The following is a 51087-nucleotide window of genomic DNA, read 5'->3' on the forward strand; positions in this document are numbered from 1 at the left end:
CTCAGGCGTGACAGCATAGGATTGAAACTCCTCCTGTCCCTGGATAGATTCCGGGATCGGGCACCACCAGTCGCCGGCATAGCTCAGTTGGTAGATCAACTGACTTGTAATCAGTAGGTCCCTAGTTCGACTCTTGGTGTCGGCACCATAAACCGCAAAAAAGCCACTCATGGAGTGGCTTTTTTGTTTCTGGATTTTGTATCTGGAATTAGAGTAAAAGTCGCAGCATCAATAGCGAACAACAGGCTAATTCTCTATGAATGAGTTATTCCCTTGTCCGACTCTTAGTTAGTGATAAAGCCGGATAAATAAAATACTGATAAATGATTTCGCGCTAGGCTTTGTGATTTTTTATAATTCAACATTGATAGCAATCAACCACTGTTTATCCGATTTCCCCCTATTCAATCATATTAAGCCATTGATAGTTTGGCTAAGTGAATCAATTCCATTCAGATAAACTACTTATTAATGCCTTTTTGTTTAATACTTGGTCAGTCGAATTAAAAGGGCTTGCACCGCGAAAGCGAGCACTATATGATACGCGCACTTCGAACGAGTAGGGTGTTAAACACTCACTTTGAAGTAGTCAACTAACGCTTAGTTTAGTTGCCCGAATAGCTCAGTCGGTAGAGCAGAGGATTGAAAATCCTCGTGTCCCTGGTTCGATTCCGGGTTCGGGCACCACCATTCGCCGGCATAGCTCAGTTGGTAGAGCAACTGACTTGTAATCAGTAGGTCCCGAGTTCGACTCTTGGTGCCGGCACCATAAAAACAATGAAGCCACTCAATGAGTGGCTTCATTGTATCTGGAATTAGGGTGATTTACTTGGTCGGCTCATGCACTATTGGTCTATCCCCCGCCTGCACTTGATGTTGTAAGTGCCTCCATCCATGGGTTAATTCATTAAGCGGTACTTTTCGTTCTGGAAACTGTGCAGATAATTTATCGATCACATCAATTTGTTTTTTGCACAATAACGACCAGCGGTCTGCATTTGATAGGTACATGGCGTTTTCCTTAACTGAGGGAGTACATTTCCTGAGCAATTTAAGACTATGCCAAAATCATTCCTTTGCCAAATTAAAATTGCGTGTTAGCGCACTGTTAAAAGCCATGACTCCAGAGTATCTTTGTCCTATAAACATAAGAGAGGAGGCATTATGACAGCCACTATTTTAAAGCTTGTTTTTATCGCTATCGGTTTGTTTCTGGTTTATAAGCTGATCTTTGGTGGAAAGAAGGGACTGACTATTTTTGAAATGCATTTTAAAGATGGCCGCATGACACAGCATAAAGGCAAAATCCCCGAGCGCTTCGAGCGGGAATGCCGCCAAATGGCCAAAACCGAAAAGCTCACTTGTACTATCAGGGCAGAAAAAAATTCTGGCGTGCGTCTGCACATCTCTGCCAATGTGAATGATAATCTACAACAAAGGATCCGTAACCAATTCCCTTTTGAGTATTACGATAAAAAGACTGTAGATAATAGTCGCCAAGCGGGTTAAGCGTCTCTGACTCCCAGCCCTTACGACGAAGTAAGGGCTAAACACTTTGCCGTATTCAGCTTAGATTTCATCGCCCTTTAAAATTTAATCGGATCTTTTGGCTCTAGCTTACCATCTTCGCGCGCATCACGAACACGGCGCTCATTATCCAGCACCATAGGATCGCTTATCGGTTGATTGGGATCAGCCTGTTTTTCTGAAGTTTCTTCAAAACGGAAATCAATATTCGAACAGGCCGTTAAAAACAGATTCGCGAATACCAGCATTAGGAGCCAATAGTTTTTCATCGTCTTATCCATGCAGGATTAATGTGTTTTCAACAGCCTAATGTATTGGAGCAAAAATTATAAGCTAGGCTATACCGTTAAAGCTTTTGGATCACTAAGGTCACTTTAGCGACAGTCATGCCCCATTTAATAATATCGCTTCGATTAATGATGGTATTGTCATTGACCAAAAACATCCAATCATCGAAATGAACTTGGTATTCGTCTCCATCGACGGGCAATAACATATCGTAGCGCCAACGCAGCGCGCTCCCACTCGCCTCCCCTATCGCGGTACCGATAATATCGCCCGCTGTCCCTGTATAATGTCCTTCGCCTTGGGATGTAATCCGCCAAATCCGAGTTTGGGTTTCACCATCGTCATAGACAAACCATTCTTTTATTGTGCCTTCAGTCCCCTGCCAACTCGCCTCCATGGTCACATTAAATCGACGTATCACTTTGCCACTGAAATTCTGAACTATACCCGATGCCTTAAGCGGACCATTAAAGAAGTTTTCTAGCACTAAGGGAGGATTTGTCGCTCGATAGTCACTCACATCTACGCTGGAGCAGTTAGTCAAAAGACTGACCATCAATAATCCTAAGATAAACCGCCTACCCCAATTAGGTTTTAACAATCGCATGATTTTTCTCCTAATAATTGCGCCCGTAAGCTTGGACGACTGGTGTTAGTCGATAACCAAATCGCAAGAAATGCTTCAGCAAATTGGGGTTCTTGGATAACTTCTAGTGGCTGACCATTAAAAAAGAACTGGCTCCTTTGCGAGTCGATAATCTTGAAACTTAAATGGTCACCGGGCGCAACATTAGGCCAAATACCCTTGAGCAATTGCAGCCAATTGGCAATTTCCTGCTTGGCATAACCTAAATGTCGCCATTGCTCTGCAGTCGCCTCTAATAAGTCGCTAGACTCGATATCACGATAATATTCAATATCTAATAACTGCGGATAAACCCCACTCTGGTATTTACCTGTGGTTGTCATCAGTTTGGCCTTATAAACATTAAACCAGAGCCAATCCATCTCGCCTCGGCCAACCTCAACTAGCCCAGAGGTCATAGGATTTATCATTGCCGATGTCGTGGTGGCATATCCTGCCAATGGCATCAGCAATCCACACAGGGCACCGAGATACCGCTTTCTCGAAGTCACAGATGAGAACATTGACGAAATCTGAGGCATTATATTTCTCCAGCAATACTAGGATTAACGGCCATAAAGACGAGTCTCAGACGTTTGGCGCAACTGCCTACGACTGCGGGATAGATAGATGAAAATGGGCAATAACATCGCCCAAATAATCGTGAGAATAATTGCAGATATCCCCTCGCCAAAGGGAAGACTCACGGCATGAAGTCTTGCCCCCGCCAAGTAACTTAGGCTGCCAAAAACTCCGCCTAATATGGCTTGCAACACAATCGCAAAGGCGCGGATAAAACTAAGACTATGGTGCACACTCAAGGCAAAATGCAGCCAGAGGCAAACCAGCCAACTGGGGAAAACCTTAAACTCAAATACTCCAGTCAACGTCAGCAAGCTATCAATAACTATACCGAGTAGCCCTACCTTAAACATTGTGCTTAAATCCCGAGGGATTGCACCAGCGGTTTCCCCCCAAGGCAGTAATATAAAATGCAGCACTAACAGCGGAATACTTAGTAGCAGCGCGCTATTGCCAAATAACACGCCAGTCCACCAAACACACTGAAAACTCAAGGCGTTATAGAGTATAAAGCCCTGATACTTTGAGATATTGAGTGTGAATCTCGCCATAGCAGACATCTCTCCACAACCTTAGTCGCAGCTCACTGAATGCGGTAGACGGTAGTCTGGGCGCACTGCAACCAAATGCACTGTGCTGGTTGTGCGCTCTAAAAAGCCTCCTTCGCAATAGCTTAAGTAAAACTTCCACATGCGGATAAAGTCGTCGCCATAGCCAAGGGCTTGCACTTGATCAATGGCGCGGTCGAAGTTGTTATGCCAGTCCCTCAGCGTCTTGGCATAATCGAGGCCCATATCATAAATCGACCACACCTGCATATCGGTGCGCTTGGCCAAGTGTCCAACCATTTGGTGCACCGAAGGTAAGCAACCGCCAGGGAAAATATATCGCTGAATAAAATCAACGCCTTTGCGGTAACTGTCGTAACGTTGGTCGGCGATGGTGATAGCCTGCAACAACATTCGGCCATGGGGTTTGAGTAAAGATTCGAGCTTTTTAAAGAACCCGGGCAAGTACTCATGACCAACGGCTTCAATCATCTCGATAGACACCAGTCTGTCGTAGCTGCCACCCAAGTTGCGGTAATCCTCCATTAGTAGGGTGATGCTATCGCTTAAGCCTTCCCGTTCGACCCGCGCTTTTGCGTAGGCATATTGGGCATCCGAGATCGTTGTAGTCGTCACATGCACGCCATAATGCTTGGCGGCGTAAATGGCTAAGGCGCCCCAACCCGTGCCGATTTCAAGCAGTGTCTGTCCTGGCTGTAAGTCGAGCCGCTCGCATATGGTTTTCAGTTTATGGAGCTGCGCCAGTTCCAGACTCGCCTCGCTATGGGGATAAAGGGCGCTGGAGTACAACATTTCGCGATCTAAAAACTGCTCATATAAGGCATTACCTAGATCATAATGGGCCAAGATATTGCGCTTAGAGCCCTGCTGAGAGTTTCGATTCAGTAAATGTTTCATACGGTTAATCGAGCCAGTCAGCCAACCGAATTTAGCTTCAATCTTATCGAGCAAGGGCAGATTACGTGCAAAGAGCTGCACGACCTTAGTGAGATCTGGACTAGTCCAATGACCTTGGATATAGCTTTCACCAGCGCCAATGGAGCCCGAAAACATCGCTTGGCGATAAAAGCTGGGATGCTTGACCACCAGCGTGGCATGTAAATCACTGTGATGTTCACCGAAGCGATAGCTCTTGTCGCCCTCCACTAAGGTTAAACAGCCATGGGGGAGATTTTCTAATGCTTTGAGCAGCAGCTTACGGGCAAGGCTGTCTGGCAATTTAGCCGTAATAACAGAAGATTGCGATGCAGTGTTTTCCATCTTATTTCTCCACTTGGGCAGGATGTGGCACAAAAGGCACGCGCTTAAAAAACAGTTTTAACGCCTGCCAATAAATCCCACCGAAAATTTTCAACGTCATAAACGGAAAGCGAATTAACAAGCCGCGAAGGGATTGCGCAGTGATAGCTTGGCGAGTCATCGAAAGACTGGCATTGAACAAACGTTTCCCCGACTGATGCGGTAGATTCTCAATGCCGATGTTTAAGCGTTCAGCGGGCGGTTCAACATGCCACAGGTAGCGCATATCTAGGTTCATAAAAGGGGAAACATGGAACACTTTATCCGTCGCCTTGGGGGCGGATAAATCCACTAAATAACAGTGACGTTGGTCCCATGGGGTATTGCTCACTTCGGCGAGCATATATAAAGGCTGTTGATGTTGATAACAAAAATAAAAATTTACTGGACTAAAATACACGCCAAAGTGGCGAATTTGCCCAACAAATAACACTCGGTCGCAAGGCTGGTCACCGCCTAACTCCGCGACTTGCTCAAGCACTCGCAGCTTGAGGGCAAAGCTGCTTGGCTCGTTTATCTCAAGCTCACGGCTCTGGTTATCGCGAGATGTAAAAGTACGAAGATAATCCTTGGGATTAAATCTGAGCAGCGCGCGCTGCTGACTGGCAAAACACCGTCCCATGGCATTGATGCTATCGACCTCGTCTAAATCAATCGCCATGAGTGCCATTTGGTAACTAAAGTGATGTTTTACTGGCGTATAGCGACTATGGGTCACGCAGCCATAGTAGATACCGCTATTGAGTTCACTCATAGCGTAACCCCAAAGTGAGCACATACGTCTAAGGCGCTACGGACGCCGTCCTCATGGAAACCATTGTGCCAATAGGCGCCAGCAAAATGCGTATGGTTATGACCAGAGATCTCTTCCCGACGCGCCTGCGCCTGCAAACTCTGCTCATTAAACACAGGGTGGGCATAGTTAAAACGGCGCAGAATTTTGGCTTCATCAATCAGCTCAGTCTGATTGAGCGTTACGCAAAAGGTTGGTGCGTCGCTAGGTAAGCACTGCAGAATATTCATATTGTAAGTCACAGAGGCGGGGCGTTTTTGATTGCCATCCAAACGATAATTCCAGCTGGCCCACGCCGCCTTGCGCTTAGGTAAAAGGTTGGTATCTGTATGTAAAACCACCTCATTATTTTGATACTGCAAGTCACTCAGAATGGCTTTTTCTGCCGAGGAGGCATCGGTTAGCATCTTAAGCGCTTGGTCACTGTGACACGCAAGGATCACCTCATCGAATACCTGCCACTCACCATTCACATAGACCTTGACGCCATCAGCATGGCGTTCGATGGCACTTACTGGACTGTTTAAATGCAGATTGTCTTTAAAGGGGGCAATTAAATCCGGAATATAACTGCGTGAGCCCCCCTTAAGCACATACCATTGCGGTCTGTTACTGACGTTTAATAAGCCATGGTGCTCAAAGAAACGGATAAAGAAGCGCAGCGAAAAGGCGCGCATATCTTCAATGCTCGATGACCAAATTGCCGCGCCCATGGGCAAAATATAATGCTCGGCAAAAAAGCGAGAAAACTGCTCGCGGTCGAGAAAATCCCCTAAGTTGCCCGCTGGGTAATTATCCTGCTGGTAAATCGCCTTACAACTTTTATTAAAGCGCACAATTTCATTTAAAAAAGCCCAAAAGCGCGGATTCAGGAGGTTACGTTTTTGGGCAAACAAACTGGCAAGGTTATGGCCATTGTATTCGAGCCCCGTCAGGGCATTATGCACACTAAAACTCATTTCGGTCGGCAAAATACTGACATTTAAACGGGCTAACAAGCGCTCAAAACGGGGATAGGTTCGGTCGTTAAACACGATAAAACCAGTGTCTATCGCATAGTGCTTACCAAGGTGTTCCACATCTACGGTCGCGGTGTGACCACCTATATAGTCATTGGCCTCAAATACGGTAACCTTGTGGGATTGGCTGAGTAGATAGCCGCAGGTCAGCCCTGAAATCCCCGTCCCTACAATGGCAATATTTTTCATCGTCCTGCATCCTTAAGCGCCCTTGGCTGACTATCCTTTTGGATTATTTTTTGCCAAACCAAGGCTGGTAGAAATGACATTAACTTCAATAAGTAAGTAAATCGTTTGGGGAAATGAATTTCGGTTTCGCCTCGCGAAAGCCCGCGGCGAATTGCCGTTGACGCCGCCTTAACATCGACTTGCATCGGCATGGCAAAATCATTTTTGGCCGTTAGAGGCGTCGCCACAAATCCTGGACAAATCACACTCACAGCTATCCCGTGTTGAGCAAGGTCAAGCCTCAGGCTGGCGGCTAAGTACTGCACGCCCGCCTTAGAAGCGCCATAGGCCTCCGCACGGGGAAAGGCTAAATAAGTCGCGCTCGAACTCATCAGTGACAAGCGCGCGCCTCTTGGCATTAAGGGTAAAAACGCGCCGAGGCAATACCCCATGGCAATCAGATTAGTGTGGACCACGCGCTCAAAAAGGGCGTCGTCGAAGTGTTTAGCGTCATCGATATACTCGCAGCCACCGGCATTGAGGATCACCAAATCTAGCTGACATGCACATTGAGTCAGTAAATCTTTGATGCGGCGAGCATTCTTTTGTACTTGGCTGCGCTCACTAATATCAAAGCTGATGCAAGTCGCCCCTATCAGCACTGTTTCGGCAAGGGCATCGAGCTTAGCTTCGTCTCGCCCACAGGCAACCACATGCCAGCCAGCGGCGAGATAATCCTTGGCTAATTGCAGCCCAATCCCCGAGCTTGCACCAGTGATCAGCACAGTGTTGATTTTGTGGATCTGTACCGAGGTCATCACTTTGCCGCCCTGTCTTTGAACAGGCGAATAAGCCCGCCCATGCAAGGTAAATGCTCATACAGCATTTGCCCTAAGTCGAAATAATCCCGGTGAAAGTAAATCCGTTGATGAAACTTAAGCTGACTCATACCGTCGACCCGAATAAGCTCGCCCTTGTTTAGCTTAGGGTGGCGATACTGCATCTGCCAAAATAGCGAAGCCTGGGAGTCATCCTGCAATATTTCTTTGATTTCAAAGTGAATGTAGCCAACGTTTTTATAAAGCTTGGCAAAATACTCCGTCAGCGCATTTAAGCCATTCACTTGATGCATAGGATCGATAAAACAAATATTGTCATCGTAGACCTGAGCCAGCAGATGCAGGTTGTCCTTATTTAACGCTTGATAGAGCGCGATAAACTCATCGACCACACAGCTCTGTTCAATCTTCGCTTGGTTTATCATCCAGATAACTCCCTAAGGGATAAGTTGTAAGGTTGAGCCTATGACCTAGGCCTTTTTCAGCACCCCAAGTACCGCCAGCGCCCTCGCCCTTGCCGCATTGTGCTCCACAATCGCACAGGGATAAGCCGAGTCAGACTCCAGCGCTGGCGCCTCAAATAACGAAGGCGTTTTTTGCATATTGGGTTGGTGCAAACGCTTAACTCCCCAAGATGCCAGCTCTGGTAAGTACTTACGGATAAAGTTGCCATCTGGATCAAACTTTTCGCTCTGGCTCATTGGATTAAAAATGCGGAAATAGGGCTGGGCATCACAGCCGCATCCCGCAGACCATTGCCAGCCACCGTTATTGGCCGCCAGATCGCCGTCGATAAGATGCTGGCGAAAATACCGCTCGCCCCAGCGCCAATCGATAAGTAAGTGTTTAGTTAAAAAGCTCGCCACCACCATCCGCATTCGATTGTGCATCCAACCGGTTTGATTTAGCTGGCGCATCGCCGCATCCACAATCGGGTAGCCAGTTTTGCCCTCACACCATGCTAAAAACTCAGCTTGGTTGTTGCGCCACTGCACATGGTCGGCCTGACGATTAAAGTTGTGCCCCTTAGATAAATCCGGAAAGGCCACCAACAAATGGCGATAAAACTCCCGCCAAATCAACTCATTCAACCAAGTTCGCCCAGGGCTAGTATCATCGACAATCACTTCGGGAAAACGTCCTAGTAGCGCTGCGATACATTGCCTTGGGCTGAGCACGCCCAGCGCCAAATAAGGGGAGATAACACTGGTGCCATCGATAGCGGGAAAGTCCCTGTCCTGCTTATAGTCTTGGGCCTTTTGCTGAATAAATGCGGTGAGGATGCGCTTTGCCTGCCCCTCTCCCGCCCCCCATTGCTCGCTCGAGGTCAGCTTGCCTGTTGATGGAAAATGCTCTTTAAAACTGATCGGCTTAGGTTCAGGTAAGATGGGGCCAAGCGGTGCTGGCACGCCAAGCGGCAAAATGGCGCGCTTGATTGCAACTTCTCGCCACTTACGGCTAAAGGGCGTAAACACCTTATACATATCACCGCTTAGGTTAAGCACTGTGCCCGGCGGCAATAGACAATGCTCGTCGCTGAGCGTTAAGGGGATACCCGCATCGAGACAGGCTTGATCGCGCTTTTGCTCGTTGATTTCGGGTTCTCGCCCCGCAAATACCCGCTCAACCCCAAGCTTTTCACAGTAACTCACTAAAAAAGCGGACACCTCTTTAAAGCTATCGAGTTGAATAAGCTCAAATTCAATTCCTAGGCTTGCAAGTCCTTGGGCGAGTAGATTCACATGCCGCTGGATAAAATCAATCTGGATCGGCGCCATATCGTGGCTACGCCATTGACTCGGAGTGGCAATATAAATCGCCTTAAGCTTAGCGCCTGGCACTTGTCTCGCCCAATCACAGGCGGCCGTTAGCGCTTGATTATCACTAAGGCGCAAATCCTGGCGAAACCACATTAACGCGTGCTTTGCCGCAGGGTTTTGATTAACGCTCATAGACTTGCTCTCCTTGCACCAGTTCGGCCGTGCTGTTTTTCTGGTTGCGTTGCCGCTTCTTTTGCTGTTCCTTAGCTGCCGTGAGTTGACCAATAAGCTCACTCAGCTCTGGCGCCATAAACCCCGATAAGGCGGTTAAAGTAGGAGCAAAGGGGCCGATGAGGTAACAGGCCTGAGCCATTTGCTCGAGCACGCTTTGCAACTCAGTTTGTTTAGAGGCAGGGTGATTCGCCTCGGGTAGCAGTAAAAGCGCATCAACCTTGAGTCGATTATTGATAAGCCCAAGGCTATCGGTATCTAGTACCCCAAGGTTAACGACTGAAACTCTTAACTCGGCAAGCTCTAAGCGTAAAACGAGGCTATACAAACGGTTAGTCATACTCGAATTAAACATGCTCGAATGACCGCTAAACTGCTCGGCAGTTTTTTGCCCTAAAGTAGATGGCAATTGGACTAAACCGATTTGCGCCAAACTGGCCTGCCCAGCAAAACTTGCACGTCCTCCCGTGCGGCTGGCCAACTCACTCTCTAACCATGCAAGCAACAGCTCTGCATCTAAACGAGGCTCAAGCAAAGGGGTTAACTGCGTAATCCAAGCAAGCAGCAATTGTTGCTTCACCAATTGAAACGGATATAAACCTAAGGCTTCATCGAGAATTTGGTGCAGCTTGTGTTGATCCAACTCAAACAGCGCACTATTTAAAGCGGTGATCTGCTCTAGCCACAAATCACTCTCTTGCAATGGGGTGCAGTCAACCTCGGTCACAAGCGCTGAACTCATCAGTAACGGCTTGACCTTACTGATAGCGACGCCCTTGGCTAACCATGCATTAATCTCATGGATTTGTTGAATATTCTCAGGCGTGTATAACCTATGGCCCTTGGGCGTGCGCGCAGGGATAACCAGCCCAAAGCGGCGCTGCCACGCTCTTAGCGTTACCGCGTTAACCCCGGTCAGTAGCGACACTTCCCCTATGGGAAGTAACTCGCGACTCTCGAGATTGTCAGGCTCAGGCTTGGAATGATTCTGTTTCATTTTTATCTCTTAACTTTTAACTCTTCGTTCTTACTCTTATTGGCTTTCTCTAGCCTATCGAGCTCGGTTCTTCGGCCATTGCAGCGCAACAGGCGCCCAAACTTCCCATTGATTAATAGGCATAGCGCAGCTTTAATTCCTCTGGATGAGGATTTAAGTACACTTGGTCCTCAATATAAGGGGTAGGAAATTGGCGTAAATAGTGGTTAATCAGAGTGATAGGCACCAGCAAAGGGAGAAGCCCTTGACGATATTTCATAATCATCTCAGACAGTTCTAACTTCTGTTCCTTATTTAAATGCTTTTTAAAATAGCCCTGAATATGCTGTAAGGTACTGGTATGGTTTCGACGGGTCGCATTGATTTTTAAGGCGGTCATAAAGCCCGTAAAGTAGCACTCTGCGGTTTGCTCCAGATCTTCAATATTGGCCACAATCGGCCCAAGTTCGCGGTACCATTTGGGGCTATGGGCCATCAATAAGTACTTATAACGGGAGTGAAACTTCACTAACTTATGCTTGGTTAGGCCTTCATGACACATCTTGTGCCAGTCGTGATAGGCATAGATTCGGGTAAAAAAGTTTTCCCGCAGCACCATATCGTGCAGGCGGCCTTCTTCCTCAACCGGTAAATGGGGGTAGCGCTCCATCAACTTACGGGCAAACACCCCAATGCCTGATTTAGTGCCATTATTGGTGCCAATTTTGTACTCGGTCACACGCTCCATACCGCAGGTCGGCGATTTGGCGCAGAGCAAGTAACCGCCTAAAAAGCCTAACTCCTCAACCTTTTGCTCGCTAAAGCTATTGAGCTTTTCGGTAACATCTAAGCTGCCATCACCACTCTGCACTCGGATTATTTCACCATCGCGTACTAATCGAATACTTTTTCGCGGTGCACCTAGACCAATCGCCATTTCTGGGCACAAGGGAACATAATCAAAAAATGGCGCAATCTCTTGATTACAGTAGGAAGAGTTTTTATGTCCACCGTCAAAGCGCACCTTTTCACCTAACAGGCAGGCACTGATCCCGATTTGAATTCGCTGCGGATTAAACTTGTACATAATGAGATTCCTTGTATCAATTTAAATACCATTACGGCTAATTATTGTACAAGGATCAAGTTTTTGTACAAATTTTTATAAAAATTTTCTGACGCTAAAAATCCAACGAATGGTGCAAGAGTTTGGCCTTGATATTGCTTAGTTTATTCGCCCGATTGGCGTGGCAACAGAAAGTGAACATCTACGAGGGAGAATAAGGAAATGACGCTCATCAATCCCAATAGTTATGCAGCCATTGTAGTTAGCCAGTTAACATCGGCACAAACCCAGAAAAAGCCAGGTGTATCAAGCACTTCAGCGATCTCGATCGCTCAGGATACAGTGACACTATCTGACGGCGTGGCTCAAAGCACAAAGAATCGCGATACCTATAGCCAGCTCGCGCCCAATGCCAAACAGAATTACACCACCAATGTGCAAAATATTGCCGGTACCCAAGAGAGTGCCAAATCCGCTGACAGATTAGAGGAAGCGATGCAGGCGATCCTCGATAAACGCACTGGGGTGGACAGGGAAAAACTGAAGCAACTAGATGAAGAAATGGCAAAAATTGCCGCTAATGACAACTTGTCCGAGGAAGAAAAGGCCAAACAAATAGCGTTACTCCAAACCCAAAAAGCCGAGCTAATTAAAGAAGCTACGGAAAAAAATGAAGAGCGACAACGCAATAACCAAACTGAAGTCTATTTTAGCTAATGCTTAAGGCTCAGAGCCAAGAAGTTGCAAAGGTCAGCGACCTTGTTGAGCAAGCGATTAGACAAAACGATTAGTCAGATGCGAATCAAAGAGCATTGAAAAGTAGAATGAAATGAATAGTGAGCAGAAATCCGCCCCCCTTATCTGGGGGGCGGAAAAGTATTCAAAGCAGGACTTTTTGACTTTTAAATCTTCGAGCCAGGCCATAGCCGATAAGCAGACTATCTTTACCGCTTTTTTCCACCTAGGGCGCGTTTTTTAGCCCGCTGCTTTTGAGCGGCTTTACTGTTGCGTCTTGGTTCGGGCGCCATTTTGTTAAAATCAGGCTCAAAGCCGGGATACCATTGCTGCGGCAGACGTTTATCGAGCAGTGCCTCGACCTCCTCGAGTAGCAGCGCATCCACTTGGCTAAAGAGCGTAATCGCCAAACCAGCAGTGCCCGCCCGCCCTGTACGGCCGATCCGGTGGATATAATCTTCAGCAATAAATGGCAGCTCAAAGTTAATCACATACTGTAAGTCGGCAATATCGAGGCCACGAGCGGCAACATCGGTCGCCACTAAAACCTGTACAAGCCCTTGTTTAAAATCCTTTAATACCTTCTCCCTTGCGCCTTGGGATAAATCTCCGTGAAATGCCTGCGTCGCCACCCCAAGCTGATTAAGCTGAGTGGTGAGCTTATCGACACCCTGTTTAGTGCGGCTAAATATCAGCACTTGCTGCCAATTTTTACTGCGTACTAGATGGCTGACAAATTCGGTTTTGCGGTCACTGTCGATGGCATAAATCCGCTGTTCTACCTGTGCGGCCGTGGTATTGCGTTTCGCCACTTCGATAAGCTTGGGTTCACGCAAAAGGTTTTTACTGAAACCGAAAATCGAATCATCTATGGTGGCCGAGAACAACAGAGTCTGCCTCTGCGCCGGTACTTGCTTGAGCACGGCTTTGATTTCATCCATAAATCCCATGTCGAGCATACGATCAGCTTCGTCAAATACCAGCACACTCAATCGTTTAAGATTGAGCGCACCTTGACGCAGATGATCCAGCAAGCGGCCAGGTGTGGCGATAAGCACATCGATGCCCGCTTTAAATTCTGTTTGCTGCGCCTCGATACTCACGCCGCCGTAGGCAATCCCGACACGAATATCCAAGCCTTTGGCATATTTCACAAAACTCTGCTGCACTTGCACCGCTAACTCACGGGTAGGCACAAGCACTAAGGCACGAATGTCTTTGGGTGCATCGAGTCTTTCAGAATCAAGTAGTAACTGCTGCAAAATGGGTAAAGCAAAGGCTGCGGTCTTTCCCGTTCCCGTTTGTGCCCCCGCCATCACGTCTTGTTTTGCCAAAATGGCCGGAATGGCTTCGACTTGGATGGGTGTAGGCTGCTGATAGCCAAGTTCTGCTAAGGTATTCACCAATTGGGTATGTAAGGAAAGCGCACTAAAAGACATGAAATATCACCAAAAACAATAATGGCGCCATGTTATCAGACCGCAACTATAGCGACCAGTTGCATCGCGGCTGTCTGCCTATGACGCCTTTACTTGTACTTAGTCGCGTTTAAGTTTTAGCTAAAAACACTTCAACATCCGCAGGCAATAGTGGACGGCTAAAGAGATACCCCTGCGCCTGATCGCACAGGTTTTGGGTTAAAAACTCGGCCTGCTCTACCGTTTCGACCCCCTCTGCCACTATCTCTAACTTGAGCGCGTGCCCTAGGGCAATCACAGCTTTAGCGATAGCGGTATTGTTGGTGTCGAAGGGAATATCCCGCACAAAGGATTGGTCAATTTTAAGCTTATGAATCGGCAGTTTTTTAAGGTAGTTAAGGGATGAATAGCCAGTACCAAAATCATCCACCGAAAGTTCAATCCCCAGATCGCCTAACAATTTTAAATCGCGGATCGCAACATCGGGATTGTTCATCATCACGCTTTCGGTCACTTCAAGCTCTAGGCAAGTGGCGGGCATACCGGTTTGCGTCAGGATCCGTTTCACATCTTCCACAAAGGAGCTACGTTGTAACTGTTGCCCCGCAACGTTAACCGCGATCCGGCCAAAAGCTTTACCCTCGGCGAGCCAACGCACACCTTGAAGACAGGCGCTTTCGAGCACCCACAGGCCGATATCGTAAATCAGCCCGATTTTCTCGGCGACGGGAATAAAAACCCCAGGAGGAATTTGCCCAAGTATGGGGTCATTCCAACGCAGTAGCGCCTCAACGCCAATGGTCTTACGAGAGGATAAATCCAATTTAGGCTGATACATCAAATACAAAGCTTTCTGCTCTCGCGCGCCATAGAGTGCACTCTGCAGCTTTAAATGCTCAATCGATTGCTTGGTGAGCGACTCAGTGTAAAAGGCGAAGTTATTGCGGCCCTCACTCTTAGCGCGATACATGGCGGCATCGGCATTACGCAGTAAGGTATCGGCGTTACTGCCATCATTGGGATAGATTGAAACTCCCATACTGGCGGTCAGGCGAAGATGATCCCCTGTACTCACCACAAAAGGCTGCTCAAACACTTGACGTAACTGATTAACTACCGCCGCCGCATCCTCATGGTTTTGAATACCAGCAATCAACGCCACAAACTCATCACCGCCAATCCGCGAGAGCACATCTTGCTCCTGCAGCTGGCCGCGTAACCGTTTGGCCAGTTCCACCAGCATTTCGTCACCTATGCTGTGGCCGAAACTGTCGTTAATGTGTTTAAACAAATCCACATCAATAAACACTGTGGCTAACTGAGCATTAAGCCTTTTGGCATGCCTTAGCTCTTGCTTAAGCTGCATCATCAGCTTCATGCGGTTCGGCAAATGGGTCAGCGGGTCGAAATAAACTAAGTGGGCAAGCTGGGCTTCACTCTGTTTTTGAGCGGAAATATCGGAAAAAACCGCTACATAGTAGCGTACATCACCCAACTCATCATAAATGGTGCTGATGGTGATATTTTGCGGGAAGATGGTGCCATCCTTGCGGCGATTCCAAATTTCGCCATTCCACTTACCCGTTTCGAGTAAGTTGTGCCACATAGTGTCGAAAAAGGTTTTATCGTGACGACCCGAGTTAAATAATCGTGGATTTTGACCGAGTAATTCTTCCCGAGAATAACCCGTGATCTCATAGAAGGCACCATTCACATCTGTGATATTACCGTGCCTATCGGTCACCACCACACCTTCGAGGGTATGTTTAAACACATTGGTGGCGAGCGTCAGCTGTTCTTCAACTTCTTTATGCTTGGAGATATTACGGGTCATACCAATCACACCGGCAAGCGCCCCGTCGGCCGTCGTAGCCGGAATTTTAAGGGTTTCTAACCATAAGTGTTTATTTTGTTTTTCACCGTCCAAACACTCGGCGACGATAATCGGCGTGCCCGCTTCAATGGCGAGCCTATCACCATTGAGAAAAATATCGGCAATCTCCTTACCGAAAAGATCTTCGTCCGTTTTACCGACGATTTCACTGCGGGGCAACTCCCAGGCTTTCTCAACACTATGGTTGCAGATGGTGTAAACACCTTCGGTATTTTTAACCCAAATATGTTCTTCAAAACTATCGATAAAGGTTTGTAGGTCAATCACATCGGACGCATGAATTTGCCCGCGCTGCGCCTCCAAAGCGTGTTTTTGCTGCTTTAGTAATTCGCTCAAATTAAGCTGCAGGCTATTGACCGTCAGCGAAGCCAGTTGCAGCGCCCTATCCCCTAAATGCAAAGGATTACTGTGATATATGCAAAACACACCAAAATGTGCCCCCGAAGTCCAGAGGATGGGCAGGTATATCAAACTGCCTAGCCCAGTATCACACCATTGAAGATTGCTGCTGATATCTTGGATCAAGGCACGCTTATAGGCTCTCGCGTGGCGAATATCCTCGGGAAGATTCACCTGATAGTGGCTAAAGGTTCGAGATTCATTGAAGGGGTTATAGGCGGTGTCAGCGGAAGAGGCGTCTTTGACTTTAGGGGTGGCATTTTGATGTAGGTTTAAATGCGCTTTAAGATTAAAATGCCGAATAAGGGTTTCAATATCAGATGATTGGCATTGTGCAGACTGAACTAATAGGCGATAGTCCCCCGCTGCATTGGCCTGTAGGACCACAGCATGCGACTCAGTCATATCGGCAACCAACTGTAAATCGTTTGCCCAATCCGACAACTGTTTTTGTGAAATTGTAATATCAATCATAAGCTTGCTAACTATAGCCTCTACAATTCCATTTTGATTGAGGGCCTACTGCCCCTCGCCTTAACACACCGCAATCTAGCCTTGAAGTCGCCTGCTTAGATTAGTCGCCTCAAGCGTCTTAACGCTCAGGCAAACTCAGCTAGCTTGATAGATATTACCGCAGACACTCAATCATCGTCATTCACTAATACATAAATATTTGGCTCAATCGCCGATTACTTTGTTTCAGATAACACAATTTAGAAACTGGCAAATCTAACTCAATGAAAATAATATGTTTTTAGAGTCATCTCGTGACAAAAAACCATTCATAAATCCCAACACTGATTTAAATACAATTTAGCGCCTTTTAATTGACAACAACATTATCCTATTGTCTACAATGGAAATATTCAGGATGAAAAACAAGGATCTTTATGCCTAACGTGCCCATAGCAACACCCGCCATCCCGTTAACGAGTCAGCAGCTTTATCGGAAATCCGAACTTAAACAGCTTAACCCTGAGTGTCAGTCTACCGCCCAGCTAACGCCACTCGATGATATTGTCGGTCAAGAACGGGCCCAACAGGCCGTTGAATTCGCCATGGGGATCAAGGAAAAGGGCTATAACATTTACGCTATCGGCCAAAATGGTTTAGGTAAACGCACTATGATGCTGCGTTATCTTAATCGCCATGAACCCATAGAGCCTTCACTGTTTGACTGGTGCTACGTGGTGAATTTTGACGATACCCGCAGTCCCAAAGTGCTCAAACTCACCGCGGGAACGGGGCAAGAGTTTAAAAAGTCCATTGAAAAACTCATGCTAAAACTGGTCAAAGCGCTGCCCTTAGCCTTTGATAACGAAATGTATTATGCCCGTGCAGAAAAACTCAAAAGCCAGCTGGCACAAAAACAAGAAGCGGCGCTAACCGAGCTGAGCGAAGAAGCAAAACAAAAAAACATTAGTCTCAGTTTAACCTTACAGGGCGATTATCAAATGGTTGCCCTCAACGGCGAAGAGCCCCATGACGAAGTCTCCTTTGGCGCCTTGACCGAGGCAGAACGAGCTCAGTTTGAAAGCAATATCAATGGACTCGAAGTAAAACTACGCGGGATCATTCGCCAAAATACCGAATGGGAAGAAGAGTTTAGCGATACCCAGCAGGAACACGACGAGCAAGTCGCTAAAGATGTGCTAGTGCATTTTTTCAAACCCTTGAAGGACAAATACAAACAACAGCCCGAAGTCAGAGCCTTTTTGACGGGCATGCAGGCCGATATCTTAAGTAATTTAGATATTTTCCTTGAGGAGAGTGAGGAGCAACTCGCCCTCGCCTATGCCTCCCTCGAGAAGAAAATGCCGCGACGCTATCAAGTCAACGTCATAGTTTGCCAAGGGGAGCAAAAATTCCCAATCGTGGTGGAAGAAAGCCCGAGCTACCACAGCCTATTTGGCTATGTTGAGAATGCTACCTTTAGGGGCACTGTGTTTACCGACTTCTCACTCATCCGTCCGGGAAGCTTACACAAGGCGAATGGTGGCGTGCTGTTGATGGATGCCATCAAAGTGCTCGAACGCCCTTATGTGTGGGATGGCTTAAAACGCGCACTTCGATCTCGCAAGTTAGATTTAAGTTCCTTAGAGCGAGAAGTCTCACTCTCTGGCACTATCTCACTGGCGCCGGAACCGATTCCCTTAGACGTTAAGATAATTCTGTTTGGAGATCACGAAACCTACCAGCTTTTACAGCATTATGATCCTGATTTCAGTGAGTTATTTAGAGTCACGGCCGATTTTGAAGATGTAATGGACAGAACCGATGTCTCTGAGGCGCAATATGCGCGATTTATTTCCAGCATAGTCCACGATAACAATATGTTGCACTGTGATCGCAGCGCCATCTCACGGATTATCGAGTACAGTTCCCGTGAGGCGCAGGACCAACAAAAACTCTCGCTTCACTCAGCTAATATTGCCAACCTGCTGCGGGAATCTAACTTCTGCGCCAAAGCTACTGCGAGTCGAAGTATTGAAAAGCAACATGTTGAGCAGGCGCTGAAAAACCAAGAGCAGCGTGTCTCTCGCCTGCATGACAATATTATGGAAAGCTTTATCAATGGCACCACATTAATCAATACCCACGATAAAGTTGTAGGTCAAATCAATGCGTTATCTGTAATATCGACCTCAGATCACCAATTTGGTCTCCCGAATCGCATTACTGCCACAACCGCCTTTGGTAAGGGCGAAGTGCTGGATATTGAGCATAGGGTCAAACTGGGTGGTCGCATCCACTCCAAAGGGGTATTAATCCTCACCGCCTATTTGGCTTCGGTATTAGGAAAAACAGCACAAATCCCCCTCACCACTTACCTCACCTTCGAGCAATCCTACAGCGGGGTCGATGGTGATAGCGCCTCGATGGCCGAATGCTGCGCCATTATCTCCGCCATCAGTGAATTGCCCTTAAGGCAAGATATTGCCATCACGGGGTCGATGAATCAGTTTGGCGAGGCGCAGCCCATCGGCGGCGTGAATGAGAAAATTGAAGGCTTCTTCGATGTGTGTAAGATTAAAGGCCGCTCGTCGAGTCAAGGGGTGATCATTCCCGAATCCAATATCGCTAACCTAATGTTACGCCAAGATATTGTTGAAGCGGTTGAGCGTGGAGAGTTCCATATTTGGGCGATTAGCCATGTCACCCAAGCGATGGCCTTACTTCTAGGAAAAACGGCTGCAAGCTTACAAGCAGATGATGCAAAATACGCGGATCACTATAGTCCTGAGTGCGTATTTGGTATTGCCCAGCAAAAACTCAATGCCTTGAGGGCACTCACTAAAGCCAATTGATTGTTGAGCACAGCACAAAAAGCAAAAAGGGTTAGCTTTGCTAACCCTTTTTTATTGGCAATTACAGTGCTTAGTTATACTAGGCTTGCAAGCATCTCATCGCTATAGGTCAACAATTCGTGGCCTTGGCGCACTCTTGCCACATAATCTGGGTTGGCAATAAAGGGGCGACCAATCGCAATTAAATCAAACTTATTGGCGGCAATCGCTTCACTGGCCGATTGCGCACTATAGCCACCGACACCAACTAATGTCTTACCATAGTTAGCACGGACATAGCTGGAAACGCGGCCACCTAAGTAATCAAACTCCATGCTGTCGTCGAAAATACCGATATGCACAAAGGCTAAATCACGCTTTTCAAGCTCGGGTAACAGATAGTCAAACACGGCGCAGTCACGGTTATCAACTGCCATATTGAAATAAGCGCCGGGAGAAATACGAAGACCTGTTCTGTCTTTACCAATACGCGCCGCAATAGCATCGACCACTTCTAAGGCAAAGCGTGACATATTGGCAGGCGTGCCACCATATTCATCGGTACGACGGTTGCTATCATGGTGTAAGAAGGCGTCAATCAAATAGCCATTCGCACCGTGGATTTCCACTCCATCGAATCCAGCTTCAATCGCATTTTCAGCCGCTTTGGCATAATCACGCACTAGCCCCTGAATATCCTCAATGGTTGCCGCCTTCGGAGTGACATAGATCAGCTCACGCATTCTGGGCACGCTGCCCTCAATTTTCTGAGCAGAAGGAGCTAAAACATCACCGCCGCCGAAGAAATGTGGGTGCGCCACGCGGCCCGTATGCCATAGCTGCATAAAAATTTTGCCGCCATTAGCATGAACTGCATCAGTCACTTTACGCCAACCGGCGATCTGCGCTTGATTAAAGATACCAGGGGTATTTGGATAACCTTGACCATCGGGACGGATGATAGTCGCTTCGGAAATAATCAATCCCGCCTCTGCGCGGCGAGCGTAGTAAGCCACCATATCATCGGTTGGTACTAAATCCGCATCGGCCATACAACGCGTTAATGGAGCCATTAAAATACGGTTTTTTAAAGTAATAGTGTCATTAAGCTTGTAGGTATCAAACAGATTCGATACTGAGTTTACGGTGTTTTCAATCGCCATTGATGTTGCCCCATTCTTGAATATGCATTCAAGATATTATTATTTGAACGAACATTCAAGAACATTTTTGAATGTTTGTTCAAAATTAGTTAGAATCACTCGCAAGTATCGGAGAGAGGTTAGATTGCAATGCGAAACGCAGAGTTTGATAGGGCGCAGGTGCTCAGGGGCGCGATGGAGGCCTTTATGCACAAGGGATATACCAAAACCAGCATGCAGGATCTGACCCAAGCGACGGGATTACATCCAGGTTCCATTTATTGCGCCTTTAGCAATAAGCGTGGATTGCTCATCGCAGCCATCGAGCAATATCAACAAGATAGAAACGAGCAATTTAAACTTATCTTCTCCGAAAGCCGGCCCGTACTGAGTAATTTAAAGACCTACTTAGATAATATCGTGGTCGAATGTTTAAGCTGTGAAAGCCAGCAAGCCTGTTTGCTCATCAAGGCATTAAATGAAATTGCAGAGCAAGATGATGAAATTCAAAATATTATCAGCCAGAACCTCAGACTTTGGCAGAATGCATTGACAGCGCAACTTGAGTTAGCGGCGTCCCAAGGCTTTTTACAAGGCGAGCTCAATAGCGAGCAGCGGGCACAATACTTGATGATGGGCATTTATGGCTTAAGAACCTTTGCTCATACCCATCCACAGGCGGAAATCCTGCAGCAATTGGCCAACAAATTGTTTGAGGATGTTTGCAGATAACAGCCAAGCATGAAGCTCATTCTTATAGTCAGCCCCATAAAGCAAAAGGACGATAAATCAACTTATCGTCCTTTAAGTTTCAAGTGTTGCAAGTGCTATTTTTTTGTTTTTATTAACCTATATTAGCCTGCGCAAAAACCCGCTCACCCAGTGAGTTCAATATCTTACACTCACCTTCTAGCACGGCGATGATGGATTTCCCCTTGCGAAAACTCGCAGGGATCATCACACGACCTGAATCACTCACTGGTAACCCTTCTAACACAGCGTTATGCATAATTAACCCAACTGGGGCGTCATAATACAAAACGGTAACTGTCGCTTGTGTTGCTTGCATAACTTTCAACTCACATTAAGCAGAATCTACTGCTATCGATCAAAGTGGCAAGAGTCTCCCTTCATCTCTTATAACAACAAAACTCCAAGATGTATTTTACCTTTTAAAAATCAAAAAATTACAAAACATCAAGCGACAAACCGAAAGACAGCCATTAAGAAAGTCTTCGCGCATGAATATCCAGTTATTTAAGCACTTCGGCAAATAGATGCCAATCTATTTCTAGTCTGTTAATCAAATACGCGCCAAAGATCACAAGTTGTCAACATTTTATTCTGCGTCGATATGCAGCAAACCTAGGATAAATAAACTAATTAGGATTTCGCCTTAAAACCTACCCTAAAGCCACCCCAATGTTTGCCATTCACATAAATGGGAACGGACAAATCATGCATCACTTCCCCGGTATCTCGCTTATAGGTTTGCAGTAGTACCGGCTCTGTGTGGGCGCCACAGCGTATTCCGGTAGGATCGTTAAACAAACGCTTAGTGCGGTTATGCACCATATCGATATCCACTTTACCGGTTAAGGCTTGGCTAAAGCGTTTGTTGTGAGTAGGGAAATAGCCTTTTCGATCCACGGCGCCGGCATAAACTATTTCATTGTGCTTGGCGAGAATGGGCTCTTGAATGGCGGGAAAATGTTGGTCGGTATAGCGGTCAAACGCCGTGCTGTACTTTTGTGGCTCCGTATTAGCGATAGGCTGATATTTCGGGTTAAACAGTTCAGTTTCAGTAAAGCTCCCATTGGCTAATCCCTGCGAGAGTTTCTCACCGCAGGCTTTAGCCGCTTCATTGGCGAGTAATAACACTTGCTGGTCAAAGGTGTGGGTATCCCAATTCGCTAGTGCTCTGAAGATACCTTCGGTGGTTAACGACAGGGTAAACGCCTGCTCCGATACCTTGTGGCTTTGCTTGCCAGTGACGTTAAGAGAGTCGCGGATCTGGTTCACTGAGCTGCTTATCTCATTGGTGGTATGGTTATATTGCTTGAGGGAGCCTTCCATATCGCCAAGGGCCTGCGCCGAGTGGGTCACTGAAGTCGAAATATCAGTAAAGTGGCCATCGAGCGTCCCCATTGCAGTAACCACATCGACGGTTTGCGAGACAACCCGTTCCATCAGCCCCGAGGTTTTATCGGTTTCGGCGCGGATTTCAAGCAGCATTTTACCAATATCTTTGGTTGCGCCTGCTGTTTTGCCCGCAAGGCTGCGGACCTCATCGGCGACCACGGCAAAGCCACGCCCCTGCTCACCCGCCCGCGCCGCCTCAATAGCTGCATTGAGCGCCAGTAAGTTCGTTTGCTCAGCAACCGAGTTAATCACCTCGGTAATTTTTTGAATTTGCTCAGCTTTAGACTTTAATGCTTGCACCTGCTGTGCGGCGGTATTGATATCGCCACTTAAGGATTCAATTGCCGATACGCCCTTTTTCGCTTGGGTTCGCCCCTGCACACTTAACCGCTCCGCCTCTTGAGTTTGACCTAAAATATGGGTGGCATTGTCGCCTAACAGCGCCGTGGTATGGGTTAACTGAGATGCCGCGACCGCAATAGCACTGGCATGTTCGCCATTGGACTCGATGGATTTATTCAATAAATCAATAAAATGCGACACCTCGGCCGAGCCAATTGCTATCTTACTGGTTTGCACGCTGATCTCATGCTCTGGCGAGTTCACAGATTTAAATGATTTCGCCGCTTGTTCGGGCTTTTGCGAGTGATGGCTCAACAAGCGCTGCACAATCCACAATACCCAACCACAGACAACTCCCCCCAACACCAATGCCTGTGTTAAACCGGACAATGCTATTGCGTTGAGTAACAGGCTACTGAGTACGACTAAAACAAAGCTGAGCACAATTGCGACTTTATGTTGTAATTCCATAATGTTTCTCACTGAATACACACAAGGGGAGTGAGAGAAGCGGAGATTCACTGGCCTGGCCTATTCTTAACCATTCGACTAGCAAAAGCTTAGCAAATTAGGCAAGATTAAGAACGGTATAGTGAGTCTATCCCTCTGACTAAATTGAACTATTCGCCCTTAGGAAATATAAACTATATGGCTATCATCAGCACTCTATCGTGCTTATGGCATTAGACCTTAGTATAGATATTGCAGAATTATCCAATCCTTCAAGTCAAAACTGCCAACTATTAATGCCATCATAAAATGTGGTATCCATCGCTTTATCCGCAATAATTCCCGCGAGAGTGGCTGCACAACAAGGCTGAAAACTGCTAATATCGGCGCAATTTTTTTGAGCTAACGAGATCAAGATGGGCAGAGCATATCAAAACCGTAAAGAATCCATGGCGAAAACAGCTGGCCAGAAAACCCGCCTTTACTCGCGCTACGGTAAAGAAATTTACGTAGTTGCAAAACAAGGTGGTGTTGAGCCAGACGGCAACTTATCACTTCGCCGTTTAATCGAACGCGCGAAAAAAGACCAAGTGCCTGCACACGTTATCGAACGTGCAATCGATAAAGCCAAAGGTGGCGGCGGTGAAGATTATGATACTGCCCGTTATGAAGGTTTCGGTCCAGGTAACTGCATGGTTATCGTTGACTGCTTAACCGACAACGTAAAACGTACCTTCACCGAAGTACGTCAAGCCTTTGTGAAGAACGATGCCAAACTCGGCACCCCAGGCACTGTAGGTCACATGTTTGACCAATCTGCCGTGTTCGTATTCCCAGGTGAAGACGAAGACGCCATCCTCGAAATTCTGATGATGGCCGATGTCGATGTGAATGAAGTAGAAGTAGAAGACGGTATGATCAGTGTTATCGCGCCGCATACCGAATTCTTCAAGGTCAAAACCGCGCTGACCGATGCCATGCCTGACATCAACTTTGAAGTTGAAAACATCACCTTCGTGCCACAGAACATGACTCCAGTGTCTGGCGAAGATGTAGCGACATTCGATAAATTTATTGCCGCATTAGAAGACTGTGACGACGTGCAAAACGTGTATCACAACGCAGACATTCAAGAATAATCCCATTCTGATATCAAAAAACGCAGCCTATGGGCTGCGTTTTTGTTTGTGAGCATTAACGAAACGCAATATCCACACACTTGGCGAAACACACAAATGCGCTTTGGAGCGTGGCATTGTGGTGGGCAATAATCGCCTCTGCAGAGAGCTTCGCCGCCTCCATACAAGTGTGCGCATCAGCTGCATATTGAAGTGTTCGGGCAGGCCGAGAATGGTCATGAGACACTAAAACGGCTGCAAACTGACGCAGTGAATGTGTTGTTAAGCGATATTCGCATGCCAATACTGGATGGTATCAGTCTACTAAAACAGCTTCGCGCTGCACAAAATCCCTCACCTTTAATTATGTTAACGACCTTTGATGACAGCGAATTGTTTTTAAATAGCTTGCAGGCAGGTGCAAATGGCTTCTTATTGAAGGATGTGTCTCTGGATAAGTTGCTAGAGGCCATCGAAACAGTCGCTCAGGGCGGACACCTGATTGAACCTTCAGTGCTAGAGCAAATGCAGCAATCCTATCCAACAGCTCAAAGCGTACCGACTCACGCCTTATTATCCGATCGCGAGCGAGAGATCTTAGGTTTTATGGCGGAGTATTTTCCAATAAAGAAATCGCCAATGCGGTATTTCTGGCTGAAGGAACCGTCAAAAACCATGTTTCCGCCATACTGGCTAAACTCAATTGCCGTGACCGCACCCAAGCCGTGCTTAAGGGATTACAACTTTCCTTGATTTGATGTTATTTAGGACAGGTCAGTAAAATAAAAAAGGGCCAAATGGCCCTTTTTTATTCCATCGTAAAGGTTAATCCTAGCGCAAATCCATCTCTTGGATAATTTCATGGGCGATAGGTGGCGTAGTGCAGGTCGGCTTTTCATGTAGGTCCGCCTTTAACTGTCCTTTGCGATGTTTAAGTGCTGCATCAAGTTTTTTAGCTGCAGCGGCAATCGCGGGATACATGACTTCATCCGTACCCGAAGCTGAGATGCGACTACCTTCGTAATTTGTTCGAATTTCAACCTGAAACTCGCCATGCTCCTTAGCAATAATGATATCGAGGCCGATCAGAGTGGGGAAATGAGTGGCGATTTTTGAAAACTTTTCGTTAACGTGTTCTTTTACAGAATCAGTAACATCGACATGGTGACCAGAAAGATTAATTTTCATAGGTTGTCCCTTTTAGTGTCTTTACTTTTTTCGCTTCACTATTAGAGCTTGGGGCATGGCAAATAAAACACAAGCCCCCTAGGCAAATATTTCGAGCCAAATGGGTATTAGCAGCGGCTAAATGTGAGACTTATCAAAGAAATGACACAGCAAGGGAACTAAAAAAACGAGTAAGTGGTTGATTTATAATCGGCAAAAAATATAAATCAACCACTTGAATACCAAGGATTAATACTTACGTTGTACGCTCTGCTGCCAAAATTGCTGCGATAAGTGGTGGGTTTTAGTCGATAAGCGTGAAACCTGCTCGCCCCTCGCCGCCGCATCCTGTGTTTGCTGTAAACTCTGCTGAGCCAAATCACTGATCACATGGATAGCACGGCTGATTTCCGCCGCAACCGACGTCTGCTGTGTCATCGCCGCGGCATTGTCATCGCTTAAAGAATTGATCCGTGCGATAGAAGATAACAGCTCGCCAAAGGCAACACTGGCATCCTGTGCCAAGGAGACTGAGCGTTTAACCTGTTCCTGCCCTGCCGTCATAGTCGATGTGGCCCTTTGGGTACTGTCTCTAAAACGACTTACAATCTGCTCAATTTGCGAGGTCGACTGGCTGGTTCGGCTAGATAACTGCCGCACCTCGTCTGCAACAACGGCAAATCCCCGGCCACTTTCCCCTGCCCGCGCAGCTTCAATCGCGGCATTGAGCGCAAGCAAATTAGTTTGATCGGCGATGGAGCGAATCACTTCTAACACTTGATGAATCGCTTGGCTATCCTGCTCTATGGTTTGGACGACATCGGAAAAATGACTCACCTGCACACTCAGTTGATGTATCGCTTCGATAACGGTTTCAAGCCGAGAATGGCCGCGCTGCGCCGCCTCATGACTGGAGACCATCTCGGATGCAGTGCGATGGATATTGTCCGTCACCTCGGCAAAACTGGCGCTCATTTGCTCCATAGCAGTGGCCGCCTGCGTGGTTTGCGCGCTCTGGCTATCGGCATGCTCCCAGGTGTTGGTGATGGTTTGTTTGAGATTCACGCTCTGCTCTTGGATTTCACTGGCAGAATCCGCCATTCGTCCCACCACGCCGCCGATTTCTGTAATTAAAAATCGCAGGGCAAGATCAATTTTACCGATTTCATCCTGCCTGCCAGTGTAAACGCCCATAGCGACAGGGTCATCGATAATATTGCTGGCCACCCGCACTAACTCCTGAAAAGGCCGCATAAGCATGTACCACATCCCCCAAGCAATCAGCCCACCGGCAAAGGCGGCTAACATGGGCGAGTAAGCTGCCAAGGATGCCGTTGCCGCGATAACAAACAACATCGCAGTGAGGACTTTCCCGCTAAATCCTAAGCGGTCCTTTTTTAATGCTTTAGGCTGTTTACCTTGATTTATCCCTTGATAAATCTCTTCGGCCGCCTTGATTTGCTCAGGAGTTGCTTGGCGACGAACCGATTGATACTCATGGATTTTGCCATTCTCATACACAGGGGCGACATAGGCATTAACCCAATAATAGCCACCTGTTTTGGTTCTATTTTTGACTATACCCATCCAAGGTTTACCGCTTCTTATCCGTTCCCAAAGCATTTTAAATGCAGCGGCAGGCATATCGGCATGGCGCACTATGTTATGTGGGCTCCCCTGCAACTCGGCAACGCTATATTCACTTATCTGCGAAAAGGTCTGGTTAACATACTTAATGTTACCTTTCAGATCGGTCGTCGAGAGGAGAATAGCGTTTTCGGAGAGGTGTTTTTCACCATTTTTTGAATGTGTTTGCATAGGGCGCACTAACGGATTCCATGTGAAAGTTGCGCTGCATTTTGCCAAAAGGTCAGTATGCCTGCTTTGATTAACCTCACAATGACAGCATAAAAATTAACCAAATACTAAACAAGTAAGATCAATCACATCAACAAAACCAAACATTTGTGACAGATTGCACATTGCTGAATTATTCCAACGCAAACGAGCCTGGCGTTATTTCTAACCAGTCACAAATACGTTAAGGATCTCACAGATGAACGCAAATGATATTGTTTATCATTTAAATAAACTGAGTTATACTCCAAGCCGAGTAGCAACTCTCCTTTGCTCATGCACCCAAATGGACTGGGTTAGGCATAAGAATAATCAATGGAGTGGTATGCGTGAGATGGCACGTCGCCATTACGGTTTTAATATTGACTGAAATAAGCAGCACTTATGTCTCATATCCCAGTATCAAATACACCTACGCCAACATCTGGAGCTTTGGCTTCCGCTGTTACGGGGTATTTTCAAGCCACCATTCGCCGGTTTAAACAAGAGCAGACCCAATTTGGTTTACAAGTGTTTGTGCGTGCAAGCGCAGCCTTACTAGCGGGTTATATTGCTGCGGCGACACTGGCCTGTGTGCTAACTCAAGTACTGCCAATGTCTCGATTTGAAAGCACATTAACGGCCAATATGTTGGCATTCTTGTTTTATGCCATCGCGATAATTTATGCCTTCTGCGTGCGTAAAACTTGGCATGCATGGCGGGATCTGAGCCTATTTAGTCTCCTGTGTTTTGCTCTGCTTAAGGTGTGTGGACAGTAAGATGAAAGAAACCTTTTTTAGAACCCTATCCTGGCTGCACACTTGGGCAGGTTTACTCGTATGCTGGGTATTACTGCTGATCTTTTTTGCCGGCAGCCTGAGTTATTTCCGCCATGAAATCAGCCTATGGGCTGAGCCAGAACTCCACCGCGGTGCTTTTCAAGACTATCAAGTTGACCAAGTCGCCAGCCAGCTAGATAAGGGACAAAGCTATATTGAAGCAAATTCGGCCCCTACAACACAGCGCTGGTTAATCAATTTCCCGACAGAACGTAGCCCAATGCTTAGCTTTGCTTGGCAACTGCTTCCCGAAAAAGGCCAACACCGTGGCAAAATCGAGCAGCATGTCACCAAGGCCGATGGCAGCGGCATGATCACCAATGTCCGTGATAGCCGCGGCGGTGACTTCTTCTATCGTTTGCATTTCGACCTGCACTATATGCCCGCGATAACGGCGCGTTACATTGTGGGTGTCTGTACCATGTTTATGTTGATAGCCCTTATCAGCGGTATCGTTATCCATAAGCGTATCTTTAAGGACTTGTTTAGTTTTCGCCAAAACAAGGGCGCACGCTCTTGGTTAGATGCCCATAATGTCAGCTCTGTGATTGCCCTACCCTATCATTTAATGATCACCTATACAGGCCTGATCACCTTGATGCTGATCTATATCCCATGGACGGTCAGTACGGCCTATCCGGAGGATAATCAAGCCTTTTTAAAAGAGCTCAATCCGGCGAGACAAACGGAAAAAGCCTCGGGCGTTTATGCAGAGCAAGTGCGCTTAAGCCAACTTCTGCCTCAGGTTAAGGCTGAATGGGGCGATGCACCTATCAAGCAAGTGATCGTTTCCTATCCTAAAGATCAAAATAGCCAAGTGACCTTCTATCAAAATACTGGCAAAGAAGTCACCGATGAATCGACACTGCTAGTGTTCAACGGTGTCACGGGTGAACTCAAATACGCCAGTCCCCATGAAGTGTCGGGAACTGTGGCTACCTACGACACTATGATGTCGCTGCACACCGCGCGTTTTGCCGCGCCGCTGCTGCGCATTTTATTCTTCTTCTGCGGCTTACTCGGCTGCGCCATGGTGGCAACTGGCACCTTAATGTGGGCGATTCGTCAGCGCCAGAAACAGCAAAAGGCAATAGATAAAGGTGAGAAAGCGAGCCGTGGTTTGCGCTTAGTCGAAGGCTTAAACTTCATGTTTATCTTAGGCTTACCCTTGGGCGCGGCAGCGTTCTTCTATGCTAACCGCCTATTGCCCGCCGATTTTGCGACTCGCTCTGCTTGGGAGGTTCACTGTTTCTTTATCGCCCTAGTGGCAATGGGCGTTTGGGCATTTTTCAGTAGAAGCAGACGCCATTGGCAATTGGCCTTAATGATAATCGGAGTACTTTATTGTGCGCTGCCGGTACTGAACGCATTTACCTCGCCAAGCCACTTTATTGATAATATCCGTGCTCAACAATGGGCACTGGTGGGTTTCGATATAGTCACCTTGCTATTGGGCTGTACAATACTATTTGCCAGTACTCGACTCTCAGTCGTAGTGAAAACACTACAAAAAACGAGTCGAAAAAATGCTACACCTGTTGAAAAAATCAACAGAAAGCAGCCTGAACCGAGTTATGCTAACGAACTTGCCTCGTCGTCTCCCTTGGAGGAAGCAAAATCATGATGCCAGAATTTATCCCTATGCTCGGCATTCTCGGGCTTAGTTATCTCTCCCTTGCGCTGTTTGCCTTAGCCAAGTTTGGCCATTTTAAGGATGTGTTTAAACGCCCCCCCTCTCAGTGGCAGAGCCGTCTGTTAACCCTGTTTGCTTGGCTTTTATTAATCATCAGCTTAAGCACCTGTGCCCACGGGCAAGGCTGGGCCTATGGCAGTATTCTGTTTATGGGGATCATCTCGCTGGCGGCCATGTTAGTGATTCTGACCCTAAGCTACAGCCCGCGCCATCTCCCCATTGGCATAGTCACCGGTAGCGTATTGACTGGCACCTTACTGTTAAGTGGTGGGATCTAGCACGTTTCATAGACGGTGCACTAAACTGTGCGCCCCATGCTGGAGAAGTCTTTTTAGCTAAGCTATAGTGCCCTGATGTCCTGCTATAAGGAGAAAAACATGGGCTTTAACTTAACGGTGAATTGGCAAACCTCCCCTGCCGAAGAAGGCGAATTTTGCCGCGACCACAGCATCACGTTTGGCAGTGGCCAGACGATTCAGGCTTCTTCAGCCCCCGAATACAAGGGCAATGAACATTTTGTCAATCCAGAGGAAAGCCTACTCGCAGCGCTGTCTTCATGCCATATGCTGACCTTCCTCGCCATTGCGCATCTTAAACGCCTCCCTGTATTATCCTATGTTGACGAGGCATCGGCAGAATTGGGTAAAAACGATGCAGGCAAGCTTGCGGTCACAAAAATAATCTTAAATCCTAAGGTTGTATTTGCCGAAGGTATCGACGTTTCAGCTGAAACCCTTGAGAAAATTCACGAGAAAGCGCACGCTAACTGCTTTATTGCCAATACCTTAGCAACAGATATTCAAATTAAGTTTTAACGATTTAGGGCAAGTTTATCGCGATGAACTTGCCCTATCCAATACGCCATTAGGTTCCTCCTGTTCAGCTTAGCTCAAGCTCGATTACCGTATGATAGCGTCATATAGCACGCTCACACTTGAGGTTAGCCATGCAGATCCAAGCCTATCGCAGTACCACAATGCCCTATCAGCAACCGGCAGCAACATCAGCGACTCGCACTTCGCCTTCCACACCCGCCAGCGCGAGTACGGTAACCCTCTCTAATGAGGCCAAACAACTACCGCAAGTGGACCCAATCCCACAACCCAATGTGCCGGATTTAAGCAAAGTGAAAGCGGGTGTTGAACAATATGCCCACATTCAGGCGACAAAAATGAAGTATCAGGTTGCATCGGATATGGTCAATATCGCGACGGGAAGCAATGAGGGAATTTCGGCGCCCACCGCTTACTATTTGAGTCACAACGACTCTGCACGGGCGGCAACTGTGGGGAAACTCGCCAATCAACAACATGTTAATACAATGCAAACCTATGTTAATGCCAGCGAAAGCATCAATGAATGGGCATAAAAAAGGGTGTTATCTCGGGAACCACAAGACAACACCCTAACATTGAACCAAACCAGCTTAACGTGGCTAGCTTAAATCTTGGTTAAATTTTCATTTTTAAGCCAATTACTTAGCCTTAATGTCCTCCGCCATTCCCTTCTCAGGCATAGGCTGCGCCTTCAAAGCAGGAATTGGTTGCTTTATCAGTTCATCCTTAAGATAGCTAATGGCGGTTTCGAGCTGCGCATCATGGCCGTTGAAGGTCGCAAAGGGTAAGTTATCCACCTCGATATCCGGTGTCACCCCATGTCCTTCGAGTACCCAGCGACCATCCATCGCATATTGGGGATACTCGGCGACCCGCGCCATGCCTTTATCGGTTAATGCGTTACGACCCGATAACCATACACCGGCGCCCGCGGTTTGTTTACCAATAAGCGGCGCAATGCCCAGCGCTTTAATGCCCGCCGAGAAGGTTTCACCATCTGAGTACGTCAGCTCGTCCGTTAATACCACTAAATGTCCACGGAAGGTTTGTTGCATGTTGGTATTAGGTGTGCCATGGGTTGGCTGCCAGAAGGCCCAAGCGCGGCGTAACAGTTTTTCGATAATCCAACTATCAATATTGCCGCCGCGGTTACGGCGCACGTCGATAATCAAACCGTCCTTATCATAGTTGGTGTAAAACTCACGGGCAAAACTCTCAATATCGCCGCCGCCCATTGCATATAAGTGCAGATAACCAATCTTGCCCTTACTCGCCTCGGTCACGACGCCCGCGTTATGGTTGACCCAATCTAAATAACGTAATTGGCTATCGACCTGAGTGCTAACAGGCATCACCACGGTTTTATGGCTTTGGCTACCGCGTTTAAGCTCCAGCAACACCTGCTTGTCCTGTTGATTTCGCAGTAAACGGGTCACGTCGGCCACATTGGCCACTGGCGTGCTATTGATGGCGAGTAACATATCGCCTTCTTTCGCATCCACTTCGATACGGCTTAAGGGCGATGCCTGGCTTGGCAACTCGGGATCATTACGATAGATATGGGCAATTTTTACCCCGTCGTTAGTTTGTTGTAACCGCGCGCCTAAACTCGCGCCTTTTGCCGCGTCAGGATCTTTTGGCAAATCACCACCCCGCACTTGCGAGTGCAACGAGTCTAGCTCGCCCATCATCTGCATGAAGATATCGTTTAGCTCGTTACGGTCGGTCAAACGGTCAAGTAGCGGTTGGTACTTGGCCTTGGTCGCCTGCCAATCGAGGCCGCGCATCTTCTTATCGAAAAAGGAGTCCCTATGCATTAACCACGCATCTTCAAAAATTTGTTGCCATTCAAGGGGCGGTGAAATGGCCAATTGCCACTGATCAGTTTGCACCTTAGCATTTTCGGTATCGCCCAACTTGTCGCCAGCATCGACGATCAGCAGCGACTTTTCATTGCTTTTTTTGCGCAACAACAACTTGCTACCATCAGCGGACACACTGTAGTTAGCCACATCTTCGGCAAATACCTCTGCTTTAAGGCGCTGCTCGCTAAACTTAATCGTCATTAAGTTAGGCTCGCTGTCATCACCAATGGCTTGGTCGAGCACGTAGAGGCGACCATCAATGGCGTTTAGCTGGCTGTAATTACCTGAGTCAACAGGTACTTGCCATAAACGTTCGCCTATGCCCGCCCAATCGATTTTTACGGGCATAGGCTTTTCTTTGGATTCTGCTTTTTCAGCCGTTTTAGCAGTTTTAGCCGTCAGCTCGGTTGGTTTACTGAAGGGGAATTTGGCATTCTTCACTAAGGCAATCGCAAAAATCTGGCTGCGTTTATCAAACACAGGCCCCATATTGCGGTCGCCCCAAGGTGAGCTTGGTGTCGCAGTAAACTGGCGATTGGAGAGGAAATATAACCACTGGCCATCGCTGCTAAAGGTCGGCGAATAGGACTCATACTTGTCGCTAGTGAGCACTTGGGCCTTATTTTCGTCCACAGAATACAGCACGATTTGTGGCCTTTGCTTGCCGATTTCGGATTTAGTTAATGCGATAAAACGGCTGTCAGCCGACCAGCGAATATCGGCATAGGGGCCAAGACCCTCACCGTTGCTGATGATTTTTTGATTAGTATTTTTCTTTAAGTCCAGCAACCACACATTGCCATCGTTATCGTCGTGGGCAAGGTAGCGGCCATCGTTTGACAAACTCAGCGTCATTCTTAAGGTATTGCCATCTTTGGTCAGTTGCTTCGCGCCGCTGCTACCATCGGCTGGGAATTGCCAAATTTCCTGTTGGCCACTCATGTCGCTGATGGCATAAACCGACTTACCATCCTGGCTCATAATGGCATTGCGCACGCGATAGGTGCCTGGCAACGCTACTTGCACTAAGCGTGAGCCGTCAATTCCCGCAATCGCCACATGGCTGCGGGCAGTGATCACCACTTTATCCCCCGCTAGGGCAAGGTTCGCAGAGGTCGCATAATCCATAGGATCTTTTACCCAGTGCTCACGGCGCTGGGCAAAATCCGACGTTAATTCAATATCTAATAATGAGTCCTTGCCGGAGGCGATATCAAAAACATGGATGTCAGCCCCTTGCTGGAACACCACTTTGCCTTGGTCCATACGGGCGCCGCGTACCTGCCAATCTTTATACTGGGTTAATTGTTTAGCATCACTGCCATCGAGGGCCATGGACCAGAGGTTATCGTTACCATCGCTGTCGCTGATAAAGTAGAGTTTGTCTTGCCATAGCATGGGCTGACGAACCGAACCTTGATGTTGACCACTGAGTAACTGCGCCTCATCTTTACCACCGAGTTTAAAGCGCCATAACTCGCCCTTAGCGCCACCGCGATACACCTTAGCGTTATCGCCAGTTACCTGCAGGCCAAAACGGGTAAAGTACACATATTGATTATTGGCATCGACCACCCCTTCCACCGCATCGGCGAGTGGTAAGTCGGTCGTCGCCAAGGTCTCAGGGTTTACCAGTCGCAGCATCCAATTATTCGCAGGGCCAAAGCCACTGTCGGTGGAATAAAGCACTTCGCCCTTTGCGGTCCAGCCTTGCACGCGTACTCGACTGTTTTCGAAACTCACTCGTTTGGCCACACCACCCGCCACGGGGATCACATAGACCTCACTCGCACCTTCATAATTGGCCACATAGGCCACCCATTTACCATCGGCAGAGATGGCAGCACCGAGTTCTTCGGCAGGCAAAGTGGTCAAGCGCGTCGCCGCCTTTTGCCCTAGGGTTTGAGTCCAAAGATCCCCTTCGGCCGTAAAGACTAAGGTCTGGTCATGCAATGCTGGCGCACGGTAATAGCCTTGATTACTGGCAGGTTGAGCGATAGCGTGGGCTGCGGACAAAGTGCCAAGGGCGAGCATGCAGCTGGCAACAGAATGACGAAGTTTCATGTGTAGTCTCTATCCTATTGTTATTGTTAGCAATGGACTTTCTAGTGGGCGCAATAGACGAATAATGACCCAAAGTCAGGCAACGTAATCCCACAAGCTAGCAGAAATTGATAGAGAGAGCAGTAACTTAAACCAACAGAAGTTTTAGCAAATGTGTCATAGGCTTACCATTTGCTGTACCAATAATTTTGATAAATTTAGCTGGGTCATTCGATGGTGAGTAAGTCGGCATATTGCGCGGAGAGCGAATTAAACTGATGGCTGGTTTTCGTTTGTTGCGCCAACGAAATTTGCTGCCATTTATACACAATTCGAGCAATTTCACCGTTGGCACGTAACGCTTTGATAGCAGCATTAAATTGCTGCAACTGCGATGACGAGGATGTTTGCTTGCTAAACATTAAGTGGATTTGATTGCGATCCAACACGAGTTTCAGTGGCGATAACCTCACCCCTTGATGCTGACTGGCGATATAAGGCATGGCGATGGCATCACCGACAATAAGATCCGCTCGGCCATAGGTGAGCATTTGCACCGATTTATCGGGATCGGGACTCAGTATCAACAGATGCTCTTGCTCCAAGCGCTGCCGCGTCTGTTCATAATCCACGCCATACCAACCACTGATAGGCACTAATAAGCGCAGTTTTTGGCTAAAAATATCCTGCCATTGGGTTAGCTGGATCTTGTCTTTGTTCTCATCCAATACAAATAGGCGCACTTCTTCATCACGATAAAATGTTGAAAAAAAGGCATATTCTTCACGCTCGGCGGTTTTGGTAGCGCCCATCATTATATCTAAAGAGCCACTTTTTAGCATTTGGTGTGAACGCTTGGCCGGCACATTGATAAAACTCACCTCACATCCTAAGTGTTTGGCAAAGGCGCGAAGCAGCTCCACATCAAGCCCCAGCGCCTCACCTTGCGGGTCTTGCCAAGCATAGGGTGGCCAATCGTTATAACCGACTCTCAAAGGATTTAAACAAACGGAAACTGCGGCCTCTGATGGTGCACCAAAAGCGGGGAAAATAAAAATACAAAGCAGCAGGATTTGGCTAAATTGAAAAACGAACCTAGGCACCATAGTCGCCCCATTATTGGTTGTTCTCGTCCCTATCTAGGATAGCTAACGCATTGAACCTACCGCTAGAACCCGCGGCGTTCCCATCGCCTTTCTAAGCTTAGTCCGCATCAAGTGAGGATGCCATCGGCATAAATTAACCGAAGCAGCGCTAAAATATAGCCTCTTAGACTTACAACAAGCATTTGTACAGTATCGCAACCACTTTGGCTGAATTGCCCATATCCGTTTGCAACTACTGTATATGGGCCCCCTAACTCCTCGCCTTGCATAGCGGCGGATTGCTTTGCCCCGACAAAGTTATTGGCATGGCGACTCAAGCCTGTCACTAAAGCAAAACTATCACAGTGGGTCACTTCAAAATCCTAAGCTTAGTTAATGCGCAGTGGCAGTTGCAAAGGCTCGACTGCGCAGCCAGAAAGAAAAAATATAAGGCAACATTCTGATAAGTCGCATTTAAACAAAACAGTTTATCCAATTGTAAAAACCTAAATAGGCAGGCGAACTTACCGAATTCAATTCAACTTAATTATCAAGCTACTCACGTCACTTTAACGACAACCAATACACTAAGTTAAAAATATTAATTTTATTTCATATGGTTATGAAAAAAGTTGATAATCACTGCGGATGCTAAGCTTTGATTAATTATCTTAAACCTCATTTACAGATGTAAAAAAGGGAGTCAATCGACTCCCTTGATATTTTGCTTTGCTGCAATTTTAAAGCTCAGCTTAACACCGCAAATAAATGTGACTTTAACTGAACAAAATCGGCGGCTAATTCAGCAGATAAGATTGGTTTGTGCTCCACCGCCTTAAGTTCGGCAGGCAGAGGCAAATTAAGTCCAAGCTCCCTGTCGACCACATCCTTAAACTTAGCGGGATGGGCCGTACCTAAAAATATCCCCACTTCATCAGGCACTAAGTTAAGCGCTAACGCTTTAGCCGCAATCGCCGCATGGGGCTCAGACACATAGCCCTTAGTATGTAATTCCGCTAAGGCCTCCGAGGTTTGTGTCTCTGATAAACGAATCCCCACTAGGTCCGCCAATGGCCAACCGAGTTTCTCGTAAATGGCCTCGACGCGCGGCCAGTTACTTGGCTCGCTCACATCCATCGCATTAGACATAGTCGCTTGAGTGGGATTGGGTTGCCAATCACCACTCTCTAAATAACGTGGGACAGTGTCATTGGCGTTGGTGGCGGCAATAAAACGTTTAACAGGTAAGCCCATGGCTTTGGCAAACAAGCCCGCGGTGAGATTACCAAAATTACCACTGGGCACGGCAATCACAGGATCGGCCTCATGGCGCTGTTTCGACTGTGCGACCGCTTCGAAGTAATAACAAATCTGTGCCAGCAAACGGCTGATATTGATTGAGTTGGCCGAGTTTAAATGCAAGCCATCACGCACATCGCTATCTTCAAAAGCCTGTTTGACTAAGTGCTGGCAAGCATCGAAATCGGACGCTACTGCCACAGTGTGAATGTTCTTACCTAAGGTGGTGAACATCTTTTCCTGTAGTTCACTGATTTTGCCCTTGGGATATAGCACCACCACATTGACCTTTTCTAGGCCGTAAAAGGCATCGGCCACCGCAGCGCCAGTATCACCCGAGGTCGCGGTTAAAATGGTTAAACGCGAGTCTTGGGCAAATGCATTGATGCATTGCGCCATAAAGCGCGCACCAAAATCCTTGAACGCTAAGGTTGGCCCGTGGAAGAGTTCGAGGCACGAGCGCTGCTCATCGACCGCCACTAAGGGCAAATCGAAATTAAAGGCGCGCTCGACCAGTTTATCTACCGCGTCTTGCCCAAGCTCTGAGGCGAGCCAAGCGCCGAGCACTTTTTTACTGCGCTCGACAAAAGGCATCGCCAGCAGCGCCTCAATATCGTGCAACACGGGGATTTGAGTAGGAAAAAACAGCCCTCTGTCTTTACCGAGTCCTAATTGCACCGCTTCCTTAAAGCTCACTTTCTGCGAAGGGTGTTTTAAATTATATAGTTCCATGCTCACTCGACCTTATCAGTGCTAAGCCTTTAGACTTGGCTTAATGCTTTTAAAAGTAAGAAAAATTAATCGACTCGGCGCGTACCTTGCTCATCGAGGCGGCACACATGGGCAAAGCCCCCCGCTTCGGTCAGATAATGAGCCTCTAACCACGCCTTGGCGGCGTTAGCGGTCGCGAGATCGTCTGTCACCGAAAACAGCGTTGGCCCACTGCCCGAAATGCCAGTGGTTAACATGCCTAATTCGGCGAGCGCTGCTCTAGCGTTGTCATAACCCGGTATCGCCGCCGCGCGGTAAGGTTCAGCCAACACATCCTTCAATACTTGAATCGCAAGCTTGGCGTTTTGCTGATAAGAGGCGTGTACAAAGGCACTCAAATAACGCCCAAAATCGATGACCACGGACTTATCGTATTGTTCTGGCATGATTTTACGCATCATGGCCGTTGAAAGTGAAATCCCAGGATACGCCACCACCCAATACCATTCTTTAAAACTAGGAATCGCCTCACAGATTGCGCCGGGCACATTGAGCATTAGCTGCATGCCGCCCAAATAACAAGGCGCGACGTTGTCGTAATGTACGCTTCCGCTGATCTTGCCCTCAAACTCGCCCATGAGTTCGAGTAGCGCTTGCTTATCGTATGGCCGCTCAAAATGCTCATTCAGTGCATACAGGGCTGCAACCACAGAACTGGCACTCGAGCCTAAGCCACTGCCAACGGGCAAGTTTTTCTCTAGGGTTAATGCCACGCCTTGGTTTTCTTTTCCAAGGGCTTTTAAGAAAAACACCGCACATTGATGGACGATATTCTCCTCGGGATTGCTGGGTAACTTATGCGCCCAAGCTCCCACTTGAGTGAGGCTCACCCCCGCATCCGCCGCCGTAATAGTGACTCTATCGCCCAGTAAACAGCCATCGATGGGCGCCAATGCTGCGCCCAATAAATCAAAGCCCACACCCACATTACCCATAGAGGCGGGAGCGTAAACGGTCAAACTCATACACTCACCTCACGAGTCCAATTTAAGGTTCTTAATACATCGGCAAAGGCGCCGGCCGCTGTCACTTCTGTACCCGCACCATAACCACGTAGCACAAAAGGAATCGGCTGATAATAACGGCTGTAGAATGCCAGGGCATTTTCACCGCCTTTTACGCTGTAGAGCGGATCGGTGACATCGACTTCGGTGATACGCACATAGCACGCGCCTTCTTCAATCTGCCCCACGTAGCGCAGCACTTTACCCTGCGCTTTCGCCTGCGCCACTCGCGCCGCAATCGCGGCATCAGCCTCGGGCAAACGCGCCATAAAACTCTCTACATCGCCAGAATCATCAAAACCATCTGGCAATACTGAGTCGACAACAATATCGCTTAGCTCAAGTTTTAAACCCACTTCACGAGCCAAAATCAGTACCTTACGCGCCACATCCATGCCACTTAAATCATCGCGAGGGTCGGGCTCGGTAAAACATTTTTCCCGCGCCAGTTTAGTCGCTTCTGACAGCGTCATGCCTTCATCGAGTTTACCGAAGATAAAGGATAAGGAACCAGACAAAATACCGTTAAATTTGTGCAACTTATCGCCAGCAAATAACAGTTTTTTCAAGTTATCGATAACGGGTAATCCTGCGCCAACGTTGGTCTCATACAGGAACTGACGACGTTGTTTCAATGCTGTTTGACGCAGTGCTTGGTAGTAAGCGTAGTCACGAGTGTTGGCCTTTTTATTCGGCGTCACCACATGGATGCCCGCGTTCATCACCTCTAAATACTGGTTTGACACTTGATCGCTTGAAGTACAATCCACCAGCACAGGGTTTAATAACTGTTGCTCTTTCACCCAAGCCAATAGCGCAGGAAGATCGCTTGACTGCTGACTGTCGGCAAGCAGGTTTTGCCAATTGTTTAAATCGATACCCGCACTATCGAGTAACATCTTGCTTGAATTCACGATGCCGCAGACACGAATGCTAATGTGCTGCTCTTTTAACACGCTAGCCTGATGTTTGATTTGCTCCAATAAGCCTGCGCCAACATTGCCGCAACCCACTAAAAACACATCTAAGTACTGCTGCACATCGAAAAAGCCCTGATGACAGGCGGCGACCGCATGTTTGGTCTTACGTTGTTCGATCACCGTTGAAATAGATCGCTCGGAGGAGCCTTGTGCAATCGCGATGATATTCACACTCGCCTGCGCTAACGCTTGGAAGAAGCGCGCCGCCACACCTTTATGGGTGCGCATTCCATCACCGATCAAGGAGACAATTGCCAAGTCATGGCGCATTTCAATCGGCTCGAGCAGATCACTTTTGATTTCTAACTCAAATTCTTGCTCTAGCGCCGATTTCACCTTGGCCGCATCGCTGGTCGCCACACAAAAGCTGATGCTGTATTCGCAAGAGCTCTGAGTGATGAGCGACACTGAAACGCCACTACGGGAAATCGCCGCCAGTGTGCGGCTCGCCATGCCGACCATGCCCTTCATGCCAGGGCCTGAAACATCAAACATGGTTTGATTATCCAGATTAGAAATGGCCTTCACCTGCAGACCGCTTTCATCGGCCTGATTCGATACCAGAGTGCCGGGCGCATCTGGGTTAAAACTGTTTTTGATATAACAGGGAATATGAAACTGAGCGATGGGCGCAATGGTTTTAGGATGCAGCACTTTAGCCCCAAAGTAAGACAGCTCCATCGCCTCTTGATAACTGAGCTGTGACAACAACTTAGCATCAGTTACCACCCGAGGGTCGGTGTTGTATACGCCGTCAACGTCGGTCCAGATCTCACAGCTTGAAGCATCTAAACAAGCGGCCAGCACGGCAGCAGAATAGTCAGAGCCATTACGGCCTAAGGTCACAACCTTGCCGTCTTTATCGGCGGCAGTAAAGCCGGGCATAACCCAAACCCGCTTCTCATCGAGGGCAAGATTTTTGAATCGCGGTTTACTGACGGCAATATCCACCCCGGATTCGAGCGGACGACCACGGCCTAAAAACAGCTCACGTGGATCCAGCTGCGCCGAAGTGATGCCTTTTGCCAGCATAACTTGCTCCATCAACGCAGCAGACAAACGCTCGCCAGCAACAACGATCTCGGCACGCACCCCATCAGGGCATTCCTGCAGCAGCGTAATACCGCGTAATCTGTCCTGCCAACGCGCAAGCTGCGCACTCAGTCCGGCGAAAAGCACTTCGCTTTGACTGCTCGAGAGTCCAGAACTGACCGCATCTTGATAGAGCGAGGTAAACACCCGTTCAACGTGTTGAATGACTGGCGAATAATCTTCCCCTTTCACCGCCACATCGACCATTTCTAGCAAGGCGTTTGTCACTGTCGCGGGCGCAGAGAGCACTGTTGCCACCGGCTCAGCTTTTGCCGCCTTGGCTACGATATCCGCCGCCATTGAAAATCGCTGCCAATTTGCAAGCGAGGTACCACCAAATTTCATAACTTTCATCTTGATCTCCTGTACCGCGCCCGACTAAGAAACATAAGCTAGAAACAAAAAAGCCCGCTTCTTTGTGGGAAGCGGGCTCGTCGTTAAAATTCTTTAGGGTGTATCAGCCCGCCCCCACTCTGGTTGTAGTGGTGGTTGTAATAATGGTAATTACTACAAAACCTAGGCTATGCATACGTTTGGGCTAATCCATGTCAATGTGATGTAAAACAGAATTGCCTTTTTCACCTAGCCTTGTCAACCCCCTAACTGGATTATTTATAAACAAATCTTTCACAGCCTCAAATTCGCCTCTTAACATTCATTATTATCAAGTTTTCCTAGGGTAAAAATGCGATTTCATCAATAGAAAACTGTTAACGTAAACGTAATGCTGCACAAATACATCTGTTTTTAAACATTTAAATTCAATCAATTATATCAAGCATGTCGTAATACCTTTAGATTAAGCTATGTAAACCCACTTTCGAGGCCAACAAACCGCAAGCGATAACCATCAACAATTTTGTGTTAATTCCTCTCCAAATGGCCGTTCATCACGCCAACAAAAAGCTGTGCGATATCTAACATAAGCCACTTCAAATTATCGCCAGCGCCCAAAAAGCACGTTATTATGCGCGCACATTCCGAACCGGAGGCGATATGAAGATCACCCAACACAGCGCGGTAACCATTCATTACCGTTTATCAGATCAAGACGGCAGACTTTTAGAAGACTCTTTTGATGCCGAACCTATGCTCTATCTGCACGGTGCAGAAAACCTGATCCCAGGATTAGAAGCTGCATTAGAAGGTAAAACCAAGGGCGAAACACTGGATGTGACTATTAGTGCCGAAGAAGCCTACGGTCCTTACCACGATGGTCTGCGTCAAGCTGTGCCATTAGAAGCATTCGGTGATATCGAAGATATCGTTCCTGGCATGCGCTTTATTGCCGAGACAGAAATGGGTCAACGCCCAGTGCAAGTTGTCGAAGTAAAAGATGATGTGGTCATTGTTGATGGCAACCATCCTTTAGCGGGCCAAGCACTGAGCTTCAACATTGAAATTATCGATGTTCGCGCAGCGACGGCTGAAGAAGTTGCCCATGGTCATATTCATGCCCACGGCGGATGTGGCAGCCATGGACACAGCCATGATCATGACCACGACGGCGGATGCTGTGGAGGTTCAGGCCACGATGCCGGAGGCTGTTGTGGCGGTTCTGATGACCATGGTCATCACTACCATGATCACGACCATGAAGCGTGTGACACGCCCAAAACAGGTTGTGATGGCAATGGCGGTTGCGGCTGCCGCGGCTAACTAGGTAATAGCGCCTAAAAGCTTGCTAACCTAGCGAGCAACAGAATGAAGCACTTCCTTACAAAGGAGGTGCTTTTTTTATCGATAAATGTTTATAATCTGAACGTAAACACGGAAGTTTTAGATAAAATTAGCATTTTTAACTGGAATATTAGGGTTTTAAACCTATATCGATATCACGCGAAGGAGTGCATATGTTAACAAGACCTGTATATGAAGCTTTACCCTATGGTTATATGGCGTTAGGCATCGCAAGCTTTATGCTGCTCGAGCCCAATTACGCCTTGACTGCCGCGGCAGTCGTATTTGTTCTTGGTGCAAGAATTTACAATATGCGCTCGCAAAACCGTCGTACAGACCCAGTAAAACGCCGGAAGTCAAGGGGGGTACCTAAGATGATTTACGATCTATTGCCCTTCATCTACCTGCTCAGTGCATTGGCTATCTTTAAATTTTTACCCGAAAAGTTTTACCCGCTATTAGCCATATTACTCTTGAGCTATAGCTTCTACATTCTGGTAAAACGCACGCTTTACCGCCGCCATAAACTGCCTGTTAGTCCTATGTTTTAGGCCATTAAGGAAAGGCACCACAGCAATATTATTTGATTAGTTGTTGAATTTTTTCTCTATGGCTTGGTGCCATATTCTTTAAATAATTTGAACAGCGAGTAATAGTGGCGATACTGACTTCGTATTCTGCCGCGATCTGTCGCTGGCTCATTTCACCATCGAGTAATAATTGGAATACCTTTAATCGTCCCGCGATGGCACTGCGCTCTTCTTCAGTAAGCAATAAATGGAACAACATTGAGAGTTCTTCATAATTTCCATGGCTCAAAATTTTCTCTAAAACTAAGTCCCAATTGGCTCGCATAATCGCCCCATAAGTATTGTTTAAGCATTACAACGGCAGTTTAGCAGATTTACTCTACCAACAAATAACTTGTTACGTTTATCCCTCCTGCCTAGACAAAAACTGACAAAAATGCTTCTAGTACATTGAGTTAATTTGTGTACAATAGGAGCGCAATGTCACACTTCGACGCTAATTTGTGAGAATACGATGAAAAAATTACTCCTGACTCTCGTTGCCGGTACCTTATTGGCTTCAACTGCACAAGCACACAATTTTGAAGATGCAAAGGACGCGATTGAATATCGCCAATCTGCATTTGGCCTTATTGCTTATAACTTTGGCGATATGGGCGCAATGATGAAAGGTAAGAAACCTTTCGAAGCTGAAACCTTCGCGATGCGCGCCAACAATGTCGCTGCACTTTCGCACATTCCTTTCGAAGGCTTTATTGAAGGTTCAGATAAAGGTGATACCGAAGCGCTAGCCAAAGTATGGCAAGACAAGGCTGACTTCGACGCTAAGATGAAAACCTTCCAAGAAAATGCCGCTATTTTAGCGACTGTAGCTCAAAAAGGTGACCAAGCTGAAATCAAGCAAGCCTTTATGAATACAGGAAAGAGCTGCAAAGGTTGTCACGACGTTTACAAAAAAGACTAATAAACTATTCGTGATATCTAATTAAAAAAGCCTGCAATATGCAGGCTTTTTTAATGTTTAGCGTTCGCTAGAGCACTTGAACTATGGGCCACATCAAATAGGTAAACACCACCCCTGCGATGATTAACAGCACGATTAAGGCCAGCCAATGCGATCTAAAGACCAACTCAGATTCTGACTCGGCGTGCTCAAGCTTAGGCACACGCTTATAACCACTGAGCATGGCACCGACTAATCTGTCTCCTTTAAGGGCATGTACTATGACGGCCAGCACATGCATCGCACTTAGCGCTAAGATCAAGTTGAAATTCATCTTATGCAACCAGGTGAGGAACGAACCCGTTTCAGAACTCACATAACTGTACAGTGGCCCTTCGGTAAACACATCATCGGTTGCAAATAGTCCAGTGACTAGCTGCAAACTAATAATGGCAATCAATACAATCACCATATAACCACCCATCGGATTATGCCCTAGAACTGTTGATACACCCTCTGCTCGTACCTCTTTCAAATAGTCTATTACAACCTTTGGGTGATGCACGAAATGACTAAATCTCGCAGTATCACTGCCAATCAGGCCCCATAAAAGCCGAAAGCCTATCAAGATCAACAAACTATAGGCAAAGATCTGGTGCCATTGCATTTCGCCCACTTCGGCGCTCCACCAGAGTAAGGCCATGAGGGCCACCATGCCCCAATGAAAAAAGCGTGTGGGTAAATCCCAGACTTTAACTTTGATATGTTCGGTTTCCATAATACCTGCCACTCGACTGAGCAATGAAATAAGTGAAGGTATTTTATCGGGATCTAATGAAAAACTTAAAGTAAAGATAGGTAAATGATGGGAAGGACTGCGTAGTTATCCCATCAAATATGGCCTGTTCCGATAGCCAATTCAAGCCTTTTCGACCAAGAATCCGCGAGATTTGTCTAAGCGATCAAATAACCAACGAACAGAACTAAACAGGGTTAAAAATGTGATTTAGATCTCGTTTTTAAGGGTGTAGATTGGTAATCTGAAATCGAAGGAAACAAATAGAAGGTGCAACATATGCTAAAGATTACGAGCAAACAACTAGAAGTCACTGCCCCAATCCGTGAACGCATTGAAAGCCGTTTTGACAAACTTTCTAGGCACGATGTGCAGTTGATTAATCCCCATGTCATCATCACAGAGGAGAAACCTGGTTTCAAAATTGAAGCATCGGTTGGCATCCCAAATGGAGAACTTTTTGCTCAAGCAAAACACGACAATCTTTATGCAGCCATTACGGCCATGGGTCAAAAATTAGAGAAACAACTCAATCGATTAACCCATAAACCTGAAGCACAACGTTTCGCATCCATTGCTCATCCCGAAGACGCTGTTAATGTCGAGGATGATTACGAGGAGGAAGATGCAGCTTAAGTTACTCGATGTTAGTGCGAGACCACATCACTTCGAGAGCATAAAGTAGATAAGGTTTAATAGGTCACATTTTTTAGCAAAAGTTTGATAGACCATCCTAATGGTCAGTAAAAAGAGTGTGAACCTTTAAATAACTACTACACTTTACTAAGTGACAGCAGAATCGAAGTGATGTGAATTTCAACTTAAAACCGTTAAATACCACCACAAGAAGGAGTACGCCACCACACTAAACTCTCAATCAAAAAAGTGACACAAGCAGTTACATTAAGACTGTCACATTAGGGCAGTCATATTAAGACGGCCACATAAATTCGGTAACACCAAGCTGTAATATTTATGCGTTTTCTCTCTGATTATCAAATGAGATGCGAGGTTACTAAAAAGTAGAGACCGATAACCAACAACTAACGATAAACACACTAATGGGTGTTAACATACGAGTCGATCATTAAGGAGTAACCTACTACATCGTATTGCCAGTTTTAGTCTTACACACTCTTCAAGCCCGAATGTAACAATCAAGAGGAGGACGTTAGCAATAGAACCACATAGGTACCATGAAAGACCACTTTAGATGAATTAGCTTCTTAACAGTCAAACAATATGAGGAGGTTAATAGCGTTATCGGTAATATGAGCAAGTGGGCATATTACAAACAGTGAGTAAAAAAGAATTTAGATAACACGGAACAAGGCGAGCTGCTTAACAGCAAAATACCCAGTACCTTTTTGAGTACTAATATCGGCCAGATCCCTTTATTTATATTCTAAAGTGTAATCGTAAGTGAGAATGTAAGTTGAAATAGTGAGTTAACCTGCTGAATAAACAAAAGCTACTGCGATATCAGTTTGTTTATTCGCAAAGCGTCAATAAATCCTTTAATAACAACGCTCAATAACCTAGGAGGAATAGTTTGTTTGACCAGTCTTTCAACCAGCGCACCTTCGGGTGCGCTTTGCTTTTATATACCCAGCTCCCATGGTCGTTTAACCATTCACATGCAAGCTCTAAGCCTTAAGCTTGTACTTAAACTTGTACTTAAGCTTGTACTTAAGCTGTGCGCAGTTGCCACAGTAAAGGTTTAAGCCAACTCCCCCTCCCGGTTCCTCAATCTCCCGCGAAAAACCCCAGAGCTAAACGTTAACCCTGCACGAGTTTTAGTGTAGACTAACCCGTTCGTCTATAACCTAAAGCAAGGCATTGAAATCATGACTCAAGCGCTGTTTTATTTACTACCGCCGATGGGCGAGAACACGGCCCTTAGTGACATGTATCAGTTGGCTTGCCGCCTAGCCCAACAGGGATTTATAAGCCAGCAGCAGGTCTATATTCACTGTCAGGACAAGAACATCGCCTTCGAAATCGACGAGTTACTATGGCAGTTTGAACCCAGTGCATTTGTCCCCCATAACCTTAAAGGTGAAGGCCCCACCACAGGCTCACCCGTTGAAATCGGTTTTGACAGACTCGGGCCAAACAAAAGTCGCCAACTTCTGATTAATCTTGCAGACCAAGTACCTCCGTTTGCGGTAAACTTTGGTCAAATCTTCGATTTTGTGGCTAATGACGACCAACATAAAGCGATAGCACGTGAACGCTACCGCCAATATCGTGGCTTAGGGATTGAATTAACAACCCAAAATTTAGCAACACATCCACTTAATTTAGCTTGAGACAGATACGTTCCCATGGAAAAAACATACGATCCTCAGTCCATTGAGCAGACTCTTTACCAAAACTGGGAAGAGCAAAGTTACTTTAAGCCCCACGGCGATGCCTCACAGGGCAACTATTGCATCATGATCCCGCCACCCAACGTGACGGGCAGCCTGCACATGGGTCACGCTTTCCAAGATACCATCATGGATACTCTGATCCGCTACCAACGTATGAAGGGTAAAAACACCCTGTGGCAAGTCGGTACTGACCATGCGGGTATTGCGACTCAAATGCTGGTTGAGCGTAAACTTGAAGCCGAAGAAGGCAAGAGCCGCCATGACCTTGGCCGCGATGCCTTTATGGAAAAAGTATGGGAATGGAAAGCGCAATCTGGTGGCACCATCACTAAGCAGCTACGTCGTATGGGCGCCTCTGTGGATTGGGACCGTGAGCGCTTCACTATGGACGAAGGCTTGTCTAAAGCCGTTCAAGAAGTGTTTGTCCGTCTCTATGAAGATGATTTGATTTACCGTGGTAAACGCTTAGTGAACTGGGATCCTAAGCTACACACCGCGATTTCTGATCTCGAAGTGGAAAATAAAGAAAAGCAAGGCCACATGTGGCACCTGCGTTATCCATTAGCCGATGGCGAACTGACTGCAGACGGTAAAGATTATTTAGAAGTCGCCACTACGCGCCCTGAAACTATGCTGGGCGATAGCGCAGTTGCGGTTCACCCAGACGATGAACGTTACCAGGAGCTTATCGGCAAATTCATTCTGCTACCGATTGTCAATCGTCGCATTCCTATCGTTGCCGATGACTATGTAGACATGGAGTTTGGCACAGGCTGTGTGAAGATCACCCCAGCCCACGACTTTAACGACTATGAAGTCGGTAAACGTCACAAGCTTCCTATGTTCAACGTGTTGACCTTAGATGCGGCCATTCGCGCATCTGCCGAAGTGGTTAACACCGATGGCACAATCAACAACAGCTTAGATGGCAGCTTACCAGAGCGTTTCGCAGGTCTTGATCGTTTCAAAGCCCGTGACGCAATCGTGGCCGAGTTTGAAACCTTAGGCCTGCTCGAGAAAATCGCTCCGCATGGCTTAAAAGTGCCTTACGGTGACCGTTCAGGCGTAGTTATCGAGCCAATGCTGACCGACCAATGGTATGTTGCCGTTGCACCAATGGCGAAAACCGCCATCGAAGCCGTTGAAAATGGTGACATCAAGTTTGTGCCACAGCAGTATGAGAACATGTACTTCTCTTGGATGCGCGACATTCAAGACTGGTGTATCTCCCGTCAATTATGGTGGGGTCACCGCATCCCAGCTTGGTACGATGCCAACGGTAAGGTCTATGTCGGCCGCACCGAAGCTGAAGTGCGTGCTAAGCACAATATCGATGATGCAATCGCCCTTCGCCAAGATGAAGACGTACTGGATACTTGGTTCAGCTCTGCCCTGTGGACATTCTCGACCTTAGGCTGGCCTGACAATGTTGAAGATTTAAAAACCTTCCACCCAACTGATGTGTTGGTAACAGGTTTTGACATCATCTTCTTCTGGGTTGCCCGTATGATCATGATGACCATGCACTTCATCAAAGATGAAGACGGCAAGCCACAGGTACCCTTTAAAACCGTTTATGTGACTGGCCTAATCCGCGATGAAGCGGGTAACAAGATGTCAAAATCTAAGGGCAACGTACTTGACCCATTAGATATGATTGACGGTATCGATCTAGAAGCCCTCGTTGAAAAACGCACCGGCAACATGATGCAGCCACAACTGGCCGCCAAGATCGAAAAGAGCACCCGTAAAGAATTTGAAAATGGCATCGAAGCCCACGGTACCGATGCACTGCGCTTTACCCTAGCGGCAATGGCCTCAACGGGCCGTGATATCAACTGGGACATGAAGCGTTTAGATGGTTACCGCAGCTTCTGTAACAAGCTATGGAACGCATCACGTTACGTGCTGATGAATACCGAAGGCCAAGATTGCGGCCCGAACTCACCTGATTACCAAGGCGGTGAGATGGAACTGTCATTGGCGGATCGCTGGATCATCGGTTTATTCAACCAAACGGTGAAAACCTTTGATGACCACATGGCAAGTTACCGCTTCGACCTTGCGGCTAACACGCTGTACGAGTTCACTTGGAACCAGTTCTGCGATTGGTACTTAGAGTTAACTAAGCCAGTACTGCAAAACGGCAATGAAGCGCAAATGCGTGGCACTCGTCATACGTTGGTCAATGTGTTAGAAGCGATGCAACGTCTGATGCACCCAATGATGCCATACATCACTGAAACCATCTGGCAACGCGTTAAACCACTGACTGGCGCCCAAGGCGACACCATAATGCTGGCACCATTCCCAAGCTATGATGCAGCCAAAGTAGACGCGACCGCGATGGCCGATCTTGAGTGGGTTAAGCAAGTGATTGTTGCGGTACGTAATATCCGTGCAGAGCTCAATATCGCGCCTTCTAAGCCATTAAACGCCCTACTGCGTGGTGTGAGCGCCCAAGATCAAGCCCGTGTTGAAGCGAACCAAGCCTTCTTCACAACGCTTGCGCGCTTAGAAAGCATGACGATTCTTGGCGAAGGTGAAACGGCGCCTATGTCGACCACAGGTCTGATTGGCGAAATGGAATTATTAATTCCGATGGCAGGTCTGGTGGATGTCGCGGCCGAAATGGCTCGCATCGACAAGCAGCTTGAAAAGCTGACTCAAGAGATTGGCCGTATCGAAGGTAAATTATCGAATGAAGGCTTCGTTGCGAAAGCACCGCCAGCAGTTATCGATAAAGAGCGCGCTAAGATGGCCGATCTGAGCCGCGATATGGACAAACTAAAAGAGCAAAAAGCCGAGTTTGCTAAGCTAGAAGCCTAATCACGGCATCTACGCTAAAAAGGGCTGTATTTTACGGCCCTTTTTATTTCCCCTGACCCGTCCTAAATTGCTCCATCCTGCATCGCGTTACACTCTTCAACTCTCTCAGAACTCGTCCCTAAGACGAGAAGCAAAGAAACACATTAATCCTTGTTCTGTGCTTTTCTCTTCGTCTCTTTTACAGCTCAGCTTGCGAGTCAAGATACTCCTTACAGCTATCCCTTTATCAGGTGCTAAACAGCAAGCCTGCGCGATAACATCATCGCTTAAGGCATAGGTATTGGATTAACCATAACGTGGCGTAAGAGGCCGATTATCAAGGCGCTAAAGCATGGGAAGAGATAAGGATTGAAGCTAGATTATGCGGAAAAATTCGATTAAAAAAGCCCTGCAATAACTTGCAGGGCTTATCTAAATCTAACTAAGTAGATGGTGCGCGTGGAAGGATTCGAACCTCCGACCGCCTGGTTCGTAGCCAGGTACTCTATCCAGCTGAGCTACACGCGCTTAAATACTGGGTAAGTTGCTACCTTACCGACAGACTTGAGTCTAGAAGAAGCACTTAAGTCTCGCAAATTAAATCTATTCACTAGGAATAGAATGGCGGAGAAGGAGGGATTCGAACCCTCGATGGGAGATAAAGCCCATACTCCCTTAGCAGGGGAGCGCCTTCGGCCACTCGGCCACCTCTCCGCAAAATCTGCATTTGTAAGCTAATGCTTACTAAAATGGTGCGCGTGGAAGGATTCGAACC

The 51087-nt window shown here is 47.1% G+C and carries 44 protein-coding genes, 5 tRNA genes and 2 pseudogenes; 21 read left to right on the forward strand and 30 right to left on the reverse strand.

The window, feature by feature from the left end; translation table 11 throughout:
• Positions 1 to 72 precede the first annotated feature (72 nt).
• The 3 genes from ACK5NH_RS16580 to ACK5NH_RS16590 all read left to right on the forward strand — a co-directional run bounded on the left by ACK5NH_RS16580 (position 73) and on the right by ACK5NH_RS16590 (position 769).
• Positions 73 to 148: transfer RNA gene (locus tag ACK5NH_RS16580), tRNA-Thr, on the forward strand.
• Positions 149 to 611: 463 nt separating this feature from the next.
• A tRNA-Phe gene (locus ACK5NH_RS16585) sits at positions 612 to 687 on the forward strand.
• Positions 688 to 693: 6 nt separating this feature from the next.
• A tRNA-Thr gene (locus tag ACK5NH_RS16590) sits at positions 694 to 769 on the forward strand.
• Between the two features lie 56 nt (positions 770 to 825).
• Here ACK5NH_RS16590 and ACK5NH_RS16595 read toward each other — a convergent pair.
• Positions 826 to 1011, reverse strand: coding sequence for a hypothetical protein (locus ACK5NH_RS16595; RefSeq protein WP_416921862.1), 186 nt, complete (start codon positions 1009 to 1011; stop codon positions 826 to 828).
• A 153-nt stretch (positions 1012 to 1164) separates the two neighbouring features.
• On the opposite strand from ACK5NH_RS16595, the gene ACK5NH_RS16600 reads away from it, so the two are divergent.
• A complete protein-coding gene (locus tag ACK5NH_RS16600) occupies positions 1165 to 1509 on the forward strand; it encodes a DUF3634 family protein (protein ID WP_416921864.1) in 345 nt (114 codons plus the stop codon).
• A gap of 77 nt (positions 1510 to 1586) precedes the next feature.
• On the opposite strand, the gene ACK5NH_RS16605 is transcribed toward ACK5NH_RS16600, so the two are convergent.
• The 12 genes from ACK5NH_RS16605 to ACK5NH_RS16660 all read right to left on the reverse strand — a co-directional run bounded on the left by ACK5NH_RS16605 (position 1587) and on the right by ACK5NH_RS16660 (position 11763).
• Positions 1587 to 1808, reverse strand: coding sequence for a hypothetical protein (locus tag ACK5NH_RS16605; RefSeq protein WP_416921866.1), 222 nt, complete (start codon positions 1806 to 1808; stop codon positions 1587 to 1589).
• Positions 1809 to 1873: 65 nt separating this feature from the next.
• Complete coding sequence (locus tag ACK5NH_RS16610; protein ID WP_416921868.1) at positions 1874 to 2422, reverse strand: DUF3833 domain-containing protein; 549 nt, start codon at positions 2420 to 2422, stop codon at positions 1874 to 1876.
• Positions 2410 to 2982 (reverse strand): chalcone isomerase family protein, encoded by a 573-nt coding sequence (locus ACK5NH_RS16615; RefSeq protein WP_416921869.1) that lies wholly within the window; start codon positions 2980 to 2982, stop codon positions 2410 to 2412. Before ACK5NH_RS16615 ends, ACK5NH_RS16610 begins: the two co-directional genes overlap by 13 nt.
• Before the next feature lie 24 nt (positions 2983 to 3006).
• Positions 3007 to 3573: a DUF2878 domain-containing protein gene (locus ACK5NH_RS16620; protein ID WP_416921871.1), complete on the reverse strand. Its 567-nt coding sequence runs from the start codon at positions 3571 to 3573 to the stop codon at positions 3007 to 3009.
• Positions 3574 to 3594: 21 nt separating this feature from the next.
• Complete coding sequence (locus tag ACK5NH_RS16625) at positions 3595 to 4851, reverse strand: class I SAM-dependent methyltransferase (RefSeq protein ID WP_416921873.1); 1257 nt, start codon at positions 4849 to 4851, stop codon at positions 3595 to 3597.
• Between the two features lies 1 nt (position 4852).
• Positions 4853 to 5644 carry a DUF1365 domain-containing protein gene (locus ACK5NH_RS16630; RefSeq protein ID WP_416921875.1) on the reverse strand — a complete coding sequence of 264 codons (792 nt, stop codon included), beginning with the start codon at positions 5642 to 5644 and terminating at the stop codon, positions 4853 to 4855.
• Positions 5641 to 6891, reverse strand: a complete 1251-nt coding sequence (locus ACK5NH_RS16635; RefSeq protein WP_416921877.1) for an NAD(P)/FAD-dependent oxidoreductase — start codon at positions 6889 to 6891, stop codon at positions 5641 to 5643. Before ACK5NH_RS16635 ends, ACK5NH_RS16630 begins: the two co-directional genes overlap by 4 nt.
• Complete coding sequence (locus ACK5NH_RS16640; RefSeq protein WP_416921878.1) at positions 6888 to 7688, reverse strand: SDR family NAD(P)-dependent oxidoreductase; 801 nt, start codon at positions 7686 to 7688, stop codon at positions 6888 to 6890. The genes ACK5NH_RS16635 and ACK5NH_RS16640 overlap by 4 nt, the downstream gene beginning before the upstream one ends.
• Positions 7688 to 8134 (reverse strand): nuclear transport factor 2 family protein, encoded by a 447-nt coding sequence (locus tag ACK5NH_RS16645; protein WP_416921880.1) that lies wholly within the window; start codon positions 8132 to 8134, stop codon positions 7688 to 7690. Before ACK5NH_RS16645 ends, ACK5NH_RS16640 begins: the two co-directional genes overlap by 1 nt.
• A 45-nt stretch (positions 8135 to 8179) precedes the next feature.
• On the reverse strand, positions 8180 to 9661 hold the full coding sequence (gene phrB, locus ACK5NH_RS16650; RefSeq protein ID WP_416921882.1) for a deoxyribodipyrimidine photo-lyase: 1482 nt from the start codon (positions 9659 to 9661) through the stop codon (positions 8180 to 8182).
• Positions 9651 to 10697, reverse strand: coding sequence for a MerR family transcriptional regulator (locus tag ACK5NH_RS16655; protein ID WP_416921884.1), 1047 nt, complete (start codon positions 10695 to 10697; stop codon positions 9651 to 9653). The genes phrB and ACK5NH_RS16655 overlap by 11 nt, the downstream gene beginning before the upstream one ends.
• Positions 10698 to 10809: 112 nt before the next feature.
• Positions 10810 to 11763 carry a YbgA family protein gene (locus ACK5NH_RS16660; RefSeq protein WP_416921886.1) on the reverse strand — a complete coding sequence of 318 codons (954 nt, stop codon included), beginning with the start codon at positions 11761 to 11763 and terminating at the stop codon, positions 10810 to 10812.
• A 201-nt stretch (positions 11764 to 11964) separates the two neighbouring features.
• Between ACK5NH_RS16660 and ACK5NH_RS16665 the strand changes: the two genes are divergently transcribed.
• The gene (locus tag ACK5NH_RS16665; RefSeq protein ID WP_416921888.1) at positions 11965 to 12459 is read left to right on the forward strand and encodes a hypothetical protein; all 495 of its coding nucleotides are present in this window, start codon (positions 11965 to 11967) and stop codon (positions 12457 to 12459) included.
• A gap of 227 nt (positions 12460 to 12686) precedes the next feature.
• On the opposite strand, the gene ACK5NH_RS16670 is transcribed toward ACK5NH_RS16665, so the two are convergent.
• Positions 12687 to 13916 (reverse strand): DEAD/DEAH box helicase, encoded by a 1230-nt coding sequence (locus ACK5NH_RS16670; RefSeq protein ID WP_416921889.1) that lies wholly within the window; start codon positions 13914 to 13916, stop codon positions 12687 to 12689.
• Positions 13917 to 14025: 109 nt separating this feature from the next.
• Positions 14026 to 16662, reverse strand: coding sequence for an EAL domain-containing protein (locus ACK5NH_RS16675; protein WP_416921890.1), 2637 nt, complete (start codon positions 16660 to 16662; stop codon positions 14026 to 14028).
• A gap of 416 nt (positions 16663 to 17078) precedes the next feature.
• On the opposite strand from ACK5NH_RS16675, the gene ACK5NH_RS16680 reads away from it, so the two are divergent.
• Positions 17079 to 19496: a Lon protease family protein gene (locus ACK5NH_RS16680; protein ID WP_416921892.1), complete on the forward strand. Its 2418-nt coding sequence runs from the start codon at positions 17079 to 17081 to the stop codon at positions 19494 to 19496.
• A 74-nt stretch (positions 19497 to 19570) separates the two neighbouring features.
• Here ACK5NH_RS16680 and ACK5NH_RS16685 read toward each other — a convergent pair whose 3' ends face one another.
• On the reverse strand, positions 19571 to 20638 hold the full coding sequence (locus ACK5NH_RS16685; RefSeq protein ID WP_416921894.1) for an alkene reductase: 1068 nt from the start codon (positions 20636 to 20638) through the stop codon (positions 19571 to 19573).
• Positions 20639 to 20767: 129 nt separating this feature from the next.
• Here ACK5NH_RS16685 and ACK5NH_RS16690 point away from each other — a divergent pair, with 129 nt between their 5' ends.
• Complete coding sequence (locus tag ACK5NH_RS16690) at positions 20768 to 21349, forward strand: TetR/AcrR family transcriptional regulator (RefSeq protein WP_416921896.1); 582 nt, start codon at positions 20768 to 20770, stop codon at positions 21347 to 21349.
• A 112-nt stretch (positions 21350 to 21461) separates the two neighbouring features.
• Here ACK5NH_RS16690 and ACK5NH_RS16695 read toward each other — a convergent pair whose 3' ends face one another.
• On the reverse strand, positions 21462 to 21686 hold the full coding sequence (locus ACK5NH_RS16695; RefSeq protein ID WP_011621944.1) for a TIGR02922 family protein: 225 nt from the start codon (positions 21684 to 21686) through the stop codon (positions 21462 to 21464).
• Between the two features lie 314 nt (positions 21687 to 22000).
• Positions 22001 to 23572, reverse strand: coding sequence for a methyl-accepting chemotaxis protein (locus tag ACK5NH_RS16700; RefSeq protein WP_416921897.1), 1572 nt, complete (start codon positions 23570 to 23572; stop codon positions 22001 to 22003).
• A 395-nt stretch (positions 23573 to 23967) separates the two neighbouring features.
• On the opposite strand from ACK5NH_RS16700, the gene ACK5NH_RS16705 reads away from it, so the two are divergent.
• The 3 genes and pseudogenes from ACK5NH_RS16705 (at position 23968) to ACK5NH_RS16715 (ending at position 25427) form a co-directional block, all read left to right on the forward strand.
• Positions 23968 to 24690, forward strand: a complete 723-nt coding sequence (locus ACK5NH_RS16705; RefSeq protein ID WP_088212097.1) for a YebC/PmpR family DNA-binding transcriptional regulator — start codon at positions 23968 to 23970, stop codon at positions 24688 to 24690.
• Between the two features lie 192 nt (positions 24691 to 24882).
• Positions 24883 to 25086, forward strand: a pseudogene (locus ACK5NH_RS16710) (response regulator); the annotation flags it as partial.
• A gap of 233 nt (positions 25087 to 25319) precedes the next feature.
• Complete coding sequence (locus ACK5NH_RS16715; RefSeq protein WP_416921933.1) at positions 25320 to 25427, forward strand: LuxR C-terminal-related transcriptional regulator; 108 nt, start codon at positions 25320 to 25322, stop codon at positions 25425 to 25427.
• 73 nt (positions 25428 to 25500) lie between these two features.
• Here ACK5NH_RS16715 and hpf (ACK5NH_RS16720) read toward each other — a convergent pair whose 3' ends face one another.
• Together hpf (ACK5NH_RS16720) and ACK5NH_RS16725 are read right to left on the reverse strand one after the other, a co-directional pair.
• The gene (hpf, locus tag ACK5NH_RS16720; protein WP_011621938.1) at positions 25501 to 25857 is read right to left on the reverse strand and encodes a ribosome hibernation-promoting factor, HPF/YfiA family; all 357 of its coding nucleotides are present in this window, start codon (positions 25855 to 25857) and stop codon (positions 25501 to 25503) included.
• 228 nt (positions 25858 to 26085) lie between these two features.
• Positions 26086 to 27654 carry a methyl-accepting chemotaxis protein gene (locus ACK5NH_RS16725; RefSeq protein ID WP_416921900.1) on the reverse strand — a complete coding sequence of 523 codons (1569 nt, stop codon included), beginning with the start codon at positions 27652 to 27654 and terminating at the stop codon, positions 26086 to 26088.
• Positions 27655 to 28077: 423 nt separating this feature from the next.
• On the opposite strand from ACK5NH_RS16725, the gene ACK5NH_RS16730 reads away from it, so the two are divergent.
• The 5 genes from ACK5NH_RS16730 to ACK5NH_RS16750 all read left to right on the forward strand — a co-directional run bounded on the left by ACK5NH_RS16730 (position 28078) and on the right by ACK5NH_RS16750 (position 31574).
• Entirely contained in the window at positions 28078 to 28452 is a 375-nt protein-coding gene (locus ACK5NH_RS16730; RefSeq protein WP_416921902.1) for a DUF3649 domain-containing protein, read from the forward strand.
• Position 28453: 1 nt separating this feature from the next.
• Complete coding sequence (locus ACK5NH_RS16735; RefSeq protein ID WP_416921904.1) at positions 28454 to 30136, forward strand: PepSY-associated TM helix domain-containing protein; 1683 nt, start codon at positions 28454 to 28456, stop codon at positions 30134 to 30136.
• Positions 30133 to 30483 carry a DUF3325 domain-containing protein gene (locus ACK5NH_RS16740; protein ID WP_416921906.1) on the forward strand — a complete coding sequence of 117 codons (351 nt, stop codon included), beginning with the start codon at positions 30133 to 30135 and terminating at the stop codon, positions 30481 to 30483. Before ACK5NH_RS16735 ends, ACK5NH_RS16740 begins: the two co-directional genes overlap by 4 nt.
• Positions 30484 to 30582: 99 nt before the next feature.
• Positions 30583 to 31020 carry an OsmC family protein gene (locus ACK5NH_RS16745; RefSeq protein WP_416921908.1) on the forward strand — a complete coding sequence of 146 codons (438 nt, stop codon included), beginning with the start codon at positions 30583 to 30585 and terminating at the stop codon, positions 31018 to 31020.
• Between the two features lie 131 nt (positions 31021 to 31151).
• On the forward strand, positions 31152 to 31574 hold the full coding sequence (locus ACK5NH_RS16750; protein ID WP_416921910.1) for a hypothetical protein: 423 nt from the start codon (positions 31152 to 31154) through the stop codon (positions 31572 to 31574).
• A 105-nt stretch (positions 31575 to 31679) separates the two neighbouring features.
• Here the strand turns inward: ACK5NH_RS16750 and ACK5NH_RS16755 are convergent, their stop codons facing one another.
• The 6 genes and pseudogenes from ACK5NH_RS16755 to thrA form a co-directional block, all read right to left on the reverse strand.
• Positions 31680 to 34970: a S41 family peptidase gene (locus ACK5NH_RS16755; protein ID WP_416921912.1), complete on the reverse strand. Its 3291-nt coding sequence runs from the start codon at positions 34968 to 34970 to the stop codon at positions 31680 to 31682.
• Positions 34971 to 35176: 206 nt separating this feature from the next.
• Positions 35177 to 36055, reverse strand: coding sequence for a substrate-binding periplasmic protein (locus tag ACK5NH_RS16760; protein WP_416921914.1), 879 nt, complete (start codon positions 36053 to 36055; stop codon positions 35177 to 35179).
• A gap of 169 nt (positions 36056 to 36224) precedes the next feature.
• A pseudogene (locus ACK5NH_RS16765) lies at positions 36225 to 36516 on the reverse strand (hypothetical protein).
• Positions 36517 to 36781: 265 nt separating this feature from the next.
• Positions 36782 to 38065, reverse strand: a complete 1284-nt coding sequence (gene thrC / locus ACK5NH_RS16770; RefSeq protein WP_416921916.1) for a threonine synthase — start codon at positions 38063 to 38065, stop codon at positions 36782 to 36784.
• Between the two features lie 65 nt (positions 38066 to 38130).
• Entirely contained in the window at positions 38131 to 39069 is a 939-nt protein-coding gene (gene thrB, locus ACK5NH_RS16775) for a homoserine kinase (protein ID WP_416921918.1), read from the reverse strand.
• Complete coding sequence (gene thrA, locus ACK5NH_RS16780) at positions 39066 to 41534, reverse strand: bifunctional aspartate kinase/homoserine dehydrogenase I (RefSeq protein ID WP_416921920.1); 2469 nt, start codon at positions 41532 to 41534, stop codon at positions 39066 to 39068. Before thrA ends, thrB begins: the two co-directional genes overlap by 4 nt.
• A gap of 642 nt (positions 41535 to 42176) precedes the next feature.
• Between thrA and slyD the strand changes: the two genes are divergently transcribed.
• The gene (gene slyD / locus ACK5NH_RS16785; protein ID WP_416921922.1) at positions 42177 to 42839 is read left to right on the forward strand and encodes a peptidylprolyl isomerase; all 663 of its coding nucleotides are present in this window, start codon (positions 42177 to 42179) and stop codon (positions 42837 to 42839) included.
• Positions 42840 to 43033: 194 nt separating this feature from the next.
• Positions 43034 to 43411: a hypothetical protein gene (locus ACK5NH_RS16790; RefSeq protein ID WP_416921924.1), complete on the forward strand. Its 378-nt coding sequence runs from the start codon at positions 43034 to 43036 to the stop codon at positions 43409 to 43411.
• A 28-nt stretch (positions 43412 to 43439) separates the two neighbouring features.
• Here ACK5NH_RS16790 and trpR read toward each other — a convergent pair whose 3' ends face one another.
• Positions 43440 to 43715, reverse strand: coding sequence for a trp operon repressor (gene trpR / locus ACK5NH_RS16795; RefSeq protein ID WP_416921926.1), 276 nt, complete (start codon positions 43713 to 43715; stop codon positions 43440 to 43442).
• 189 nt (positions 43716 to 43904) lie between these two features.
• Between trpR and ACK5NH_RS16800 the strand changes: the two genes are divergently transcribed.
• On the forward strand, positions 43905 to 44354 hold the full coding sequence (locus ACK5NH_RS16800; protein ID WP_011625579.1) for a c-type cytochrome: 450 nt from the start codon (positions 43905 to 43907) through the stop codon (positions 44352 to 44354).
• 67 nt (positions 44355 to 44421) lie between these two features.
• Here ACK5NH_RS16800 and ACK5NH_RS16805 read toward each other — a convergent pair whose 3' ends face one another.
• Positions 44422 to 45111, reverse strand: a complete 690-nt coding sequence (locus ACK5NH_RS16805) for a cytochrome b/b6 domain-containing protein (protein WP_416921928.1) — start codon at positions 45109 to 45111, stop codon at positions 44422 to 44424.
• Between the two features lie 297 nt (positions 45112 to 45408).
• Between ACK5NH_RS16805 and hpf (ACK5NH_RS16810) the strand changes: the two genes are divergently transcribed.
• The 3 genes from hpf (ACK5NH_RS16810) (at position 45409) to ACK5NH_RS16820 (ending at position 50333) form a co-directional block, all read left to right on the forward strand.
• Positions 45409 to 45765, forward strand: coding sequence for a ribosome hibernation-promoting factor, HPF/YfiA family (gene hpf / locus ACK5NH_RS16810; RefSeq protein WP_011621920.1), 357 nt, complete (start codon positions 45409 to 45411; stop codon positions 45763 to 45765).
• A 1211-nt stretch (positions 45766 to 46976) separates the two neighbouring features.
• On the forward strand, positions 46977 to 47441 hold the full coding sequence (locus ACK5NH_RS16815) for a DNA polymerase III subunit chi (protein ID WP_342201110.1): 465 nt from the start codon (positions 46977 to 46979) through the stop codon (positions 47439 to 47441).
• A gap of 15 nt (positions 47442 to 47456) precedes the next feature.
• Entirely contained in the window at positions 47457 to 50333 is a 2877-nt protein-coding gene (locus tag ACK5NH_RS16820) for a valine--tRNA ligase (RefSeq protein ID WP_416921931.1), read from the forward strand.
• Positions 50334 to 50763: 430 nt separating this feature from the next.
• Here the strand turns inward: ACK5NH_RS16820 and ACK5NH_RS16825 are convergent.
• Together ACK5NH_RS16825 and ACK5NH_RS16830 are read right to left on the reverse strand one after the other, a co-directional pair.
• A tRNA-Arg gene (locus ACK5NH_RS16825) sits at positions 50764 to 50840 on the reverse strand.
• 94 nt (positions 50841 to 50934) lie between these two features.
• A tRNA-Ser gene (locus ACK5NH_RS16830) sits at positions 50935 to 51026 on the reverse strand.
• Between the last annotated feature and the right edge of the window lie 61 nt (positions 51027 to 51087).

This window comes from Shewanella sp., assembly GCF_047975355.1.
In the GTDB taxonomy this organism is placed as follows: domain Bacteria; phylum Pseudomonadota; class Gammaproteobacteria; order Enterobacterales; family Shewanellaceae; genus Shewanella.

Coding starts and splice junctions, on each gene's coding strand:
- ACK5NH_RS16675 (WP_416921890.1), bottom strand. CDS start 16,662: ATGATTGATATTACAATTTCACAAAAACAGTTGTCGGATTGGGCAAAC.
- thrC (WP_416921916.1), bottom strand. CDS start 38,065: ATGGAACTATATAATTTAAAACACCCTTCGCAGAAAGTGAGCTTTAAG.
- ACK5NH_RS16615 (WP_416921869.1), bottom strand. CDS start 2,982: ATGCCTCAGATTTCGTCAATGTTCTCATCTGTGACTTCGAGAAAGCGG.
- ACK5NH_RS16620 (WP_416921871.1), bottom strand. CDS start 3,573: ATGGCGAGATTCACACTCAATATCTCAAAGTATCAGGGCTTTATACTC.
- ACK5NH_RS16600 (WP_416921864.1), top strand. CDS start 1,165: ATGACAGCCACTATTTTAAAGCTTGTTTTTATCGCTATCGGTTTGTTT.
- ACK5NH_RS16750 (WP_416921910.1), top strand. CDS start 31,152: ATGCAGATCCAAGCCTATCGCAGTACCACAATGCCCTATCAGCAACCG.
- ACK5NH_RS16745 (WP_416921908.1), top strand. CDS start 30,583: ATGGGCTTTAACTTAACGGTGAATTGGCAAACCTCCCCTGCCGAAGAA.
- ACK5NH_RS16700 (WP_416921897.1), bottom strand. CDS start 23,572: ATGGAATTACAACATAAAGTCGCAATTGTGCTCAGCTTTGTTTTAGTC.
- ACK5NH_RS16665 (WP_416921888.1), top strand. CDS start 11,965: ATGACGCTCATCAATCCCAATAGTTATGCAGCCATTGTAGTTAGCCAG.
- ACK5NH_RS16820 (WP_416921931.1), top strand. CDS start 47,457: ATGGAAAAAACATACGATCCTCAGTCCATTGAGCAGACTCTTTACCAA.
- ACK5NH_RS16610 (WP_416921868.1), bottom strand. CDS start 2,422: ATGCGATTGTTAAAACCTAATTGGGGTAGGCGGTTTATCTTAGGATTA.
- trpR (WP_416921926.1), bottom strand. CDS start 43,715: ATGCGAGCCAATTGGGACTTAGTTTTAGAGAAAATTTTGAGCCATGGA.
- ACK5NH_RS16635 (WP_416921877.1), bottom strand. CDS start 6,891: ATGAAAAATATTGCCATTGTAGGGACGGGGATTTCAGGGCTGACCTGC.
- ACK5NH_RS16800 (WP_011625579.1), top strand. CDS start 43,905: ATGAAAAAATTACTCCTGACTCTCGTTGCCGGTACCTTATTGGCTTCA.
- ACK5NH_RS16595 (WP_416921862.1), bottom strand. CDS start 1,011: ATGTACCTATCAAATGCAGACCGCTGGTCGTTATTGTGCAAAAAACAA.
- thrB (WP_416921918.1), bottom strand. CDS start 39,069: ATGAGTTTGACCGTTTACGCTCCCGCCTCTATGGGTAATGTGGGTGTG.
- ACK5NH_RS16630 (WP_416921875.1), bottom strand. CDS start 5,644: ATGAGTGAACTCAATAGCGGTATCTACTATGGCTGCGTGACCCATAGT.
- ACK5NH_RS16760 (WP_416921914.1), bottom strand. CDS start 36,055: ATGGTGCCTAGGTTCGTTTTTCAATTTAGCCAAATCCTGCTGCTTTGT.
- ACK5NH_RS16705 (WP_088212097.1), top strand. CDS start 23,968: ATGGGCAGAGCATATCAAAACCGTAAAGAATCCATGGCGAAAACAGCT.
- ACK5NH_RS16735 (WP_416921904.1), top strand. CDS start 28,454: ATGAAAGAAACCTTTTTTAGAACCCTATCCTGGCTGCACACTTGGGCA.
- ACK5NH_RS16815 (WP_342201110.1), top strand. CDS start 46,977: ATGACTCAAGCGCTGTTTTATTTACTACCGCCGATGGGCGAGAACACG.
- ACK5NH_RS16755 (WP_416921912.1), bottom strand. CDS start 34,970: ATGAAACTTCGTCATTCTGTTGCCAGCTGCATGCTCGCCCTTGGCACT.
- ACK5NH_RS16730 (WP_416921902.1), top strand. CDS start 28,078: ATGTCTCATATCCCAGTATCAAATACACCTACGCCAACATCTGGAGCT.
- hpf (WP_011621920.1), top strand. CDS start 45,409: ATGCTAAAGATTACGAGCAAACAACTAGAAGTCACTGCCCCAATCCGT.
- ACK5NH_RS16680 (WP_416921892.1), top strand. CDS start 17,079: ATGCCTAACGTGCCCATAGCAACACCCGCCATCCCGTTAACGAGTCAG.
- ACK5NH_RS16625 (WP_416921873.1), bottom strand. CDS start 4,851: ATGGAAAACACTGCATCGCAATCTTCTGTTATTACGGCTAAATTGCCA.
- ACK5NH_RS16660 (WP_416921886.1), bottom strand. CDS start 11,763: ATGTACAAGTTTAATCCGCAGCGAATTCAAATCGGGATCAGTGCCTGC.
- ACK5NH_RS16645 (WP_416921880.1), bottom strand. CDS start 8,134: ATGATAAACCAAGCGAAGATTGAACAGAGCTGTGTGGTCGATGAGTTT.
- slyD (WP_416921922.1), top strand. CDS start 42,177: ATGAAGATCACCCAACACAGCGCGGTAACCATTCATTACCGTTTATCA.
- ACK5NH_RS16655 (WP_416921884.1), bottom strand. CDS start 10,697: ATGAAACAGAATCATTCCAAGCCTGAGCCTGACAATCTCGAGAGTCGC.
- thrA (WP_416921920.1), bottom strand. CDS start 41,534: ATGAAAGTTATGAAATTTGGTGGTACCTCGCTTGCAAATTGGCAGCGA.
- ACK5NH_RS16790 (WP_416921924.1), top strand. CDS start 43,034: ATGTTAACAAGACCTGTATATGAAGCTTTACCCTATGGTTATATGGCG.
- ACK5NH_RS16690 (WP_416921896.1), top strand. CDS start 20,768: ATGCGAAACGCAGAGTTTGATAGGGCGCAGGTGCTCAGGGGCGCGATG.
- phrB (WP_416921882.1), bottom strand. CDS start 9,661: ATGAGCGTTAATCAAAACCCTGCGGCAAAGCACGCGTTAATGTGGTTT.
- ACK5NH_RS16685 (WP_416921894.1), bottom strand. CDS start 20,638: ATGGCGATTGAAAACACCGTAAACTCAGTATCGAATCTGTTTGATACC.
- hpf (WP_011621938.1), bottom strand. CDS start 25,857: ATGAAAATTAATCTTTCTGGTCACCATGTCGATGTTACTGATTCTGTA.
- ACK5NH_RS16725 (WP_416921900.1), bottom strand. CDS start 27,654: ATGCAAACACATTCAAAAAATGGTGAAAAACACCTCTCCGAAAACGCT.
- ACK5NH_RS16670 (WP_416921889.1), bottom strand. CDS start 13,916: ATGTCTTTTAGTGCGCTTTCCTTACATACCCAATTGGTGAATACCTTA.
- ACK5NH_RS16605 (WP_416921866.1), bottom strand. CDS start 1,808: ATGGATAAGACGATGAAAAACTATTGGCTCCTAATGCTGGTATTCGCG.
- ACK5NH_RS16740 (WP_416921906.1), top strand. CDS start 30,133: ATGATGCCAGAATTTATCCCTATGCTCGGCATTCTCGGGCTTAGTTAT.
- ACK5NH_RS16640 (WP_416921878.1), bottom strand. CDS start 7,688: ATGACCTCGGTACAGATCCACAAAATCAACACTGTGCTGATCACTGGT.
- ACK5NH_RS16695 (WP_011621944.1), bottom strand. CDS start 21,686: ATGCAAGCAACACAAGCGACAGTTACCGTTTTGTATTATGACGCCCCA.
- ACK5NH_RS16805 (WP_416921928.1), bottom strand. CDS start 45,111: ATGGAAACCGAACATATCAAAGTTAAAGTCTGGGATTTACCCACACGC.